Raw genomic sequence first — 45,488 nt, 5'->3', positions numbered from 1 at the left:
TCCGGTTCGACCGGGCCGCGCGGCAAGGAGATATATTGCCAGACCGGAGGGGCGCCGGGGGCGGGAATCACGCACTCCATATTTTGTTCACAAATGAATAGAACCCTCAGTTGCTTCACTGAGGCCGTATTCGAAGCAAGAGCTTCTGATATTGGCGATGACCAGCTGGTTTATAGGTGTTAAGGCATCGGTCATCTCTGTAGCGCCACTTTACTCCAAAAGCATCAGCTATTTGTTTCCCGTCGGTAAAAGGCAGGTTTTGTTCGCCAAGCGTTCTTATATATAGAGAAGTTCGGGTTCGAACCCGTGGCTCGGCAACAAAAAGCGACCAACCGGAGTAAATCGCTTTCTGTTCTATGGTGGGCCGTCAGGGGTTCAGCCTGCTCCGCAGGCGGCCGCTGCGGCGCTTTCGCGCCTTGCGCGCTGCGCTGGCAAACGCTCACGCGTTTACTCAGCTCCGCGCCCCGACGGGTTCGAACCCGTGTACCTGCAACAAAAAAGCGGCCGGCATCCGCCAGTCGCTTTTCTTTTCTATGGTGGGCCGTCAGGGGTTCGAACCCTGGACCTTGGGATTAAAAGTCCCCTGCTCTGCCAGCTGAGCTAACGGCCCGCGGGTGGCATTGTACCACGGTCTGGGTCTATTCCCAACTCCATTGGCCGTTCTGGAAAATCACAACTTCACGTCCATCAGGCGTAATGCCCGTAATATCGATGTCGTCCGTGCCGATCATAAAGTCGACATGCGTGCTCGAGACGTTAACGCCATGCTCCAGGAGCTCCTCCTTGGACATGTCATACCCGCCCTCGATGCACTCGGGGAAGCCGACACCCAGCGCAAGGTGGCAGCTGGCGTTCTCGTCATAGAGCGTATCGTAGAACAGAACGCCACTTTCGCGGATCGGCGTGTTCTTGGAAATGAGCGCGACCTCTCCCAGATGAGCAGCGCCCTCATCGGTATCGATGATGCTCGCAAGCGTCGCCTTGCCCACGCGGGCGTCGTAGTCCACCACACGGCCGCCCTCGAACTTAATCCAAAAATCGTCGACCTTGTTACCGTGGTGGATGAGCGGCATGGCCGAATACACGATACCGTCGGCACGCATGCGATCGGGCGAAGTGAAGACCTCCTCGGTGGGAATGTTGGGGAAGAAGGGATGTCCATCGGGCGTCTTGCCCTTGCCGCCGGCCCACTCGTGACCTTTCGTCATGCCAATCGTCAGATCGGTTCCGTTCGAAGCGGTGTAGTGCAGGCAATCAAATTGATTATCGTTTAGGAAACGCAGGTTCTTTTCGAATGCGGCGTCATGGAGTTCCCAGTCGCTCTCCGGGTCCTGGCCATCGGCGCGAGCGGTGTGCAGAATCGCATTCCACAGCTTATAGATTGCAACCTCATCGGCGTCTCCCGGGAACACCTCGTGCGCCCAAGCCACGACCGGAGCGCCGGCGATGCACCACGGATTGATGTTGTAATCCAGCCCACGGCGGAAAACTTTGCACTGCGTATTCCTCGCCTTGGATGCCGCGGCCGGCTTGGCTGGATCGATGCCCTTGAGGGCTGCGGGATCCGCACCCTCGATAAAGATAAAGCAGGCACCGTCCTGGGCCAGGGAATCCAGCTGCAGGCGCTTCCACTCGGGCGTCTGCTCAAAATAGCTTTTATCGACATGCTCGTACGTGAGCCTCGTCACGGCATCATCGGCCCAAATGACCGTCACGTGGCCGGCGCCGGCAGCATAGGCCTCCGCGACCACCACGCGCGCAAACGGCGCGCACTCGACCGGAGACTGAACGACGACTTCCTGGCCGGGCTTGACGTTTACGCCCTTGCAGACAACCAGGCGAGCGTAGTTTTTAATCTTGGGCTCCAGGGCCTTCATGCCCTCCAGAGCCTCTTCAACCGTCAGGGCAGCTCGAATCATGTGCCACTCCATCTATCTATAGAACAGTAAAAAAGGCGCGCCGCAAAAACGACGCGCCTTATATCTTAGCGATAAGTATGAATGCAAACGCTATTTCTTCTTGGAGTCCTTTTTGTCCTCCTCGGCAGCCGCGCGCTCGATAAGGGCGTTGAGCTTGTTCTCGGACATGCCCTCGGCCTGCGTGCGGTACATGTTGCGCAGGGGACGAATACGAACGAAGTCGTAGATAAAATCACCCAGAATGATGACATAGGACAAAATGATGCCGACCATCTGGACGGGACTGGACACCGTGCCGCCGGGAGCGAAGTAGAGCGAAGCCCCAATTGCCACGACGAGTACCATGCCGATGGCGAGCACGGCCCACCAGATACGACGGCGCTTGGTGTAGTCCTCGTCCTGCTTGAGAAGAATATTCGACACCGTGTAGATACGATCCTCGCGAGCACGCTGTTTGGCCTTGCGGGCGCGCTTCTCCTCCTTGGAAAGGCCTTCCAGGTTTTCACCCTTCTCGAGCTCTTTGCGGCGAGCTTTAGACGAAGCCGGCACGACGCGAACGGAGCTCGCTGCCTGGCGGGCGGGTTTAGCAGATGCGGCGGACTTGCGCGCAACCCCGGTAACCTCGTGGGATTGCGTGCGCTTGTTCGTGGCGCTACGGGTACTCACTTATGCGTTCTCCTTCATGCTTGTGAACTGGGAGCCCGTGATGATCTGGAAGGCCTCGCGATAGCGCTCGGACGTGCCATCGATGACCTCGGCGGGCAGGTGTGGGGTCTCCCCCGTCATATCCCAGTTGGCTTTGAGCCAATTGCGGACGAATTGCTTGTCGTAGCTAGGCTGGATCTTGCCCTCCTCGTAGCTGGCGGCAGGCCAGAAACGGCTGGAGTCGGGCGTGAGGCACTCATCGATCAGCGTGACCTTGCCATCGATGACACCAAACTCGAACTTGGTGTCGGCAATGATGATGCCTCGAGTCGCGGCATACTCGGCAGCGGCCTTGTAAATCTTGAGGGACAGGTCGCGAATCTGCGCGGCGATGTCCTCACCCACGATCTCGCAGCAACGCTCGAACGAAATGTTCTCGTCGTGGTCGCCGATCTCGGCCTTCGTGGACGGCGTGAACAGCGGCTCGGGAAGCTTGGAAGCCTCGGTCAGGCCCTCAGGCAGCTGGATGCCGCAGACGGTGCCGTTCTCGTCGTAGGTCTTCTTGCCCGAACCGGTCAGATAGCCGCGGACGATGCACTCGATAGGAATCGTCTGGGCCTTCTTAACCAGCATGGCACGGCCAGCGAGGTAGTCACGATACTCAGCAAACTCCTCGGGGAAATCCGCCGGGTCGATGGAGACGAGATGGTTGGGGACGATATCGGCAAACTTGTCGAACCAGAACGCCGAGATGCGATTGAGCACCTCTCCCTTAAACGGAATCTCGTCGGGAAGAATGAAGTCGAACGCAGAAATGCGGTCGGTGGCGACCATCAGCAGGTTTTCACCGGCATCGTAGATATCACGAACCTTGCCACGGGAATCCGGACGACGCTCCATCGTTGTCACGTGAGTCACTCCTTACCTAAATACGACAGAAATGCGGGTTCTTTCCCACACGTTTTCGCAAACTCGGAGCGGCAGGGACGCGGCTCCTCCTTCACCGAATAGCGAAAAGCTAGTGCTCCATTGTAGTAGATGCCGCGTCCGCCGTGTGCTCGCGGGGCAGATGAATTGTAAAAGTCGTACCCTTTCCAAGCTCCGACTCCACGGATATGTAGCCATGGTGACGCTCGACGATCTGCTTGGTCACGGCGAGGCCAACGCCCAGGCCGCCAGCTTCGCGGGCGCGGCTGGCATCAGCGCGCCAAAAACGGCCGAAGATGCGCGACAGATCGTCCTTGGCAATGCCGATACCGGTATCCGAAACGGCAATACTGACATGCTTGCGGTCACTGAGCACCGACACCACGACCCAACCGCCCTCGGGGGTGTAGCGCATGGCGTTGCTCATGAGGTTGATGACGCATTGCGTGATCATATCGGGGTCGGCCTCGACGACATCATCGTGACCTTGGGTCTCGTCTGCAAAGCGCAAGCGCAGATCGCGGTCGACAAACAGGCGCTCCTGAGCGTTGACGATGGAGCGCACGAAGGGGACCATGTCCACCTGCTCAAGGTTGAGCGGCGCCGTGCTGTTTTCCATGCGCGACAGGTCGAGCATCTGCTGCACCAGACGGGCAAGTCGACGCGTCTCGGAAGCAACGGTTTCCAAATGCTCATCATCGGTGGGATACACGCCGTCCTGCATGGCCTCGACCGTTGCAAGCATGGCCATAAGCGGTGTGCGAAGCTCGTGCGCGACATCCGAGGTCAGGCGCTTTTCGTGCTTCATATCCTTCTCGAGCGAGGTGGCCATCTCGTCAAAGGTCTCACCCAGCTGATCGATTTCGTCATCGCCGCGCAAGCCCGTGCGAGCGGATAGATCGCCATCGCGAATTTGCTTGGCCGTGCTGGTAATACGATGAATCGGCTTGGTGAGCATGCGCGACATGAGCGATCCGATAACGACCGAGATGCAGACTGCCACAACCGCGGCAAGGGCCATGGCGTTAAAGGTCTTCTCTCTAAACGCAGAATCTGCCTTGGTGAGCAGGGCGTCGGAGCCGATGGCCCATAGCTTTACCTGTCCGACATGCTCGCCGGAAGACGTTATGATTTCGACGTTGGCAACACTATCGGAGTCGGTGGGCGCCGACGAAACCGGGCTATGCGAGGCCTTTTTACCGCTCGAGCTGCTCGACGCCGATTCACTCTCGCGCACATCGGCGGTCGCACTTGCCGAAGGCCATGAGTCGTCATAAACGATCACGCCCTTTTTGTTGACGACCTGCATGCCCAGATCGTCGGACACCAAACTCGATGTCGCGACCGTGCGCAGCTCGCCCGCCGTCCAATTGCCGTTTTCCTCGTACGAGGTCGCAAGCTTTTCGGCGGCAGAATTGGCGATCTCAACGATATTGGAACGCGTGTAATCCGAAAAGACGGTGCCCCATACAACGGAGACAACGCCCACCAGCACCAATACCGTCATGAGCGACGTCAGGGCAAAAGCCAGGGCCATACGCGAGGGATAGCTCATCGTTGGCCGTGAATCGGAACGAGGCGTGTTCCAACTTGCTTTGGAACCCGCCTCGTTCTCCTGCTTGTGCTTTTGTCCGATTTCAAAGCGCGCAGGTGTCATATGTGATTTCCCTATTTCTCGTCCGCCTTATCGGTCTTGGCCGGGGCCTCGAAGCGATAGCCAACACCGTGGACGGTGTAGAGCCACTTAGGCTTCTTGGGGTCGTCGCCCAGCTTGGCGCGAAGGTTCTTCACGTGGCTGTCGATGGTGCGCTCATAGCCCTCAAAGTCGTAGCCGAGAACCTTCTCAACCAGCTCCATACGGTTGTAGACACGACCGGGATGACGAGCAAGCGTGGTGAGCAGCTTAAACTCGGAAGCGGTCAGGTCCACTTCCTTGTTCTCGACCAAAATCTTGTGGCCCGAGATATCGATGACCAGATCGCCGAAGTCGAGTACCTCGACGGCGGGCTCGTCGGCCTGATGGGCACGGCGGAACAGAGCGCGAACGCGCGCAACAAGCTCGCGCGGCGAGAACGGCTTGATCAGATAGTCGTCGGCTCCGAGCTCGAGGCCGATAATACGGTCCTCGATCTCGCCCTTGGCGGTAAGCATGATAATAGGCACATCCGAGGTGTCGCGAATGGTGCGGCAAACGCGCTCGCCGGGAATCTTAGGGAGCATGAGGTCGAGCACGACCAGGTCGAACTGATGCTTCTCGAACTCCTCGATAGCAGACTGGCCGTCGCCCACGCCCACAACCCAATAGCCCTCGCGCTCGAGATAGGCAGCGACAGCGTCACGGATTGCCTTCTCATCCTCGACCAGCAGAATCTTTTTTGCATCTGAAGCCATAACACGGCCCCCCTGTCTCAATTAGCTAAGAACAAGCCCATTTTAACGCACCTATGCCCACCGAGCACCGCTGCAGTGCGGCGGCTCGGCGGGCGGTACTCACAATTACAACGCGTTTATTCCCCCGTTGGCGCCTTTTTAACCCCTCGGTACTAAAGAGAGAATAGGCGGGCAGTGACCGTCTCGGGGATTCCCTGGCTGTTGCGTACCGTGGCATAGGTCAAAAACGTATTCGATTTACCCGCCGTAGCTGGATAATCGCCATATTCAAGGGCGCGGTCGGGCGACAGCAGCGAGCCATAGGTTTTGGCGGAGGTATCGATCAGAAAATGCGATGCCTGAACCTTAACCAGATATTTGTTCTTCCTGCCGGCAGCACATGCAAGCGGCTCACGCGACAGGAATAGGAAGGTCCCGTTCTCGTTGCCAATATAGGTGCCCATGTTTCCAAGACTTCCCACGCCGTTATAGGTCGCCTCGATGGAGAACACAAATGTGTCACCCATATATACGGCCTCAAAGGGAGACACCGAGGAGGGAAGGACCAGCTGAGCCCTTTTGGTATTGTTGCCGTCCGTCAGGTCAATCGCCGTCATGCCGTAGTAGACACCCTCGTCATTGCGCACGCGCGGGGATATGGTCAAGATACCGTCACTCACGCGCGGGGCAGATGCAAAGCGACCCGTTGACTTCCAAATGGTCTCGACCTTTGCCTCATCGAGCGAACGGCGGTAGCAATACGAATCGCTACTCGTCTTATTTCCGCCCGTTGAGGGCATCTTGTACCAAATGACAGACGATTCGAACGCCGTAAACATCGGCGGATCGTAGTCCTTGCCGCCTCGGTCGAGCTCAACCACATCGCCGACAAGCGACGCGCCTGCCATACTTTGCGCATAGAGCTTCCATGACGAGTTCGCAAAGTTCATCTCGACCCAAGCAAACGCGCCATCGCCGGCGCGGACATCGTAAAACGAATACCCCGTACCTTCGACGGGATCCTCGATAAGCGTCGTGAGCGAGCCATCGCCCAGGTTGAGCACACCAAGCGTATTGGCATGCAGGGCAGAAGCAGGCGCCATCATCGCGGCAGCGTAGTCACCATCGCAGTAGTACAGTAGCGTGCCCAAGGGCAATGTCCATGAAGCCGTGGGCTCAAGATCGATATCGACGGCCTCATACTCATCCGTAATCGAGATAATCTTTGAGTCGTCTTTGATAACCTGTGGCTCGCCGGCAGCGTCGTCGCTGGTACCCGTTTTCTTTGAGCATCCGGCAAGCACCGTGGCAGCGCCCGCGGCAGCCCCTCCGAGCACAAAGCCGCGGCGCGATATTCCGTTCTTGATCTGGTCGGCGATACTCATTAGGCGATCTCGGCGCGAGCGGCCTCGATAGCGCGCGTGAGCTGATCGGCGCAAGAAGTCTTCTTCATACCGCAGGTATTACCAGCGAGAACCTCGATGACGCGATCGGCAGGAGCGCCCTCGACCAGCTTGGAGATAGCCTTGAGATTGCCGTTGCAGCCACCGGTAAACTCGACGCCTACCACCTTGTTGCCGTCATCGGACAGGTCAAGGTGAATATTGCGAGCGCATACGCCCTGAGGCTTGTAATCAAACGAAATCATGCGATCCCCTCTCAGAATGTTATTCGAGACGACTATTATCCCCGTCTTTCCCTAAATGCAACGAGGCGCTTTGCCGGCAACACACATTACCAGCAAAGCGCCCTAAAAAGCTAACGTTATGCCCGAACCTACTCGAAGCTCAGCTGCTCCAGGCGATTGAAGACCGTGTCGATACGGGTAAGGAAGTCCCACGGATCAAAGATCTCGTCGAGCTTCTCCTGGCTGACGGTGCAGCGCGGGTCGGCCTCGAGACGCTCCTTAAAGGTGGGACCGGAGACGCAATCCTGCACCTCGTGCCAGGTAGCCATGGCGTTTTCCTGCACGATGGCATAGGCATCCTCGCGGGTGATGCCCGTATCGACGAGGGCCAGCAGGACCTTGGAGGAGAAGATGAGGCCGCGAGTCTTGTTGAGGTTGGCCATCATGCGAGCCGGATACAGCTGCAGGCCGTCGATAACGCGGATAAGACACTGGAACATGTGGTCGAGTGCGATAAAGCTATCGGCCTGGGCGACGCGCTCGGCAGAGGAGTGCGAAATGTCGCGCTCATGCCACAGGGCGACATTGTCGAAGGCAACCTGGGCATTGGACTTCACGACGCGCGACAGGCCACAGACCTTCTCCATGGTGATGGGGTTGCGCTTGTGCGGCATGGCGGAGCTGCCCTTTTGGCCCTTGCGGAAAGGCTCCTCGGCCTCGAGCGTATCGGTCTTCTGCAGGTTGCGGACCTCGGTAGCAATGCGCTCGCAGGTGGCCGCTGTAGTGGCAAGGACGCCGGCAAGGTAGGCATGATGGTCGCGGCTGATGACCTGCGTGGACAGCGGATCGTGGACCAGGCCCAGGTGCTCGCAGACATATTCCTCGACAAACGGCTCGATGGAGCTGTAGGTGCCGACGGCACCGGAGATGGCGCCAAAGGCAACGTTCTTGCGAGCGTCCTCAAGACGATCCAGATCGCGCTTGAGCTCCCAGGCCCAAGAGCCAAACTTCATACCGAAGGTCATCGGCTCGGCATGGATGCCATGGGTGCGACCGGCACAGAGCGTGTTGCGCTCCTCGAAGGCGCGGCGCTTGCAAATCTCGCCGAGTTTTTTGACGTCCTCGATAATCAGGTCACAGGCCTGGGTGAGCTGGTAGCACAGAGCCGTATCGCCCAGGTCGGAGCTGGTCATGCCATAGTGAACCCAGCGGCTGGGCTTGGGGTCGCCCTCGGGGACATCGGCGTCGATGTACTCCTTCATGTTGGTCAGGAAAGCAATAACGTCGTGGCGCGTGACTTCCTCGATCTCGTCGACCTTTGCCTTCTCAAAGTTGGCGTGGTCGCGGATCCACTGGGCTTCGTCTTTAGAAATGCCGATCTTGCCGAGCTCCGCCTGGGCCTCACAGGCCAGGACCTCAATCTCCTGCCAAATGGCGTACTTATTCTCGAGGGAGAAGATGTGTCCCATCTCCGGGCGGGTATAGCGATCGATCATAGCGGCTCCTTTTTGGTTATTGGCACGTTGGTCGTAACCCAACCATTGTACCGTGCGCAGGTGCAAGTATGGACAGTAGGCATGAACCTAACATTTTGGAATTGGAGCGGGCAACGGGACGTCCGCGCGCCCGCGTCGCGGACGCGAACCGGCTGTGGGCGATCTCCTCGGATTCACGGAGACGATGGGGAGGCTTTGTTGAATTGGCCGTCCCGAGGTCTCCCATGCTCGATGGAGCGGGCAACGGGACGTCCGCGTATTTGCTTCGCAAATCCGCACCGGCTGCGGTCGGCATGCTCCGGTCCACGGAACCGCTGAAGGAGACCCGGTCGAGCCGTGTGTCCCAGCGTCTCCCTTTGCTGGGGGAGCGGGCAACGGGACGTCCGCGTATTTGCTTCGCAAATCCGCACCGGCTTCAGGCGCCTGCCGGCGCCTTCGCCTGCTCGCTACAAACGCTTCGCGTTTGCTTTACGCTCGCACCCTGTCGGGTTCGAGTCCCGGCACTTTATTGAAAAAAGCACGGCACCGTGATGGTGCCGTGCTTGTGCTCTTAACTGGAGCGGGCAACGGGACTCGAACCCGCGAGTGTCAGCTTGGGAAGCTGATGCCTTACCACTTGGCGATGCCCGCTTGTGTGTTGGCTAGTATAACGCGGTTGTCTTGTTCGATACAAGGGTGGCGATGCTTGTTTTAGCTGTGGAGATTCGTTTGAAAATCGCATCAATTGTGGAGACGAGGACCTTTGACCTCCTGTTCTCCTTATCTTCTACCTGCGCTTTTGTCTGATTGTTGTATTTGAGCTCAATTTGTCAGGAATTGGGCAAGCTTTTGGTCAGGCTCCGGTACTTACCCGCATGAACCTCGGCTGTAGCCTCATCCTACGCGCCGCAGCCTCCCCGTGCGGCGCACGAGGGATAAGGAGCAGCCATGTCCAACGCACCCACGCACTCTGTCCACAGCGCAATCGCAACAGGTCCGCTGCTCCTGCTCCTCTTCCTGCTTTTCGGCTGCCTGGCACCGGGAGCCGCATTTGCCGTCGATGGCTACGATCAGCTCGGCTTCCGCACCATTAGCGACGATTGTGGACCCTTCTTCATCGGCAAATATGAAGCTCAGGACGCCTCGATTGCCTACTGCATGAACCAGGAACGCCCCGGGCCCACCAAGCCGGGCGGCCCATGGCTCAACTTTGATCAAGGCTGGGTGTGGCTCGACGACGAGTTCGCGGCAATCGTTTGTCACGGATATCCTACCGCCACGTCGTTTGGCGGTTATCATCTTTCACCAGATCGCGCCCGCGCCGCCACCCAGCTTGCCGTATGGATGCTCAACGGCACTACCCATGTCGACGGCACCTACTCCTACACGACCGCTCAGGGCAAAACCAAGAGTGGGCACTTTACCGCCGACAATGAAGTCGTGGCGGCTGCGCGGTGGCTCCACGACAACGCAAAATCAGGAAGCATCAAAGCCGCTCCACACCGCGCGCGGCGCTATTTAGGAACCGTATCGGGCGGCAGCAAACGTCAAGACATGCTCTATGTACTGCCGGCGGTCTCTGTTTCCTTCCAAAAGCAGTCTGCGAACACCGTTATTACCAGCGGAAACAATACCTATCAGTTTGACGGGGCAACATTCGATGTTTTTGAGAGCGCCAGCGACGCACGTGTCGGCACCATCCAGATGGACGGCAACGGTCGAGCGCAGGCAGCACTTCTGCCCAATACGGCATACTACCTAGTTGAAACGAAGGCGCCGGCCGGCTATGTCCCCCGTCGTGATCGCATCGCCTTTACCACGGGGAATGACGGTGGACAGGTCACCATTGATGAACAGCCCGGCACCATCAACCTGTGTATCGTAAAACTCGATGCCGCGACGAATGCCGGCCCCCAGGTGGGATCTTCACTCGCAGGAGCAGAGTTCACGTGTGTGTCGCAATCAACCCCCGGATGGGCGCAAATCCTCACGACCGACGAAAGCGGTCGAGCCACCCTCACCGATGTCCCCCTAGGAACCTTTACCATCTATGAATCAAAAGCCCCCGAGGGCTACCTGCCATCCAATGACAGCTGGACCTATACCGTTGGAGCCGACCAGCTCGGCGATTCAGGCGTGGTCGAGATCGAATCTCGCGTTTCCGATATCCCCATTGCGTTTGACCTTGAGATTTCCAAATTCAAGGACTACGGCAATAGCGATCAATCCGGCCTGGAGCAGCCGGCAGGAGGTGTTGTCTTTGAGGTTGTCAGCAACAGCTCTCAGCAGGTTGTTGGCACGCTGACCACAAACATCTATGGCTTTGCCTCCACCAAAGATCAGTCAGAAGCATGGTTTGGCGCAGGCAAGCGACCCGCCGGTGTCCACGGAGCCATCCCATACGACCGCGCCGGCTACACCGTTCGCGAGGTTCCGGAAACCGTCCCCGAGGGTTTTAAACGTGCAGGGGAATGGACCGTCGAGGCCAATCAGATTTCCGACGACGCCGAGCTTCAATATATCGTGGACAACCACGCTCTGTCGACGCATCTCCAAATTGTAAAACGCGATGCCCAAACAGGCGCTTCTGTTCCACTAGCCGGATTCACCTTCCAACTACTAGACAGCAATCACGAACCTGTCTCACAAACTTGCTGGTATCCAGCACATAACGTAATGGACACCTTTACGACTGACGCGACCGGGACCATCACACTGCCCGAATCGCTCGTGCCGGGCACCTATTATGTACGCGAAACCTCGGCCAAAGAGCCCTATCTCGTCGGCAAAGAGATCGAGGTAAGCATACCCGCCGACATGAACCTAACGCCCGTTGCAATCGTCTCGTATTATGACCACGCCGCGACCGGAAACATCAGGATCGTTAAAACCGATGCCGTAGACGGCAGCAGCCTCGCGGGCGCCATCTTTGAGATCCGCGCCTCGGGTGATATCGTGCGCCCCGACGGTAGCATTGCCGCGCTCGACGGTGAGACTGTCGCTACTGTCATGACGGATGAAGCTGGAGAAGCACGCGCGGACGACCTCCCGCTGGGATCTGGTACCGCGCGCTACGAGGTTGTCGAGACTCAAGCGCCGGCAGGCTTCTTACTCGATCGGACATCCCATATTGTCGACCTTACTTATGCCGACCAGAAAACACCCGTTGTGGAGGCACGGCTTAACGTATCCAACGATTACACCAAGGTTGATATCTCCAAGGTCGATGCAAGTGGTGAGCAGGAAGTGGAAGGTGCACAGCTCACCTTATATGGTCCCGATAAAACCGAAATAGACTCCTGGACCTCATCCGACAAGCCGCACCGCGTCGAACATCTTGCACCCGGCACCTACTCGTTGCGCGAAATGATGTCTCCGCGGACCTATGACCTTGCCGAGGAGATAACGTTTGAAATAAAGGATACGGGAGAAGTCCAATCCGTCGCGATGAAGGATGCGCCCATCGAGATCAAAGGACAGGTCGACAAGCGTCAGGAGATTGTCCAACCTATCGGGAAGGGTCTGCTGGCCAACGGCGATGGTAAAAATCGCGCCGCAACGCAAACCAATACGGACGGACTTTTCTCCTATACCATCGACGCTCGAAACGATTCAGCTACCTGGGTTGATGAATTAACGATTACCGATGATCTTGAGTGTGCCGAGGACGATACGGCGAGATTCGTCTCAATCGAAACTCCCGTCGCCATCGGCGACCTCAACGGTCTGTGCAACGTGTGGTATCGCACGACGCCGTTGGACTCGACAGACGTCGATGAGACGGCAAACGCGACACTTGACGATGGGCACGAAAATCCTTGGCTTAAGTCCGACGAGGTAAAGGAGAGCCTTGGTGAGGACTGCCGCCTCGTCGATTACGACGGCTGGCACCTCTGGAAGGCGGATGTCTCGACCACAGAATCCACCACACTCGAGGCGAAAGAACTCGACCTTGCATCCAATACCATCGTAACGGGCATTCGCATTGAATACGGTGCGGTAGCCGCCGACTTTACGACTCGAAGCGATACAGATTCCTGGACCCATGATGATCTCAAAGATGAGCACGACGACCTTGACGATGCCAAAGTAATCCTTGGCACAGACGCTCGGAGCGCAGTCGTGCACATGCAGGCAACGTCGGCTTATACGCCCCAAACCGCACTCACCAACAGCGCGCGCGTCGATCTTTGCCGCAACGGCGGCGGCGATAAACTTGAGTCACATGACGAGGACCGCGTCATTCAACGCTGTACCCTACCGCAGGACCTACCGGCAACAGGATCAGTTCCCATCGCCGCTTGCATCACTGCGCTCCTGACCTCGGGTGCCGCAGCCATATGGTTCGCTCGCCTTAGGTCGATCCCAAAGAAGCGCTAGCGCGATAAAAAAGCGGGCGCGCCAGTCCCCCGGCTCGCCCGCTTTCAATCATTTAAATCGCCGTATCTACCCTGCAGACGAAGATCCACCATCAACGATTGCCTGCTCGGACTCAGGAATCCCATCGGCACCCGTGCTCTGTTCTTGCTCCACCTCTTCGCTGATTGCGGAGGCGGGGGTCGAGCCCTTCGCACCCACGATGTAGGCAGCCCCAAATCCTAACGCAATGGCGATCAAGGTCAAAATCACGTAGACAGGCCAATGGCGCTTAATATACGAAAACACGTTGACTCCTTAGAGCTCCGTCTACGAACGGCGGATAACCTCGGTCACGACCTCGGATACCGTGGCAATGTTCGTCGGGTTGACATTGTGGGGCAGGTCGTCCTCGGTACGAGCGCAAGCCAGGCGCGTGCCGTCCACGCCGGCGATGGTGAGGGCTCGGCGGCTCGCCTCGAGCGCGGCGTAGGCATCGGTCTTGGCATAGGGCATCTCGAGCGCGCCACAATCGACATGGAACGACTTGCACACCTTGCTGACCAGGTTCATGATGCGGCGATCGCCCTTGAGCAGCTGCTGTTCGCCCTCAATCGTCACCACCGAAAGCCTACCGGCGCCGACGGATTCAAGATTGATGAAGAATACACCGCGGAGCTTATCGCGATGCGAAGCCAAGAAGGCCTTCATACCGGCGCCATCACAATCCGAGGCGCCCGTTGCCACAAACCAGATATCGTGACCGAGCAGCTCATCATCGCCCATAGAGGCGACAGCCGAGAGCATATCTTCAGAAGAAGCGCCGTCGGAAGACGTAGCGCCGCCCTTCCAGCCATCGTTATCGTCCTCGAAATTATCCCACGAACCGATGCCGCGACCGGACTTCTTGGCATCGTAATCGTCTTCGACGCCCAGCCAATCACTCATGCTGTCCTGTTCGTTTTTCTTTTTACGACCGAACAGGCCGCCCAGGCCGCGCTTGCGAGACTTGGGTGCCGCCGGGGCGGGAGCCGAAATGGTCTCGATCGGCTGAGCGCCCGACGCAACGGGCATAGGAGGCGCAACGGGTGCCGATGTGGGTTCGGGACCCTGAGCGGTAGCAAAGGGGTCGTTGGCCTGTGCGGAGGGGTCGGGAAGGTCGAACAGCGACGTGCGAGACGCAACGTTTGCCTGCTTCATCGACGGCAGCGACGGATCGGGGACCGAAGCCAACGGAGACGAGGAAGGTGCAGGCGACGGAGCCGACGCCGGATCAGGAACATTCATCTGCGGACGCGGCGATGCCTGGGAGGAAATCTGGGCCATAAGGGAATCGACCGTTTCGTCCTGGGTGGGAGCAACATCGGCAACCGTGGCACCGGAACCACTCGGGGTCGGCATGGTGAAAATCTGCGTGGAGTAAGGCCTCGACTCATCTATCTCGGGAGCCTCGGAAACCGCAGGCACTTCTTCCTGCTCGACCTCGGTCGAATCATCTTGCTCGGCTGTCGCGTATTGCTCTTCGTCAGAGTTGGCCTCGACGGGCTCGTCCTCGGCGGCATCTTGGATTTCGGCAGCATCAATAGGCTCGTCATCGTCTGCCGCATCGCCCTGCTCATCGGAAACAGGAAGGGGCTCGGCAATCGCGGTGCCTTGCTTTTCAAACGTTATCGTGGAATCGAACTGCGCGGCATCAAACGACATGGTGCTATCGACGTGCTGTTGAGCCTCGAAAGACGTTGTCGCCTCAACAATATCCGCGGACGTCGGCTGCTGGGACTCAAAGGACGTTGTAGCTTCGGCGGCATCGACGGGCACGGACTGCATAGCCTCGTTCTGCTCGAACTCTTGCGCCGCGAGCTCACGTGCCGCCTCGGCTGCCTGCTGCTGAGCGATAGCCTCCTGCTCGGCAGCCTCGCGTGCGGCAGCGCGCTTCTCCTCGAAATCGTCGACAAATTTCTTGCCCTTTGCAAGCGCACTCTTAAAGAAGTTGGAAGCGCTGGCGCCAATCGAAGAGAACGCGGATGCGATATCGGCATGGGGCGTTGCCGCGGGAATCTCGGCTGAGAAATCAGTATCGCTCTCGTAAGACACGAGCCTCGGCTGTTCAACGTAATCGTCGTCAGACTCGTCCGCAACGTCTTGCGCCGGCGCGGCGGGAGCCAAAACGTCCAGTCCTGCAGCGGGATCGATCGCGGACACTGCCTCGGGCTCGGCAACGGCAGCGGCAACCGCGGCAGACTCATCATCCACGGTGGCAACGGGCGCAGGCGCAGTCACGACGGGGACAGGCTCGGACTCAAACGTCGGCTCCTCGCCCTCCTCGTAATCGAGCGTGCAGGACTCGGGAAGCATTCCGAGAGCACGGATGGCATCCGAACCAAAACGGATGTTGCCGGCGGCATTGCGATAGAGCTTGGGCTCGGGGTCGGGCGCGACAGGCTCCTCCGCCGGCTCGACAGCGGGAACCTCGTCATTGAACTCTTCGGCCTGGACAGCCTGATTCTGATCCTCGGGCACAATGGCGCCAATCAGCGTCTCGTCGGCAGACGCACCCTCAAAGCCCTCGATCTGCTCGTCGAAAGCCTCACCCTGTTCGGGCTCGGCCTGAGCGTCGGGAGCAATCGGCTGACCGAACTCGTCCTCGGCGTAGGTGGGCTCTTCATACTCGATGGTGTTGCCGTAGTCGTTTTGCTGCTGGGCCGCGGCATACTCCGCCGCTGCGCGCGCCATTTCCTCGGCACGACGCTTTTGCTCCCCAAAATAGGTATCGAACGGAGCATCGTCGGGAAACTCGTTTTCGCCCTGGAAGGGAGCAACGTTGTCCATAACGCCGAGCATAGCGGCGACAGAAGACTTGTTGCACACCGCGCCGGACGTATAGGGAAGAATGTGGCGGTTAGAGATGATGTTTGCCGCGTTGGCAAGTGCAACGAGGGAAGCGAGGATCGCGACAATCCACAGCAGAACCTTGAGCGCGCCGGGGAGCGGCAGGATACGCAGGATGGCAACGGCAGCGGGGGCAACCGTGGCAACGGGCAACAACTTGGCGATGAGCGCACGATACGAAGCATAAGGCTCGCGGGCAAGCAGCTCAGCGCGGGGAGAGTCGTAGTGTGCGACAACGACCACCGGGCGGTTGCGCGGAGACGCAAGCGGGCCCGAGGCCTTGTGGTAGGCGATGACATTTTGGCTCACGCCCGTCTTGCCCAGGCGCGAAACCACGGGGTGGCCCGTGCGCTCGAGCACGTAGAGCACGGCACCGACAATGGCCAGCAAGGTGCCGACCAAGCCGATACCGCCGCCGATGCCCATCAGCAGGGCGCCGGCAAACGCAAGAATACCGGTAACGGCAAATGCCAACCTACTGGGCGCCGGGGCATTGAACTCCTGAACCTCGGGATCAAAGCCGTGGTTGCGGAAGATCTGAGCGATATCCTCGGCAGCCAAGCGCTCTTCTTCACTGCATGCCGGCGTAATGCCGGTGTTCTGCAGCAGGTGGTTAATATAGTTCTGGGTGTTCGCCATGTGCGCTCCACATCCATAATCCGACAAATAGGCCCAATGCATGCACATTAGAACCGTATATAGTCGAAAGTATACCCCGAGCGAGCGCAAACGACCGAATTCGGGCCATCTTAACGCCCCGAGCGGACAAGGATATAGCCTAATCTCCATATCGGACTAAAATCATGGCAGCAAACCACCTTCTCATGCGAGGACTCTATGACGGCAAGCGACACGACCGCGACAATTAAAAAGGGGAATTCGGAGCCCAGTTTCGATAAAACGGCTCAGCGCATCCTCAATCTTTTCTTTGTGCTCAACAGCTCCCCCGAACCGCTGACGACCGAGCAGATCGTCTTGGATTCTGACCTGGGATATGGCTCGGGCAACATCGACTCGGATAAGCGCAAGTTTCGGCGCGATCGTGACAAACTGCTCGAGCGTGGCATCTTAATCAAGGAGGTTCGCCCCGCCGGTGCGCAGGAGACCGAGGAAAGCTCGTGGACAATCGACCGCGAGCACACGTTTGCCGCAGGTGGCCTCATCACCGCAGGCGACGCCGACATCCTACTCAACGCCATCGACCAGACGCTAGCGGCCGGCTCTTCCACCTTTGCCGCGCCGCTTGCCGATATTCGCTCCAAAATTGCCTACCTCACCGGTGGGACGGCGGTGGACGAAGCACCGATCCGCCGCTCTCCCGCCGTCGATGCGGTATGGAGTGCCTTTGCCGAGCGTTGCGCGCTGCGCTTTTTGTACCAAAACGGACGCGGCGAGCAACGCGAGCGGACCGTTTGCGTCTACGGCATGTTCGAGCGCGAGGGCGTGGCGTACTTCTGCGGCCTCGACAATGTCACCGACGACATCAGGACATTCCGCTGCGACCGTATCGTTCGCGCTTGGCGTCCTTCGAAGGCCTACGCCATCCCTGCGGACTTCAACCTCAACGATTACTTATTCTTTGAGTTCGATTTTGCCGACCGACCGCCCGTTGCAGCTACGTTCTCGTTCGCCCCTCAGACGCAGATCGATATGATCAACGGTCTCACGCGCGGGCGCGGCGAGCTCGCACACACCGATTTGGGATGGACCTGGACCGTTGACGTGCGCGACCTTGAAGCCGCCGCTTCATTTTGCATGGCCCACGCCATGGACGGCATGAGGCCCGTGGCCCCCAAATCGCTCAAACAGGCGTGGAACCACCTCATTGAAAGGACGGTGCACGAGCATGCCCGTGCGTAAACTCACCAGCGAGCAGAGGCTCTCGCGCGCCATCGACATCATGGAGGCCCTCTACGCCGCCGGCGAGAACGGCATGACTCGAACCGAGATTTGCAGTCGCTTTAACATCACGGGGGTGTCGCTCGACGAGATTCTCGAGATCGTCTCGACACTCGCTGATCGAGAATCGGGTGCGCGCATCATCTGCGAATGCCACGGCGAGCGTGTGGTCCTCACCGGTGACGCCGGGCGTGTGTTACCGCTGCGCCTGAGTGCCGCCGAGGGCGCTGTGCTCAACCATGAACTTGAATCGTTGGGGATCGAGCCGCAGACGGCGGCTCGGATTCGATCTGCTCTTCTACCCGAAGAGCTCGGCTATAACCAGCGCGTCTTTGACACCGTCAACCGCGGGTCGCACTGGCAGCAGCTGAGCTGCGCCATTCAGGACGGCGTTCGCTGTCGTATCTCGTATCGCTCGATGGACGATGCACGGCCACGCGAGCGTCTGGTCGACCCCTTGCGCATTACGGCAAACGGCGACCAAACATACCTGATTGCCTGGGACATCGCGGTCGATGAGCAGCGCACCTATCGCATGGATAAAATCGAGGGACTCGCCCTGACGGAAGACTCCGTCGTGCCTCACGCACCGGACGTTGCATCCCTCCACGATTCCCTTGCCCGGACGCAGCGTAGCGCAAAGCTCTTGATGCCATTCGATATGGCGGAGCATCTGGACTGGGCCGGCGTCACCCTCATCGAGCGCGGCGGGGCAGACACGGCAACGCTAACCGTGCATTATGGCTCCGAGCGTTGGCTACTGAGCCAGGTAATCGCAGCGGGCGGGGCCATCCGCATCTTGGATGACCCCGCCCTGTCAGAGCGTCTGTGCGATATGGCAAAATCCCTCGTCTGTCCGCTTTAGCGGCGCCGTTCGTGGCGTGCGCGCCACAGCTGTAGATAGTGCCCGATTTGTGCCGATTCGATGCGCTGATAGGAACTCGTGGGCAGCGACGTTAAGAATTTCTTGCCGTAGCCCTTCGTCACCAGGCGCGGGTCGGCCAAGATGAGTACGCCGCAATCGGTCGATGAGCGGATAAGGCGACCGGCTGCCTGCTTGACTTCAAGCACCGCCTCGGGCAGCGAATAGCGCGCCCAAGCGCGATCTTCGCGCAGATTGCGCTCGCATGAGAGCGGGTCTGTGGGGCTCGAGAACGGCAGCTTGGGAATGATGACGCAGCGCAGCGTCTCGCCGCTGGCGTCAAACCCTTCCCAAAAGGCCTTAAGCGCAAAGAGTGACGAGGTCGGTTCGTTGATAAAGCGATCGCGCAGACGGCGAGGAGATGAGTTGCGCTGCTGGCAGTTGAGTTCCAGACCCGCACGGGCCATCTTGGGCTCAACGCGGGCGTATAGGTCTTCCATGTCGCGCCGATTGGTGAACAGCGTGAGCACCGAGCCGCCCATGGCAAGATGCGCGTCGACCAGCACACGCTCGAGCGCCGTAAGATAGCTCTCACGATCGCGCGGATCGGGGATATCGCCCGCAACGACTACAGCCATGTTCGAATCGAAGTCGTAGCTCGAGTCCAAGTGCAGCGATGAGGATATCGAGGCACTGATGCGATCGAGGCCGACGGCGTGGTTAAAGTGCTCAAAGCTCTTGGAAACCGTCATGGTCGCCGATGCAAAGATAGCCGTGTGGACCTCGGGCAGCCACTCGGTTGCCAAGGCCTCGCCAATATCGATACGCTCCGCGGTCATCGACTCGCCGCCGGCACGCAGCCTGCAATTGACTTGCAACGAATACACGTAGTGCTCATCGGTACCGTCAATGATGAGCTTGAGGTTCTCGGCCAGCTCGTGCAGGCGGCGCGAGATTTCACCCAGGTCGACAACAACCTCGGGCTTGTCGGCGGCGACGGCTTGTACCAGCGCGTCGACGCTCTTGTCAGCTTGTTCCAATGCGTCGATGGCAGTGTAGGCCGACTGCAAGAAATCATGCCAGTCGTCAGATTCGCGCAGCTCGGGGCCAATCCATAGATTGGCATTGTCATAACCCCCACGGGCACGGCGGCCGAGCTCGCGAACGCCATCAAACACGTCGGCGATCGCCATGCTCGCACGCGAAACCGTCGAGGTCGCTTTGGCAGTAAGGCCCAGATAGAGCGTAGAGCCCTCGGAGGTTGCCAAATCACGGGAAACCTGGCTTAGCGCGCCGGTGCTCGAGCCGCCCAGGCGCTCAAACAGAACGCGTGATTCATCCGCCGACACCACGCGCGCCCACTGACGGCGAGCCTCGCGCTCGATGGAATGGGCCTCGTCGATTACCCAATGACGAATCGGAGGCAAAATCCTGCCTTCGGCCGCGACATTGCGGAACAGCAGGGAATGGTTGGTGACCACCACATCGGCATGCGCCGCACGACGGCGAGCGCCGTGGACCAAACATTTATCAGGGAAAAACGGGCAGAGGCGACGAACACACTCGCGCGAAGCCGTCGTAAAGTCGGGGCGGTTGACGCTGCGCCACCGAATGCCGAGCGAGTCGAGGTCGCCATCGGCTGATTGGCAGACGTACGCCATGATGACCGCGACTGCCGTAAGCGTATCGGCAGGATCACGCTTAGTCGTAATTTCGACTTGGCCGCGGCTCATGCGCTCAAGCTTGCGCAAGCATGGATAGTGGTCATAGCCCTTGAGGGCGCAAAACGATAGGCCTCCGTCCAGCTGCTCGGCAAGTTTGGGCAGCTCATGATACATGAGCTGGTCGGCGAGATTATTCGATTTAGTCGCGATACCAACCGTGATGTTGTTGCGGCGTGCTGCCTCGGCAAAAGGCACCAGATAGGCCATCGATTTGCCGACGCCTGTGCCCGCCTCAATTACACGATGAGTGCCCGTGGCCAGCGCATCGCGGACCTCGAGCGCCATCGCGATCTGCTCATCACGCGGCTCGTAGGTGGGATACATGCGATTGACTAGGCCACCCGGCGCATAGTCTGCCTCAATCTCCTCACGACTCGGCATCTTGAGGACCGGCAGTTCGTCGGCGTCCACCCGATCGTCGGCGCGGTCGGCCTTGAGAACGTCAGCACGAGCGGCGCTGAGAGAGAAGATAGAGCCAGGGTTCTGCCCCGCCAAGAATGAGAAGATAGGACGATAGGACCAAGGCACACCCGGGTGCATGTCGGCTAGGCGCGCCATGAGGCCCTGGGGCAAGTCGGTGAGCGCCACGAGCAACACGCGCCATACGCCACACAGGGCGTCGACGTCGGCATTGGCACGGTGTGATACCGAGTCACAGCCAAACAGATCGGCCATAAAAGACAGCTTGTGCGAGGCCAGGCGCGGTAGCGCGATGCGCGACAGCGCCAGCGAATCGATCCAAATATCGCTGACGTTGACGCCGCCTTTGACCGACTCGATAAACGAGCGGTCGAACGTGGCGTTATGTGCGATCACCGGGCAACCACCGACAAAATCGGCGAGAGCGGCGACGGCCTCAACGGCCGACGGGGCATCTGCCACATCGGCATTTGTAATGCTAGTGAGCTCGGTAATCTCGGTGGGAATCAGCTGCTTGGGATGCACGAAGGTATCGAAGCGGTCGATGATCTCGCGGCCCGAAAGACGGGCCGCGGAAATCTCAATTAACTCGTTGTCCTGTACCGAAAGACCCGTGGTCTCGGTATCGAGGACGATAACGTCCTCTTCGATGAGGCCAAACGATTGTGTCTTTGCGCGTTCTGCAAGCGTGGCATAGGAGTCGATGACAAACTGTGGCGTTCCAGGAGATACAGCGTCCTCGATTAGCATGCAACGCCCGCTCGACGAAGACCCATACGGATTAGGCTGTCGCACACCTGCGGGAACGTCATGTCGTCGGTATGGCGAATCTCGTCAGGATACAGTGACGTATCGGTCATGCCGGGGATGGTGTTGGTCTCGAGAATGACGGGGCCGTCCTCGCTCACGATAAAATCGCTGCGCGAGATGCCCAAGCAACCGAGTGCCCTATGGGCCGCACAGGCAAGTTCCTGGGCACGCGCATAGTTTTCGGGCGAGATCTGCGCCGGAATACGATGGATGTCAGTGGGATCGACGTACTTTACGTCCAAGTCGTAGAACTCGCAGTCCTCGGGCTTACGAATCTCGACGATCGGCAGGGCGCGCACGTCGTCCTCACCGTATACGCCGACGGTGATCTCGGTACCCTCGATGCACTTCTCGATCAGCACTTTGTCGCCGTACTCAAACGCCTTGGCGATTGCCGCGGGCAGCTCGGAGGACTCATGGACCAGGGAAATGCCATAGCTGGAACCGTTGACGGCCGGCTTCACAAAGCAGCGCTCGCCACAAACCTCGACGATATGATCGGTATCGACTTCATCGCCCACCTCGAGCGCGAGGCCGGGGGCAATGGGAATGCCCGCCTTGGCGTACAGGAGCTTAGAGACCTCCTTGTCGGCACCGCAGGCGCTGGCAAGCACGCCCGAGGCCGTGTAGGGGATACCCAGGGTCTCCATGGCACCCTGTATGGCGCCATCCTCACCGCCGGCGCCGTGCATGGCGATAAATGCCACATCGAAACCGCCGGTCGCCATGGTTACCATAAAGTCATCGGCGGCGGTGTCGAGCAGCTCCACCGAGGTGTAGCCGGCTTCCTTCAGTGCCGCCACGACGTTCTTTCCCGAGTTGAGCGAGATCTCGCGCTCGGCGGAATGACCGCCCGCCAAGACCGCTACGTGCATGTTCTCTAGGCTTTTACCCGGCATGGGCAGACTCCTCCTCTATAATTTCTGCAGCTGATACCATATTGTAGCGATACACTCTACGTTTCCCCAAAATCGAAAGGCTTCCATGAATCCCAGGACTAAATCTCAGGACATTCGCGACTTGAGCCAAAACGATATTCGCGAGCTCGTGGCCGAACTTGGCCAGCCCGCCTTCCGCGCAAAGCAGCTCATCGAATGGGTCTTTGAGAAGAACGTTTGTTCGTTTGACGATATGACCAACCTTCCTAAGGCTTTCCGCGAGCAGCTTAAAGGCGCTTTCGCCTTTGACACGCCGACTGAACTCACCAAGCAGGTTTCCAAAGATGGCTCTCGCAAGTATCTGCTCGAGTATCACGACGGCATTTCCGTCGAGACCGTCGGCATGCCCCGTCGTAATAAGCTTTCCGTCTGCGTTTCCACCCAGGCAGGCTGTGGCATGGGCTGCGCCTTTTGCGCTACTGGCCTCAACGGCCTCAAGCGCTCTCTGACCGCTCAAGAGATCGTCGACCAGGTACTTCATGTATCCAACGACTTTGGCGAGCGTGCCACGAGCGTTGTCTTCATGGGCCAGGGCGAGCCGTTTGCCAACTACGATGAGGTTCTCAAGGCACTGCGTATCCTCAACGACCCCGATGGCATCGGTATCGGCGCCCGTCACCTCACCGTCTCTACCAGCGGCGTTATTCCTGGTATTCGCAAATTTGCCGATATCCCCGAGCAGTTCACGCTTGCCGTTTCCCTGCACTCCGCCATCCAGTCGACGCGCAATAAACTCATGCCCGGTGTTAAGAAGTACACGCTGCTTCGCCTTCACGAGGCGCTTCAGCTCTACACCGAGAAGACTGGCCGCCGCCCGACCTATGAGTATGCCATGATTGAAGGCGTCAACGATACGAATCCCGAGATGCAGGCGCTCTGCGACTTCTGCGAGGGAACGCTGTGCCACGTTAACCTGATTCAGCTTAACGACATCGAGGGCAGCCCGCTCAAGCCGTCGCCGATTCATAAGGTTGAGGATCTTCAGCGCCGCCTTGAGTCTCGTGGCATCGAGACCACAATCCGTAATTCTCGCGGCAATGATATTGATGCCGCCTGCGGACAGCTGAAGCAGCGCTTCAAAGTTCAAAAGAACGCATAGGGGAGTCACACCCCAAAACGTTTCATGTGAAACATCGAGCAGCCCCGGTTGCAGGATATGCAACCGGGGCTGTTTCATTTATTGACCTCGATTATGAATCAGCTGCTACTGATCCCATTAAGAACAGCCAAAATATGGGGTCCTTGTCGTGTGAATCAGACAATTACCCATCAAAAAATGCTGGGTAATTGTTAGGTACCTAATAGCCTACATTTTCCCATTGGTTGCTAACCCAACCTTGATTAATCTTGGGATTCTTCGTTACCTGAGCAGTACGCATGGCAACATCTTCAGTCATAACATCCATTTTCTTCTTGGACGTATCAACAATATCTTGCGCACCACGAAGCAAACGACCTCGGAGCTCATCGTCTGTTGCAATCTTATAGCCAGCAAAGGCACCAGCCGCGACAGTCGTCGCCAATGCAATCGCAGTTAAAATCTTATTCCTCATCTCGGTCTCCTTGATCAAACTGAATCATTTCACCAAGAATACGAGAGAGGTCTTCCTCGTCTTTAAACTCAATCTCAATCTTATTCTTTCCACGTGAGCTCTTCACACGTACATTGGTATTAAATACCTGACGAAGTACGCGGGCAGCCTTTTTAAAAGACTGAGGCGTTGCAGGCCGTGGCGTCTTAGGTGTCTCTCCGGCAGAAAACAACGGAGCAAGATTTTCTGTCGCTCTAACGGAAAGGCCCTCTGCAACAACCTTCTCAGCAAGTCGAATTCGAGCATCCTCATAGGGTACTGCAAGAATAGCACGTGCATGACCAGCTGTAAGTTTGCCCTCAAAAATCATCTGCTGAACAACTTCGGGGAGATCGAGAAGACGCAGTGAGTTTGTAATTGCGGAGCGTGACTTGCTTACCGCCTTTGACAATGCCTCCTGGGTCATACCGCTGGCATCAATGAGCTGGCGATACCCCTTAGCCTCTTCGACGGGATTCAGATCAGAACGCTGAAGGTTTTCGATAAGTGCAAGAGCCAGCATCTCTTCATCATTAACTTCTTTAATGATGACAGGCAGCTCCTCAAGACCAGCAAGCTTTGACGCCTGGTAACGCCGCTCACCAGCGATGATCTCATAGCCGTTTCCATGCTTGCGAACCAAAAGCGGCTGCAAAACACCATGTTCTTGGATTGACTCGCTCAACTCGCGAAGTTCAGTTTCGTTAAAGTGAATTCGTGGCTGATTTGGGTTGGGAACGATATCCTCAATAGGTAGTTTTGTTTCAGATGCAGCATTTGAAGCAGATGCAGCCGAACCACCGGTCTCATATTCGGCCTCTGAGACCAAAGCATTGAGTCCACGTCCCAATCCGCCACGTTTCTTTGCACTAGGCACGCTTGATCACCTCTTTTGCAAGGTTCATATATGCTTTTGCACCCTTATTTTGTGGCGCATAGGTAATTACCGGCTCTCCAAAAGACGGAGCTTCGGAGATTTTAACCGTACGGGGAATCAGTGTCTTAAACGCCTTATCACCAAAGTACGATTGAACTTCCTCAACAACCTGATTCGACAGAGAAGTACGCGAGTCATACATAGTCATAAGCACGCCATAGGTGTCTAAGCCCTTGTTCAGACGTGATTTAACCATCTTCATTGACTCAAGCAGCTTCGTAACACCCTCGAGTGCGTAATACTCGCACTGGATCGGAATCAATACGCTATCTGCTGCAGTCAAGGCGTTAATAGTAAGCAGGCCGAGCGATGGAGGACAATCAATAAAAATGAAATCGAACTCATCCTGAATCGGCTCAAGCAAATCTTTGAGGCGGGTTTCACGAGCAATTGCGCTTACGAGCTCAATTTCGGCGCCTGCAAGCTGAATTGTAGCAGGAATTACGAATACCTTTTTGCAATTTGTATCAAGAACAAGCGATTCTGCCGGCACATCATTCAACAATGCATCGTAGATGCAGTGATCTAGGTCTTCTTTTTCAATTCCAAATCCACTGGTGCTATTTCCCTGCGGATCAAAATCAACAATCAGTGTCTTACGACCCTGCTCACCCAATGCTGCCGCAAGGTTTACAGCCGTCGTCGACTTACCAACGCCGCCTTTTTGATTGATGATTGCAATGATACGCGTGTCTTTTGCGCTCTTAGAGCGCTTAACGTCGCGAAATCCCACGGTCCCTCCTGGTGTGTATTAAAGCTGTCAAACGGAGGATGTTTCACGTGAAACATTCCGAATCGATATCAACTGCCATGTTTCACGTGAAACACTGCAAGTTGTTAATATCCATTATGTTTCACGTGAAACATCTAGGCAAGCGGATTCTTCTTTGCCATGCCATTTGCACGGGGCAATGAAACGGATGCCGGATGACTCTTTTTAAGAACAATAAACTCCCTGTGGCCCAAGCCATCAGGCAAATCGATTGCGTCATTCAGAAGCAAAGTGAAACCGCAGATCTTAGCTGCTGACATGCCGGAAGCAAGCTCCTCATCCGAAGGATTGCCCTTGGTGATAACAAATAACCCTCTATCCTTGAGATACGGAGCCGCATACTCAACAAGAATCGGTAGAGGGGCCAGTGCGCGTGCGGTTACGACAGAGAACTGCTTCTTATGGCTTCGAGCATATTCTTCAAGACGATAATGAACCGCATGAGCATGTTTCAATCCAAGAGCATGAACAAAAGAATTAACGGCATCAACCTTCTTGCCAACAGAGTCAATATATGTAGCTTTACGATGCGTGGTTATGGTTAAAGGAATACCAGGGAAGCCAGCACCTGTTCCCATATCGAGCAAAACCCCCTCAGGAGCCTTATTGATATAGGGGAGCAAAACTAGTGAGTCGAGGATATGAAGTATCGCAGCATCTTCTACGTTAAGGATGCGGGTAAGATTCGTTGTCTTATTTGTTTCCAGAACTAAATCCAAATGCTGAATACATTTCCTCAGCTCAACATCAGTTACGCTCAAGGAATACTCATTGCAATAGGAAGTTAGACGACTCAACATCTCGTCAGCTTGCTGATCAGTAAGTACTAACAACGAAAGCTCCTTTCTGACAAAAATCAGTGTATCGAGAACTTTTGACAAAAAAAGGGGACGTGGAAACCACGTCCCCTAAGCATAAGCTCGAGTAGATTATCGAGCAACAATCACAACATGGCGATCGGGATCAGAGCCCTCGGAATGAGTGTCAACGGCATCGTTGCCGCGAAGGGCAATGTGAACCAGTCGACGCTCATAGGCATTCATGGGCGGCAAGGAAACACTCTTATGAGTGCGAATGGCGCGCTCGGCAGCGGACTGCGCCATGGAAGCAACCTTGTCCTGTCGGCGGCTCTTATAACCCTCGACGTCCACGACGACCGGATACCTAAAGCCAAGCTTGCGGCTCACCAGCAGCGAGAACATAACCTGAAGGGCATCGAGGGTACGTCCGTGACGCCCAATGAGAACAGCAAGATCCGGAGCCGTTACATCCAAAATCAGCTCACCCTCGTCGCCCTCATACTCATCGATAGGAGAGTTGGCGGCATCGAAGTGCGAAAGGATGGAACGCAGGATGGAAATCGCGACATCGGCAATGGTGTCGAGCTCCTCGTCTGTCAGCTCTTCACCAGCCTTGTAGCGCTGTGCAATCTCGGGATAATCGCCCGCGACCTGCGGGGCAACCTCCTCAAGCATATCCTCGATGATCTCTTCAGACATAACGTACTCCAAAAGTTAGGTACCTAAATAAGATTACTGTCCCACTACTTCTTCTTGTGCGGGCGCGGCTTCTTCTCGCGACGAGTGACCTCGACCTGCAGCGGAGCGTTCTTAAGACGCTCCTCCTCATCGGCCTTAGCCTTGTCAATAACCTTCTGCGTCACGAAGATCTGCTGGATAACCTGCCAGGCAGAAGACACATCGTAGTACAGCAGAACGCCGACGGGCAGGCTCCAGCCCATCCAAAGCATCATGACCGTCATGACAACGGCCATCATACGCATGCTCTGCGCCTGCTGGCCGGTCTGATTGCGCGACATATAGAGCTGCGGAATCAAGGTCAGGACGGCAAAGAGGATCAGGCAGATCAACGCAGGCAGTGCGACCATAAAACCATCGGCAAAAGAGGCGCTCGGCGTGGTGGTCAAGTCGGGCAGAATATTAAAGAACGAGAACGTGCCGTCGTTAAAGTAGTCCGGCAGGTTACGCAGCAGCGTAAATAGGGCGAACAGGACAGGCATCTGGATCAACAGCGGCAGACAACCAGCCATGGGGTTGAACTTGTTCTCGCTGTAGAACTTCTGCATCTCCTCGGCCTGACGCTGGGGATCGTCGGCATAGCGCTCCTGTATCTCGAGCATCTTGGGCTGAAGCACTTGCATGCGAGCCGTCGACTTGGTCGACTTGAGCATAAGCGGCGTCAGCAGCAGACGGATGATGACCACCAGGATGATGATGGACAGGCCCCAGTCGACCGCAAAGGTCTGGATGAGCTTGAGCAGCTCGAAAAGGATGTTAACGATCCAATCCCACATGTAAGTTTTCCTCCGATAGCGAGTGCCCGCTAAGGCACAGGGTCATAACCGCCGACGTGCAGGGGATTGCAGCGAGCGATGCGCCTCACGGCAAGCCAGCAGCCTCTCAAAACACCGTACTTCTCAATCGCCTGGATGGCGTATTGCGAGCACGTTGGGTAATAAATGCAGGCGTCAGGCAATAAGGGCGAAATAACCTGTTGATATATGCGAATAGGAGCGATGGCAACACGTCGCAAAACGTGATTGCTCATCGCTCCTCCCCGGCAACGCCGGCGCGTTTCATAAGCGAACGCAATGCCTTGTCCATCTCCTGCGGCGAGGAATCCCCCGTCTTGGGAGTTGCGAACAAGATGATGTCATAACCCGCAACGGGAAATCCGCAGCTGTGGGCGGCCTCGCGCATCACACGCTTAGAACGGTTGCGCACGACTGCGCAACCGAGCCGTTTAGCACCAACGAAGGCGACCCTTCCGGAGTCGCCTTCGCCAACCGATTCACATATGGTCATTCGAATCAGAGGGTGATTGAAACGACGCCCCTGACTGAACACATGCTCGAAATCTTGCCGAGACTTAATAGTCTTCATGCGAGATGTGTGTATCGCTGCTAGACAGTGAGACGCTTGCGGCCCTTGGCGCGGCGACGGGCGAGCACGGCACGACCGCCCTTGGTGGCCATACGGGCACGGAAGCCATGGGTCTTGGCACGCTTACGCTTATTAGGCTGATACGTACGCTTCATCTTAAGTTCCTCCTGCTGCATTTCGAGTGTCCGCGGGGGCGCGGACGCAGATATAGACACGTGAGCTTGAAGATTGTAGGGAAATCAATGTTCAAATGTCAAGAAATCAAAGGTAAAAGGTTGCGCAGTTCACACGGTTCCCCCATAAGCCGAGCTCGATTTAGCGGTGCGTGGCAACTTTTCACGATATTTCATCGAGTTTTCAACAGGTCATGTTGGCAATGTTGAGAACTTTTCGTCCGTTTTCCAAAGTTTTCAACAGGTTTTGAAAAGTTGTCGAAAGATGAGAAACATTGCACGGTGAGCTACTATTTGTTCGAAACCTATTGAAAGATTGCGAGCGGCATGTCTGACGACTTTTACACCATGGTCGATTCCGGAGACCCGGCACCCGACAACGAGCACATCACCGGCGTGCGCGAAGAGCGCGACGAAGGCGAGCAGACGACCACGCAGGCGCCAAAAGCCATGTACGCCGCACGCATAGCGGTCTATGACGACATGCTGTCGACGCCGCGCGTCATCGTCATAGATCCGCAAGATGTCCGCACGTACTTGGAAGAGACAACCAACACCGTCTACCAGTGCATGAAAGAACAAGGTGGCCATATCTCGCTCATGGTCATCCGCGAGATTGTCGAAAACTTTATCCACGCGCACTTTGCCGAGCCCATCATCTCGATTCTGGACGGCGGAGACACCATCCGCTTTGCTGATCAAGGACCCGGTATCGACGACAAGGAACGCGCTTTCGACTTTGGCGTGACCAGCGCAAACAGCAACATGAAGCGATACATTCGCGGGACTGGGGCTGGGTTTCCCATGGTGCAGGAATACCTGGAAAATGCCGGCGGCGCCGTGTCCATCGAGGACAACATGGGCAGCGGCACCGTGGTTACGGTAAGTCTGGACCCCAAGCGCGTGCAGGAAATCGAGCGTGCCGGCGGACGCGGTGCTGCCGTGCGGCCCGAGACGGAGCAGCCCACATATCCCCTGCCGGGAGCTTTTGCGCAGCAGCCCATGGCAACGCAGCAGATGCCGCCACTGGGGTATAGCCAGCAGTTCCCGCAGCAGTACCAGCAGGGATATCAGCAGCCGTACCAGCAGATGCCGCAGCAGCAGTACAACCCCTGGGCCCAGCAGATGCCTCCGCAGCCTTACCAACAGTGGCCCCAAAGTTTTCAACAGCAAATGCCGACGGTGCAGAGTTCTCAACAACCAGCAGCTCAAATGATGTATCCTAATGCAGCAAATCAGTATGCGCAGCCACAACCGGACGTGTTCGTAAGCGATCGCGGCAACGCCGCGCTGGGCTATCTGGCGCAAAATCAAGCGTGCGGTGCAACCGATCTGGCGAGGGCGTTTGGAAACTCGGCCCCCACTTGGTCACGCACGCTCAATGACTTGGCGCAGGCCGGCTTGGTCATCAAGCATGGCCAGAAATACCATCTGACCGAACTCGGCGCCGCCCGCGTGCGAGCTCAGGGCTAAAGAACGGGAGAGACAGTGGACGAGGAAGCAAGCATCATCCTGGGGGATGCCATCGCCTTTTGCCAGCGCGACGGCCAAGATGCACGCCTCATCAACATGCTGGGGCAATCGCGCGCCATAAGCCTGACCGAAGATACGCTCACGATCGAGGCGCCCTCGCGCTTTGCCATCGCGCAGCTCAAAAAACATCAGTCGACTATTGAGGCCTATCTGGAAGAAATCGCCTTTGCACCGATTGCACTCGACATCGTGGCACCGCAAGGCGCCGCGACAGAATCCGCTGCCGCGACGGCGCCCGCCACGGCTCCCGCTACTTCCCCGGCGGCGCCGGCCTCCGCAGGCGACGCGCCGACAATCGAGCACCAGCACGGCGATGTTTCCCGTGAAACCATGGCACCGTTGCCGGCCGCGGCGGCGACGTCAACGAACGCACCCGTCACGCACATGCCCATCGCCCACGACGCAGCGGCGGGCGCGGATTCGGGCATTGCAATCAAGAACACGCTCTCGGCCGATGATTTTCGTCGCATGATGAACCAGATGAAGGGCGGAGCGCCGACTAAATCCACGCAAGCTGCGACCCCCGCTTCACCCATGCCAGCACCGACCGTGCCGGCCGAGCAGAATACGGATGGAGCCCCACTCGCCGCGAACTCAAAATTTACCTTTGAGAACTTTGTCTACGGCCCCGAGAACAGCCACGCCTATCGCTCGGCACTCAAGTTTGCCGCCCTCGCGGACGAGCGCGGCACGTGCACATCGCTGTTCATCTACGGCAAATCGGGCCTGGGCAAGACGCACCTGCTGCTTGCCATCAAAAACGAGCTCGCCGAGAAGTCGCCCGAGATCAAGGTCAAGTATGCCAACTCCCAGGCATATCTGGACGACCTGATGACCGAGTTCGACCGCCAAAAGAAGAGCAACGCCCCCATCATGCAGGCGTACCACGGCGTGGACGTGCTCATCATCGATGACATCCAAAACATCATCGGCAAGCGCGCGAGCGTGGACTACTTTTTCCAGCTCATGGACGAGTTCATCCGCAACAACAAGAAGGTCGTCATCGCGGCAGACCGCGCCCCCAAGGACCTGAGCATGGACGAGCGTCTGACCAGCCGCTTCAACGCCGGCATGCTCTGCCTGGTCGCAGAGCCCAGCTACGAGATGAAATACAAGATCTTGCAGCGCTATTACGAGAACACCATCGTCGCCGCTCCCGAGGCAGGCGACGACTCGCTGCTGGCGGCCTATGGGGGCGACGGCGGACACCTGACCGATGAGCACTTTAAACACATGGCCGAGGTCTCGGGCACCAACATCCGCGAACTCGAGAGCTTCTGCGAGCGCTGCGCCGGCGAGGCGGGCGACCGCGAGCGCGAGGGCGGGGAGCTCACCTTTGATGATATCGACGCCATCGCCAGCCAGTACTTCGACACATCGGCCAAAAAGATCAACGTGCAAACGGTTCAGTCCGTCATCGAAGAGCAGTACGGCGTGACGCACGAGGAACTCATCGGCCCGCGGCGCAACGCCAACATCGCCAAAGCACGCCACATTGCCATCTATCTGGCAATCGAGATGTGCGAGATGACAACCACGGCAGTGGGCGCCGAATTTGGCAACCGCAACCACTCGACCGTCAGCACAAGCTACAAAAAGGTCCAGAAGATGATCCAGGAAGACCGCACCGTCACCGAAGACCTCAAGTCGCTGCGCGATAAAATTACACTGCGCTCGTAGGGAAATAGAGACACCTGTTGAAAACTTGTCGAAACCACGGGCATAAGGTGTCTAAAACCCAACCCGCGGTGATGAAAAGTTTTGCGCAGGTTTTGAACGTGGAAAACCACCCCCGTTGCACACAGGTTGCTGTCGATTCTCTTTTTGGGTCTGACCTGCGTCTTTGGGAGTAATCAACAGTTTCGTCAGTGCTATTACTATTATTAAGATATTTATATCTATAGAAAGGTATTAAAAGATGAAGTTCACCGTCAGTCAGAGCTCGCTTACACAAGCCATCGGCGTCGTTATGAAGGGTGTCGCTTCGGCATCCACCCTTCCCATCCTGTCGGGCGTGCTCGTTAAGGCGCAAGACGGCATCTTGGAATTCCAGACCTCTAACTACACCATCTCGATCCGTCATCGCATCGCGGCGCATGTCGAAGAAGAGGGCGAGATGGTTATCCCCTGTAAGATGCTCTCCAATATCACCAAGACTCTCCCCGATGCCCCGGTCACCTTTGAGCTGTCCGAGCGCCAGGTGCTGATTGGTTGCGAGAAGAGCTCTTTCCGCCTGAACACGCTCGATGCCAATGACTTCCCCGAGTTTCCGGCCTATGCCATCGAGAGTGCCGTGGAGCTGCCGACCGATATCTTGTCCGAGATGGTCGGCCGCGTGTGGCGCGTCACCTCGACCGACAAAGCCCGCCCCATCCTGGGCGGCGTGCACATGAAGGTCGAGAACAACACCGTGCGCCTGGTGGCGACCGATTCCTTCCGCTTGGCCGTGTGCGATACGCAGGTCGAGACCTCGACCCTCGAGGGCTCCTTTGAGCTCAACGTTCCGGCGGACGCCTTTAACGACGCACTGAACATCATGGCCAGCCAGGCGACCATCATGATCGGGGCTACCGACACCCAGGTCGTCTTCGAGGCCGGCAACACCACCTACGTGTCGCGCCGCATCGAGGGCGTGTACCCCAACTACAAGCAGCTCATCCCCGATTCGTGCGTGACGAGCGTCAAGATCGACGTCGCCGCCTTTAACGCCGCCCTCAAGCGCGTGGCCGTTATCGCGAGCGCCAACCCCGCCGTCAAGTTCGAGATCGATGTCGAGAACGGGCAGATGGGCTTGTCCTCCATTTCCAATGACCAGGACCTTGCGCAGGAGACGATCGATGTCGAGGCCGAGGGCGAGTCGGGTACTATCGCCTTCAACTACCACTACATCTTCGGCTGCCTCAATGCCCTGTCCAAGGAGAAGGAGATCACACTGGAGCTCAAGAGCTACTCGCAGGCGGGCATCTTCAAGTCCTACGACAAGATCAACTACCTGTACCTAGTCATGCCGGTCCGCATCTAGCGCTGCGCCATGACCATATTCGCCCGCGATCTTTCCGTCGCGCACTACCGCAGTTTCGATAGCTATCGCCTTGCCCTGGACGAAGGCGTGACGATACTTGCGGGACCCAACGCGGCGGGAAAGACCAATCTCATAGAGGCACTGCAGCTGCTGACGAGCGGCGCCTCGTTTAGGCATCCGACCGCAGCCGAGCTCGTCCATGACGGCGTGGGCTCGTGCAAGGTCGAGCTGAGACTCGAGGGCGACGGCCGCGTGCTTGATATGGGATTGAGCGCGGAGGACGGTAAGCGCTCGTTTAGCCGAAACGGCAAGAGATGCTCTGCCGCCGATGTGCGCGGGGTTCTGCCGAGCGTGCTGTTTTGCCCCGACCATCTGGACATGGTTAAGCGGGGCGCCAGTGTGCGCCGCGCCGCCCTCGATGACTTTGGCATGCAGCTGAGCGCACGCTATGCCGATCTTGCGAGCACCTATGGGCGCTGCGTGACCCAACGTAACGCCTTGCTCAAGGAAACCTGGTGCTGCCGCGAGATGCTCGGCGCGTGGAACGATTCGATTGCCCGCGCGGGCTCGGCTCTGCTCGTGCACCGGTTGGCCCTGCTCGACCGGCTGGCGGGCCATGTGCACACTGCCTACGGGCAAGTGGCGTCCGGCGAGGCCGCCAACGTGACCTATGCGTCCACGCTGGGGGATTTGCCCCAGGTCGAGGATCGCGAAGAGCTGAAGGGCTGGGCGTACGAGCGCATGCTGGCTGCCCTTGATGAGCACGCCGACGAGGAAATTCGCCGCGGCGTGACGCTGGTGGGACCGCATCGCGACGAGATCGAGTTTACCGTGGCGGGTCGCTCCGCCCGTTCATTTGCCAGCCAAGGACAGCAGCGAACGCTGGTGCTGTCCTGGAAGGTGGCCGAGGTGGCCGTGGCTCGCGATGTCCTGGGCACCGCCCCACTGCTGCTTTTGGACGACGTGATGAGCGAGCTCGACGGCGAGCGCCGCGGTGCTTTCCTGCGTCTGATCGGCGATGATATCCAGACGGTTATAACCACGACCAACCTGGGGTACTTTACCGATGACCTGCTTGATCGAGCCAAGGTGGTGAGCATGGGTGAGACGTGCTAATTACGAGCGCGAGAGCGAGACGGTCGCCTTCAGTGGCTTTTTGAACGCAGAGCGCCAGCGCATCCTGGCGTCGGCGACGCCTAAGCGCCGTGCGCAGATGGAGGCTGCCGAGGAGTCGCGCGCGGTCTATCGCGCGTGGAACGCGGTGTGCTCGGGCACGCGCGAGGGGCGGCATGTGACGGGGCTGCGCTACCTGCCCGAGTCCAATGAGCTGCTGGTGTATCTCGACTCGCCCTCGTGGACGCAGGAAATGACGCTGTTGCGCGAGATCATCCGCGCGCGCATGGAACGCGCCGGTGCGCATGTGGACGGCCTGGTGTTCAAAACCACCGCACCCGGTCACACGCCGCCCGCCGCCAAGGAGCGCCTGCGCCCGGCGACGACCGAGCGCCCGCCGGCCCCGCACGCCGACCTAAGTGAGGGCGAGCGCACCGAGATCAAGCGCCAAGTGGCGCCCATCGAAGACCAAAAACTGCGCGAGGCCCTCGAGAACGCCATGAGAGCCAGTGCCGAGTGGGCCAAGGGCGTGCAAAGCAAAAAAGAGCCTTAAATCGCATCTGGTGGCCTTGTAGAGCCAAATACCCTCGTTCCCGAGGGTATTTTTTTACGATAAACTAGTAAGGCTGTACACATTTTCTTGACTGAAGGAGGACGTGTGGCAAACGAAAACGATTACGATGGCGGCGAGATTAAGATTCTCGAAGGTCTCGAGGCCGTTCGTAAGCGCCCGGGCATGTATATCGGTTCGACGAGTGCCAGCGGTCTGCATCACCTGGTGTGGGAGATCGTTGACAACTCCGTCGACGAGGCCATGGCCGGTTTCTGCACCGAGATCCAGGTGACGGTCCACGCCGACAACTCCATCACGGTCGTCGACAACGGGCGCGGCATCCCCGTCGACGAGCACCCTGTTAAAAAGATTCCGACGCTCGAGGTCGTCATGACGATCCTGCACGCCGGCGGTAAGTTCGATAACTCGGCCTATAAGGTCTCGGGCGGCCTGCACGGCGTGGGCATCTCCGTCGTCAACGCACTGTCCAAGCGCGTGGTCGTTCAGGTTCGCCGCGATGGCAACACCTACGAGATGGAGTTCTCGCGCGGCAAGACTGTCAAGAAGATGGAGGTCGTGGGCACCTCGGATTCGACGGGCACCACCGTCACCTTCTGGCCCGACGACGAGATCTTCGAGACCTGCATCTACGATTTCGATACGCTGCACAACCGTCTGCAGGAGACGGCGTTCCTCAATAAGAACCTCAAGATCGTGCTGACCGACGAGCGCGAGGCGACTCCCCACGTGGAGGAGTTTTGCTACGAGGGCGGCATCATCGACTTCGTCGAGTTCCTCAACGAGGGCAAGGACGTCCCCGAGGCCTTTAAGGAGCCCATCTACATCGAGGGCAAATCGGACCCGGACGCGCCTGTGGCCAAGATGGGCGAGGTCGAGGTTTCCCTGCAGTGGAATAGCGGCTACGGCGAGAACGTCATGTCGTTTGCCAACGATATCTACACCCCCGAGGGCGGCATGCACCTTGAGGGCTTCCGCACCGCGCTTACCCGCGTAATCAACGATTACGCGCGCAAGCAGAATCTGCTCAAGGAAAAGGACGCCAACCTGACCGGCGACGATGTGCGCGAGGGCCTTTCGGCCGTTATCTCGGTCAAGCTGCCCGACCCGCAGTTTGAGGGCCAGACCAAGGCCAAGCTCGGCAGCTCCTATATGCGCGCGCTGACGCTCAAGATCGTGACCGACGGCCTCGCCGATTACCTCGAGGAGCACCCTAAGCCTGCCCGCGAGATCGTCAAGAAGGCCCAGCAGGCCTGCAAGGCCCGCAATGCCGCCCGCAAGGCGCGCGAGGCGACGCGTCGCAAGAGCCTACTCGAGACGGCGTCCCTGCCCGGTAAGCTCGCTGACTGCTCGGTGCGCGATGCCGAGCTGACCGAGCTCTTTATCGTAGAGGGCGACTCGGCAGGCGGCTCGGCCAAGGACGGCCGTCGCCGAGACATCCAGGCGATTCTGCCCCTGCGCGGCAAGATTTTGAACGTCGAACGCGTTGGCGACCACCGCGCGTTCTCGAGTGACACCATCCAGTCGCTGATTACCGCGATCGGCTGCGGCGTTACGACGAGTGCCGGCGACGGCGGCGACTTCGATATTGCTAAGGCGCGTTACCACAAGATCATCATCATGACCGATGCAGACGTCGACGGTGCGCATATCCGCATCCTGCTGCTGACATTCTTCTACAAGTACATGCGTCCGCTGATCGATGCCGGCTACGTCTATGTTGCCTGCCCGCCCATCTTTGGCATTAAGGTGCGCAACAAGATCCACTACGTGTATCCCAACGGCCGCCAGCCCGAAGACGAGATCCTACGCGACACCATCCAGAGTCTGGGCCTGAACCCCGACGACAACGACGAGGACGGCAAGGCCAAGGATGGCAAGATCACCAAGAAACGCAAAGGCTATACCGTCCAGCGCTACAAGGGCCTGGGCGAGATGGACCCCAAGCAGCTTGCCTCGACGACGATGGACCCCAAGACCCGTATTCTGCAGCGCGTGTCGATCGAGGACGCCGTGGTGGCAGACCGCGCCGTGCGCGAGCTGATGGGTTCCGAGGTCGGCTATCGCCGCGAGTACATTGAAAAACATGCACATGATGCACGATTCCTTGACGCTTAAGAGGAGGTAACGTGGCAGACGATATCAACAATAACGAGGGTATGGGCGAGGCCGGCGATGCCGGTATGCCCGACGATCTGAAGCGCCTGCTTGCCCGTGCTGAGCAGGGCGAGGACGGCGATCCGGACGCCTATAACCCCGATGCCGATGATGAGGAGGAAGAGGACGACGACGCCGAGCTCGAGGAGAGCTTTGGCGAAGTCGACCGTGGCGCCTCGGCCGGCGAGGATATCAACGGCGGCCAGCTCCAGATTTCGGAGTTCGGTCGCGAGATGAAGCAGTCGTTTATCGAGTATTCGATGTCGGTCATCACGGCGCGCGCCCTGCCGGACGTGCGCGACGGCTTAAAGCCGGTGCACCGCCGCATCCTGTACGCGATGAACGAGAGCGGCATCTACCCCAACCGCCCGCACAAGAAGTCGGCGTGGACGGTCGGCGAAGTTATCGGTAAGTACCACCCGCACGGCGATTCCGCGGTCTACGAGGCCATGGTTCGCCTGGCGCAGTGGTTCTCCATGCGCACGCCGCTCATCGACGGCCACGGCAACTTCGGCAACATCGATGGCGACGGCGCGGCGGCCATGCGTTACACCGAGAGCCGCCTGGCAAAGCCCGCCATGGAGCTTCTGCGCGACCTGCAGAAGGATACCGTCGACTGGCAGCCCAACTACGACGAATCGCTCGCCGAGCCCCAGGCGCTGCCTGCGCGCTTCCCCAACCTGCTGGTCAACGGCAGCCAGGGCATCGCCGTCGGCATGGCCACCAACATCGCCCCGCATAACCTCACCGAGGCGATCGAGGCCACCTGCTACCTGATCGACAACCCCGACGCCACCGTCGACGAACTCATGCAGATCATGCCCGGTCCGGACTTCCCCACCGGCGCCATCATCATGGGCAGCGCTGGCATTAAGCAGAGCTACGAGACCGGCCGCGGCTCCATTACCGTGCGTGCCAAGGCACATGTGGAGTCCACCAAGACCGGCCGCAGCCGCCTGGTCTTTACCGAGATTCCCTACATGGTCAACAAGGGCACCCTGCAGGAGAAGATCGCCCAGCTCGTTAACGACAAGCGCATCGAGGGCATCTCAGACATGCGCGATGAGTCCAACCAGAAGGGCATCCGTCTGGTCATCGAGCTCAAGAAGGGCGTCATTCCGCAGGTCGTGCTCAACAACCTGTATAAGTACACCTCGCTGCAGACGACCTTCGGCGCCAACAACCTGGCGCTTGTCAACGGCGTGCCCAAATGCCTGAGCCTGCGCGAGATGCTGCAGCACTACATCGACCACCAGGTCGACGTCGTCACCCGCCGCACCCGCTTCGACCTTAAGAAGGCCCAGGCCCGCGCGCATATCCTCGAGGGCTACCTGATGGCCCTTGACCATATCGACGAGGTCATTAGCATCATCCGCTCCTCGCAGACCGACTCCGAGGCCAGCAGCCGCCTGATCGAGCGCTTTGGGTTTACGCCCGAGCAGACCACGGCCATCCTTGAGATGAAGCTCCGCCGCCTCACCGGCCTGGAGCGCGACAAGATCGAGGAAGAACTCGAAGGCCTGCGCCGCGCCATCGCCTACTACGAGGATCTGCTTGCGCACGAGGAGAAGATCCTCGGCGTGATCAAGGAGGAGATGCGCGAGATCGCCCGCAAGTTTGGCGACAAGCGCCGCACCGAGATCACCCACGCCGAGAAGGACCTCGACGTCGAGGACCTCATCGCCGACGAGGACATGGTCGTGACCATCACCCACACCGGCTACGTGAAGCGCATCCCGGTGGCCGCCTACCGCGCCCAGAAGCGCGGCGGCAAGGGCGTCTCCGGCGTGAGCCTCAAGGAAGACGACGTCATCGACGAGATGTTCATCGCCAGCACCCATGAATACGTGCTGTTCTTCTCGACGCGCGGCAAGGTGTACCGCCTCAAGGTGCATGAGCTGCCCGTGGGCACCCGCCAGGCCCGCGGCACCGCGATCGTCAACCTGCTGCCCTTCGAGGAGGGCGAGAAGATCGCGAGCGTCATCAGCTGCCGCGAGTTCCCGGCCGACGAGTACCTGATGTTTGCCACCAAGAGCGGCATGGTCAAGAAGACCGTGATGAGCGCATATGACCGCAGCCGCCGCGACGGCCTGATCGCTATCAACCTGCGTGACGACGACGCGCTGCTGAACGTGCGCCGCGTGCGCGAGGGTGACAAGATCATCCTGGCCACCACTGCGGGCAAGGCGATTATGTTCTCCGAGGAGCAGGTGCGCGCCACCGGCCGCGACACCAGCGGCGTTCGCGGTATCGGTATGAAGGACGGCGTGAGCGTTCTGGGCATGGAAGTCACTAACGGCAACGGCGATCTGTTCGTCATTACCGAGCGCGGCTACGGCAAACGCACGCCGGTTGCGGACTACCCGGAGCAGAATCGCGGCGGCCAGGGCGTCTACACCATCCAAATGACCGAGCGTAAGGGTAACCTCGCGGCCATGAAGGCGGTGGGCCCGCAGCACGAGCTGTTCATCGTGACGGAAGGCGCGACGGTCATTCGAGTCAAGACCGACGAGATCAGCCAGACCGGTCGCGCGACCCAGGGTGTGAAGATGATGAGCGTGGGAGATGGCGACCGCGTCACCGCTGTGGCTCGTATGACGAGTGCCAAGAAGAAGGCCAAGGTTCCGGCCGTTGCCGAGGGCCAGGAGTCGCTCGACCCGCTGGCCGCCGGCGCGATGGAAGCCCCGGCCGATGACGACCATGTTGACATCGGCTCTGGTGACGAGGCGCTGGAGGACCTGCTCGAGGAGTAAGTGAAGGCCTTCGGCCGCCCCGAGGACGACTTCGACTGGGTGCGCGACCGCCCCGGCCACGACCGCCGCTACGCCATCGACGCGGCCAAGCTCCGCCGCGAGCTCGGCTGGGAGCCGAGGAACACCGACTTCGCCGCGGGCCTCGCGGGGACGATCCGCTGGTACCGCGCCAACGAGGCCCGGCGGCGCTCCGCCAAGGAGGCCACCGAGGCCAGGTACAAATCTCAGGGGCAGTAGGACCGCCCGCGTCAATACGGCGGGCCTCTCTGGCGTCTTCCGAAAGGGCCTGTCTCGCCTGAGGCTTCCATTGGTTTGACGATGCCCCCGTGGACCCAAATGATGGCGGGTCCATGGGGGCGTCTCATTTCGTGGGTTGGTTAGGCATGGAGCGGCCTCTTCATCCGTGTCGATTTGCGATGCCATTCGTCCTAATCCTCAGCGGCACTTCAAGATTGTCAATTATCCAGCCCCCTGGAGAGCCAATGCCTATAACATTCACACCCATCTCCGACCGTGTATCAGGGTGTCGGATATATCGAGATCGCATGTCGCCCATGGTATCGGAAGGCTTATCCCATAGAAATTAATCGGAGAGGTGTCTATTGTTTCGAGGTGGCCGTTCGCCCTACGGATCCACGATGTGCCACGGGCGTCGGTAAAAGCAATCTCTGAGCCAAGAACAATTCCCATTCCGCGCCCGTGAGTTGGCAAAAGAGTGGACCAGGAACCCGGAGGAAGAACGGATATGTAAGAACGACATTCATAGTCAGGGCCGGCGAGTTCACCGTTAGGTTTAGGGCCGCTTCCCTGGATTCCAACACAAGTTATGACGACGTTGTAAACCGGAGATTCACTTTTGTTTGACAAGACAGTCCGCATGTATAGGAAAGCGCTGTCGTATGGGTGGTCGTCGGGCCCGAGATCCTCAAGCCAGCACGAGACGCCTTCCACCTGAGCGCCGCCGCATATCTTCATCGTGTACATTTCTTGCGCGATGAGAGTCTCGGAGTGCGACTATGACCGCTGTGGCAGTTGCTATCGCGCTTATGATTTGAACTGCTAACTCTATGAGTCGATCACAAGTCATGCCGTCTCCATTCATATTGCGTGCATGTTAGGTCCTTGAAAGGGCATTCTAGTCTCACGATATCGAAAAAAAGCCGTTCCCGAGGAATTTGGAATTAATTGCTGGAATATGCCCCGTCGTGAGGCGATATATCAAACTATATCTATACTATCGATATATATATCTGATTACAGATATAATCTGATACAGATTCAGATATAAGGAGTTGGATATGAGTGTCCCGCAGCGCGAATCTTTAATCGTAGAATTTAAGAGCGATCGTAAGACCATCTCCGAAAATGTCATCGTAGATGAGGTGGTTGCCCTCTCCAACACCGATGGAGGGGAGCTGTACATTGGTGTCGAGGACGACGGAACGCTCACCGGTGCTCAGCCTCAACATCGAGACCCGTTGCAGATGAGCGCCATGATTGCGAACAAGACAGTGCCTTCTGTCTCCGTGCGAACGGTCGTCCTTGTGGAAGACGAAAAGTACATTACTCGAATAGAGGTTCCGCGTTCCACGAGCGTCATCGCTTCCGCCCAGGGGCGTATCCTGCGCCGGCGTCTCAAGGCCAACGGCGAACCTGAGAGCATACCAATGTATCCGTACGAGATATCGACCCGCCTCTCCGACCTTGGTCGCTTGGATTACTCCGCCCAGCCCGTCCCGGATACTACGCGTGAAGATTTTGATCCGTTGGCGATGGAAAATCTTCGTAATGTTGTGCGGAAATACAATAACAGCGATAAATCGCTTCTAGAGCTCGACGATGAGGATCTTGAGAGGGCGTTGGGGTTTGTCGCAACCGTTGGAGACCAAACAATTCCAACTTTGACGGGACTGTTGATGATCGGCCGCGAAGATGTTCTTGCCAAGGCCGTCCCCACTTCCGAGGCGACCCTTCAGGTGCTGGAGGGCACGAATGTGAGGGTAAACCTTACCTATAAAGGCCCCCTGCTCCGCACTATCGAGCAGGTCTCCGAGGCGATCATACCGTGGAATCCCGTCACCGAAGTATCTTTGGGGTTGTTCAGCGATCCGATTGAAACGTTTAACGGCCGCGCAATTCGCGAGGCGCTTGTAAACGCATTCGGGCACAGGGATTACTCGATGTTGGGTAGGGTCCGCGTTCTGATTGACGACACGGGTTTAACCATTTCGAATCCGGGCGGTTTTATCGAAGGCATATCGATCGATAACCTTCTCACTGCCGATCCCCATGGAAGAAATCCGAGTCTCATGGACGCCCTTAAGCGCATCGGCCTCGCAGAGCGAACCGGGCGAGGGATCGACCGAATCTATGAAGGCTCCCTGCTTTCGGGCAGGCCTCTCCCGGATTATTCCGAATCCGGTTCGACGGGCGTCAGCCTGTTTATTGCGCGCAGCAAGCCGGACCAGGAATTCATCAAGCTCATTGCGGAAGAGTCGGAGAAGAGATCTGCGCCGCTTCCCCTGCAGACCCTGCTTGTCCTCGATGCGCTCAAGCGCCTGCGTCGAGCTACGATTGAGGTGCTGACAGAGCATGTTGACGTTCGAAAGGCTCAACTCATCCAGACGGTAGAGCTGCTGGTCGAGTCTGGTCTGGTTGAGGCAGTTGGCTCGGCGGCGCATAGGGAATACCGTATGAGCTCAAAAGTATATAAGCGCACGGGAAGAGTTAAGGAGTATGTACGTCAGGCGGACATCGATTCGATCCGCTATCCAGAACTCATTTTAAGACTGGCGCGGGAACAGGGGCGTGTGACCAAGCAGGATGTGGCGGAGCTCCTTCACGTTAATCCCGATGTTGCTTACTATGAAATTCGGAAGTTGATCAAGGCTGGAGAGCTTAAGTCGGCAAAACGCGGTCCGGACGCCCATTACGTCCTGAGCTCCCAGTAGTGGGGCTCAATATCTATATCGAACTATATCTGGAACTCTGACATCTATATCGATACCACAGAGATAGTCCGATATAGATGGGGTGATGTTAGATATCGTCTCAAAAGGCTCATAGCTGACGGTGTAGTCACTGTTGATGTTCACTAAGATGTGGTCCGAATGACCACCGCTTCCTGAGTGCCGTGGTCATTGAGAATTGAGCAGAGCATGCCCCGGAAGGGTAACTGCATCGACGACGGCGCCATGGAGCAGGTCTTCGGCCACATGAAGGACAAGTTCTTCCGGAGGGATGTGGCCCGACTTCGAGTTCTTCAAAGCGGACCTCGACGCAATTATCTTTCTATTCCTGCAAGATGTAATAGCTTGAGCGTAATCAGCGCGAGGTTGTATGAAATCCAGTGAATGTCCAGCTTCATGCCTTTGAATAGGGAGCTGCCTTCCGCACCGCCGTATTCTGGATACCGAAAGTATTCAATGTGTCCCTCCTCAACGCACTTTTGGTATAACGTGCAGAAATCGACAATCCAATCGCAATACGCCGGTAGCGGGCTATATGCGTTATTGACCTTCTCGGCAAGAACACCGAGGTTGTGGGTTCTAATGAAGGAGTTGGTTTTGGCGAGCAGGAGATACTCCTATTTCAAGTGTGCTCGGGGTTTGATTTTGCGCCCGTCGTACGCTTTGTTTTGGCGCTTGAACCGAATGGTCGTTGGGGCGTATGGACTCGCGGTGCGGTGTGAATCCGATTTGCCAGGTGAAGGGGTGAATCATGTCTAGCTCCGTTTTCATGCTCCGCCGCATCGTCGTCACCGGCGGCTGCGGCTTCATCGGCTCCAACTTCGTCCACCACGTGGTGCGCGAGCACCCCGGCGTGCACTACCACCACGTCTCCACCGACGAGGTCTACGGCGACCTGGAGCTCGACGACCCAGCCCGCTTCACCGAGGAGACCCCGTACCGCCCGAGCTCGCCCTACAGCTCCACCAAGGCGGCCTCGGACATGCTCGTGCGCGCCTGGGCCCGCACCTTCGGACTTGCGGCCACCATCTCCAACTGCTCCAACAACTACGGCCCCTACCAGCACGTGGAGAAGTTCATCCCCAGGCAGGTCACGAACCTCATCGACGGCGTGCGCCCCAAGCTCTACGGCGACGGCCGCAACGTCCGCGACTGGATCCACACCGAGGACCACAGCTCCGCCCCGACCTCGGCTGGGAGCCGAGGAACACCGACTTCCAGCCGAACGCCGGCACGGGGACGAGGGGGTTGCGCCGGAGGAACCCCACGGCGTTCTCGACGGAGCCCTTCTCGTTTCCCGAATAGGGGTTGCAGTACCGGCTCTCGAAGCGGTAGTGGGCCCTGAACTGCGAGAACAGCCTCGATTCCGTGACCTCCCCGCGCACCATCCTGCCCGCCTCGGTGGCGTTGTCGAGCACCATCGCCGCCGGGGCGCGGCCCCAGCGGCGGAAGATCTCGAGCAGCCCGGCGCACAGGCACTCCGACCTCTGCGACATGAGGGCGACGCACTGCCGGTCGTTCGAGTGCGGAAGCGTCGCGACCAGCAGCTTGAGGTCGAGGGTCCTCCCGCCGACCGCGGCGCGGAAGTTCCCGAAATCGACCTGGCAGGTGCCGGGCGCCCACTCGAGCTCGAGGTACCCCTCTCCGCCCGCCGCCGCCCGGGCAAGCCTGAACTCGCGGACGAACCTCTGCACGGTGGAGTACGAGCCGCCGTAGCCGCGCTCGGCGACGAGCCTGTCGTAGATCCGCCTGGCGGTGTGGCGCTGCTTCCTCGGGGCCCCGAGGTCGGCCTCGAGAACGCCCGCGACCCATTCCTCGTTGCCCTCGAGCGCGGGCCTGCCCCTCCTCTGGGGCATCGGCGCGGCGGGCGACATGTCCTCCATGTCGGCGTACTTCGCCACGGTGTTCCGGCTCACGTGGAGCATTCGGGCGATCTCGGACCTCGAGCGCCCGGCGGCATCCATCGACCGTATGTCATTCACTGTGTCCAGGGGCACGGTCATCTCCTCCATCCTTCCCGGGCGGGCTCGCCAAAGTAACCGCCCGGGGAAACCATACGGCGAGGGCCGCGCCCCCGGTCCCCGGGGCGCGGCCCTCTTGCTTCAAGACTTTAGTCTGCTGGCCGCGCAGCGGCCAGCTTTAAACCACCCGCT

At 58.2% G+C, this 45,488-nt stretch carries 34 protein-coding genes, 2 tRNA genes and 2 pseudogenes; 14 read left to right on the top strand and 24 right to left on the bottom strand.

Translation table 11 applies throughout. The features are described 5' to 3' along the window. Positions 1–534: 534 nt before the first annotated feature. The 10 genes from DW029_RS08645 to DW029_RS08600 form a co-directional block, all read right to left on the bottom strand. Positions 535–610 (bottom strand) — tRNA-Lys (locus DW029_RS08645). Between the two features lie 28 nt (positions 611–638). Continuing rightward, a complete protein-coding gene (locus DW029_RS08640; RefSeq protein ID WP_117734834.1) occupies positions 639–1,919 on the bottom strand; it encodes an aminopeptidase in 1,281 nt (426 codons plus the stop codon). A gap of 90 nt (positions 1,920–2,009) precedes the next feature. Further along, on the bottom strand, positions 2,010–2,585 hold the full coding sequence (locus tag DW029_RS08635) for a hypothetical protein (protein WP_118345796.1): 576 nt from the start codon (positions 2,583–2,585) through the stop codon (positions 2,010–2,012). Then, on the bottom strand, positions 2,586–3,464 hold the full coding sequence (locus DW029_RS08630; protein WP_117743382.1) for a phosphoribosylaminoimidazolesuccinocarboxamide synthase: 879 nt from the start codon (positions 3,462–3,464) through the stop codon (positions 2,586–2,588). A gap of 118 nt (positions 3,465–3,582) precedes the next feature. Next, positions 3,583–5,148 (bottom strand): cell wall metabolism sensor histidine kinase WalK, encoded by a 1,566-nt coding sequence (locus tag DW029_RS08625; RefSeq protein WP_117734831.1) that lies wholly within the window; start codon positions 5,146–5,148, stop codon positions 3,583–3,585. Positions 5,149–5,159: 11 nt separating this feature from the next. After that, positions 5,160–5,882 (bottom strand): response regulator transcription factor, encoded by a 723-nt coding sequence (locus tag DW029_RS08620; protein WP_117734830.1) that lies wholly within the window; start codon positions 5,880–5,882, stop codon positions 5,160–5,162. Positions 5,883–6,034: 152 nt separating this feature from the next. Next, positions 6,035–7,246 (bottom strand): twin-arginine translocation signal domain-containing protein, encoded by a 1,212-nt coding sequence (locus DW029_RS08615; RefSeq protein ID WP_118345795.1) that lies wholly within the window; start codon positions 7,244–7,246, stop codon positions 6,035–6,037. Next, positions 7,246–7,509, bottom strand: coding sequence for a TIGR03905 family TSCPD domain-containing protein (locus tag DW029_RS08610; RefSeq protein WP_117629999.1), 264 nt, complete (start codon positions 7,507–7,509; stop codon positions 7,246–7,248). Before DW029_RS08610 ends, DW029_RS08615 begins: the two co-directional genes overlap by 1 nt. A 128-nt stretch (positions 7,510–7,637) precedes the next feature. Then, positions 7,638–8,984, bottom strand: coding sequence for an adenylosuccinate lyase (gene purB / locus DW029_RS08605; protein ID WP_118345794.1), 1,347 nt, complete (start codon positions 8,982–8,984; stop codon positions 7,638–7,640). A gap of 555 nt (positions 8,985–9,539) precedes the next feature. Next, positions 9,540–9,614, bottom strand: a tRNA-Gly gene (locus DW029_RS08600). A gap of 297 nt (positions 9,615–9,911) precedes the next feature. Between DW029_RS08600 and DW029_RS08595 the strand changes: the two genes are divergently transcribed. After that, a complete protein-coding gene (locus DW029_RS08595) occupies positions 9,912–13,343 on the top strand; it encodes a SpaA isopeptide-forming pilin-related protein (protein WP_118345793.1) in 3,432 nt (1,143 codons plus the stop codon). Between the two features lie 66 nt (positions 13,344–13,409). Here DW029_RS08595 and DW029_RS08590 read toward each other — a convergent pair whose 3' ends face one another. Beyond that, the gene (locus tag DW029_RS08590) at positions 13,410–13,628 is read right to left on the bottom strand and encodes a hypothetical protein (RefSeq protein ID WP_117743380.1); all 219 of its coding nucleotides are present in this window, start codon (positions 13,626–13,628) and stop codon (positions 13,410–13,412) included. Between the two features lie 21 nt (positions 13,629–13,649). Then, entirely contained in the window at positions 13,650–16,847 is a 3,198-nt protein-coding gene (locus DW029_RS08585) for a hypothetical protein (RefSeq protein WP_117763247.1), read from the bottom strand. A gap of 198 nt (positions 16,848–17,045) precedes the next feature. Here DW029_RS08585 and DW029_RS08580 point away from each other — a divergent pair, with 198 nt between their 5' ends. Together DW029_RS08580 and DW029_RS08575 are read left to right on the top strand one after the other, a co-directional pair. After that, positions 17,046–18,068 carry a YafY family protein gene (locus tag DW029_RS08580; protein WP_117763248.1) on the top strand — a complete coding sequence of 341 codons (1,023 nt, stop codon included), beginning with the start codon at positions 17,046–17,048 and terminating at the stop codon, positions 18,066–18,068. Further along, on the top strand, positions 18,055–18,972 hold the full coding sequence (locus tag DW029_RS08575) for a YafY family protein (RefSeq protein WP_117763249.1): 918 nt from the start codon (positions 18,055–18,057) through the stop codon (positions 18,970–18,972). The genes DW029_RS08580 and DW029_RS08575 overlap by 14 nt, the downstream gene beginning before the upstream one ends. Here the strand turns inward: DW029_RS08575 and DW029_RS08570 are convergent. Both DW029_RS08570 and DW029_RS08565 read right to left on the bottom strand, forming a co-directional pair. Next, positions 18,969–21,863, bottom strand: coding sequence for a helicase C-terminal domain-containing protein (locus DW029_RS08570; RefSeq protein ID WP_118345792.1), 2,895 nt, complete (start codon positions 21,861–21,863; stop codon positions 18,969–18,971). The two genes, DW029_RS08575 and DW029_RS08570, sit on opposite strands and share 4 nt — an antisense overlap. Then, positions 21,857–22,822: a D-alanine--D-alanine ligase gene (locus DW029_RS08565; protein WP_118345791.1), complete on the bottom strand. Its 966-nt coding sequence runs from the start codon at positions 22,820–22,822 to the stop codon at positions 21,857–21,859. The genes DW029_RS08570 and DW029_RS08565 overlap by 7 nt, the downstream gene beginning before the upstream one ends. Positions 22,823–22,907: 85 nt before the next feature. Between DW029_RS08565 and rlmN the strand changes: the two genes are divergently transcribed. Continuing rightward, positions 22,908–23,960: a 23S rRNA (adenine(2503)-C(2))-methyltransferase RlmN gene (rlmN, locus tag DW029_RS08560; RefSeq protein ID WP_117734822.1), complete on the top strand. Its 1,053-nt coding sequence runs from the start codon at positions 22,908–22,910 to the stop codon at positions 23,958–23,960. 199 nt (positions 23,961–24,159) lie between these two features. Here the strand turns inward: rlmN and DW029_RS08555 are convergent, their stop codons facing one another. From DW029_RS08555 to rpmH, 9 genes are all read right to left on the bottom strand, one after another. Beyond that, positions 24,160–24,414 carry a hypothetical protein gene (locus tag DW029_RS08555; protein WP_022093798.1) on the bottom strand — a complete coding sequence of 85 codons (255 nt, stop codon included), beginning with the start codon at positions 24,412–24,414 and terminating at the stop codon, positions 24,160–24,162. Continuing rightward, the gene (locus DW029_RS08550; protein WP_199582623.1) at positions 24,404–25,309 is read right to left on the bottom strand and encodes a ParB/RepB/Spo0J family partition protein; all 906 of its coding nucleotides are present in this window, start codon (positions 25,307–25,309) and stop codon (positions 24,404–24,406) included. The genes DW029_RS08555 and DW029_RS08550 overlap by 11 nt, the downstream gene beginning before the upstream one ends. After that, positions 25,302–26,102, bottom strand: a complete 801-nt coding sequence (locus DW029_RS08545; RefSeq protein ID WP_022093800.1) for a ParA family protein — start codon at positions 26,100–26,102, stop codon at positions 25,302–25,304. The genes DW029_RS08550 and DW029_RS08545 overlap by 8 nt, the downstream gene beginning before the upstream one ends. A 134-nt stretch (positions 26,103–26,236) precedes the next feature. After that, positions 26,237–26,974, bottom strand: coding sequence for a 16S rRNA (guanine(527)-N(7))-methyltransferase RsmG (rsmG, locus tag DW029_RS08540; RefSeq protein ID WP_233543844.1), 738 nt, complete (start codon positions 26,972–26,974; stop codon positions 26,237–26,239). A gap of 96 nt (positions 26,975–27,070) precedes the next feature. Further along, a complete protein-coding gene (locus DW029_RS08535; protein WP_022093802.1) occupies positions 27,071–27,640 on the bottom strand; it encodes a R3H domain-containing nucleic acid-binding protein in 570 nt (189 codons plus the stop codon). Positions 27,641–27,684: 44 nt separating this feature from the next. After that, complete coding sequence (locus DW029_RS08530; protein ID WP_117734818.1) at positions 27,685–28,455, bottom strand: YidC/Oxa1 family membrane protein insertase; 771 nt, start codon at positions 28,453–28,455, stop codon at positions 27,685–27,687. Positions 28,456–28,484: 29 nt separating this feature from the next. Then, positions 28,485–28,709 (bottom strand): membrane protein insertion efficiency factor YidD, encoded by a 225-nt coding sequence (gene yidD / locus DW029_RS08525; protein WP_117584026.1) that lies wholly within the window; start codon positions 28,707–28,709, stop codon positions 28,485–28,487. Then, positions 28,706–29,044, bottom strand: a complete 339-nt coding sequence (gene rnpA / locus DW029_RS08520; RefSeq protein WP_118345789.1) for a ribonuclease P protein component — start codon at positions 29,042–29,044, stop codon at positions 28,706–28,708. Before rnpA ends, yidD begins: the two co-directional genes overlap by 4 nt. Before the next feature lie 20 nt (positions 29,045–29,064). Next, positions 29,065–29,199: a 50S ribosomal protein L34 gene (rpmH, locus tag DW029_RS08515; protein ID WP_019127408.1), complete on the bottom strand. Its 135-nt coding sequence runs from the start codon at positions 29,197–29,199 to the stop codon at positions 29,065–29,067. Between the two features lie 345 nt (positions 29,200–29,544). Here rpmH and DW029_RS08510 point away from each other — a divergent pair, with 345 nt between their 5' ends. The 10 genes and pseudogenes from DW029_RS08510 to DW029_RS08460 form a co-directional block, all read left to right on the top strand. Next, positions 29,545–30,690: an ATP-binding protein gene (locus tag DW029_RS08510; RefSeq protein WP_117743370.1), complete on the top strand. Its 1,146-nt coding sequence runs from the start codon at positions 29,545–29,547 to the stop codon at positions 30,688–30,690. Positions 30,691–30,705: 15 nt separating this feature from the next. Then, on the top strand, positions 30,706–32,430 hold the full coding sequence (locus DW029_RS08505) for a DnaA ATPase domain-containing protein (RefSeq protein WP_117734814.1): 1,725 nt from the start codon (positions 30,706–30,708) through the stop codon (positions 32,428–32,430). Between the two features lie 238 nt (positions 32,431–32,668). Continuing rightward, a complete protein-coding gene (gene dnaN / locus DW029_RS08500; protein ID WP_022094338.1) occupies positions 32,669–33,772 on the top strand; it encodes a DNA polymerase III subunit beta in 1,104 nt (367 codons plus the stop codon). 9 nt (positions 33,773–33,781) lie between these two features. Next, positions 33,782–34,888 (top strand): DNA replication/repair protein RecF, encoded by a 1,107-nt coding sequence (locus tag DW029_RS08495; protein ID WP_118345788.1) that lies wholly within the window; start codon positions 33,782–33,784, stop codon positions 34,886–34,888. Continuing rightward, positions 34,875–35,438, top strand: a complete 564-nt coding sequence (locus DW029_RS08490) for a DciA family protein (RefSeq protein ID WP_118098355.1) — start codon at positions 34,875–34,877, stop codon at positions 35,436–35,438. Before DW029_RS08495 ends, DW029_RS08490 begins: the two co-directional genes overlap by 14 nt. Positions 35,439–35,543: 105 nt before the next feature. Further along, positions 35,544–37,574 carry a DNA topoisomerase (ATP-hydrolyzing) subunit B gene (gyrB, locus tag DW029_RS08485; protein ID WP_117734810.1) on the top strand — a complete coding sequence of 677 codons (2,031 nt, stop codon included), beginning with the start codon at positions 35,544–35,546 and terminating at the stop codon, positions 37,572–37,574. A gap of 41 nt (positions 37,575–37,615) precedes the next feature. Then, positions 37,616–40,366 carry a DNA gyrase subunit A gene (gyrA, locus tag DW029_RS08480; RefSeq protein ID WP_199406615.1) on the top strand — a complete coding sequence of 917 codons (2,751 nt, stop codon included), beginning with the start codon at positions 37,616–37,618 and terminating at the stop codon, positions 40,364–40,366. A gap of 12 nt (positions 40,367–40,378) precedes the next feature. Next, positions 40,379–40,603, top strand: a pseudogene (locus tag DW029_RS08475) (dTDP-glucose 4,6-dehydratase); the annotation flags it as partial. Positions 40,604–41,664: 1,061 nt separating this feature from the next. Then, the gene (locus DW029_RS08470) at positions 41,665–43,317 is read left to right on the top strand and encodes an RNA-binding domain-containing protein (protein ID WP_117734808.1); all 1,653 of its coding nucleotides are present in this window, start codon (positions 41,665–41,667) and stop codon (positions 43,315–43,317) included. 769 nt (positions 43,318–44,086) lie between these two features. Next, a pseudogene (locus DW029_RS08460) lies at positions 44,087–44,542 on the top strand (GDP-mannose 4,6-dehydratase); the annotation flags it as partial. Here the strand turns inward: DW029_RS08460 and istA are convergent. After that, positions 44,436–45,260 carry an IS21 family transposase gene (gene istA / locus DW029_RS11885; RefSeq protein WP_370220269.1) on the bottom strand — a complete coding sequence of 275 codons (825 nt, stop codon included), beginning with the start codon at positions 45,258–45,260 and terminating at the stop codon, positions 44,436–44,438. The pseudogene DW029_RS08460 and the gene istA overlap by 107 nt on opposite strands. Between the last annotated feature and the right edge of the window lie 228 nt (positions 45,261–45,488).

Origin of the sequence: Collinsella sp. AF38-3AC, assembly GCF_003474365.1 — a bacterium.
GTDB lineage: Bacteria > Actinomycetota > Coriobacteriia > Coriobacteriales > Coriobacteriaceae > Collinsella.
The sequence above is the reverse complement of the archived record's forward strand: the minus strand, read 5'-3'. Positions and strand labels throughout refer to the sequence as shown.

Excerpts from the sequence above, each read along its gene's own strand:
- DW029_RS08625 (WP_117734831.1), bottom strand. The coding sequence starts at position 5,148 with ATGACACCTGCGCGCTTTGAAATCGGACAAAAGCACAAGCAGGAGAAC.
- rlmN (WP_117734822.1), top strand. The coding sequence starts at position 22,908 with ATGAATCCCAGGACTAAATCTCAGGACATTCGCGACTTGAGCCAAAAC.
- purB (WP_118345794.1), bottom strand. The coding sequence starts at position 8,984 with ATGATCGATCGCTATACCCGCCCGGAGATGGGACACATCTTCTCCCTC.
- DW029_RS08510 (WP_117743370.1), top strand. The coding sequence starts at position 29,545 with ATGTCTGACGACTTTTACACCATGGTCGATTCCGGAGACCCGGCACCC.
- DW029_RS08615 (WP_118345795.1), bottom strand. The coding sequence starts at position 7,246 with ATGAGTATCGCCGACCAGATCAAGAACGGAATATCGCGCCGCGGCTTT.
- DW029_RS08580 (WP_117763248.1), top strand. The coding sequence starts at position 17,046 with ATGACGGCAAGCGACACGACCGCGACAATTAAAAAGGGGAATTCGGAG.
- rnpA (WP_118345789.1), bottom strand. The coding sequence starts at position 29,044 with ATGAAGACTATTAAGTCTCGGCAAGATTTCGAGCATGTGTTCAGTCAG.
- DW029_RS08640 (WP_117734834.1), bottom strand. The coding sequence starts at position 1,919 with ATGATTCGAGCTGCCCTGACGGTTGAAGAGGCTCTGGAGGGCATGAAG.
- DW029_RS08630 (WP_117743382.1), bottom strand. The coding sequence starts at position 3,464 with ATGGAGCGTCGTCCGGATTCCCGTGGCAAGGTTCGTGATATCTACGAT.
- DW029_RS08610 (WP_117629999.1), bottom strand. The coding sequence starts at position 7,509 with ATGATTTCGTTTGATTACAAGCCTCAGGGCGTATGCGCTCGCAATATT.
- gyrA (WP_199406615.1), top strand. The coding sequence starts at position 37,616 with ATGGGCGAGGCCGGCGATGCCGGTATGCCCGACGATCTGAAGCGCCTG.
- DW029_RS08470 (WP_117734808.1), top strand. The coding sequence starts at position 41,665 with ATGAGTGTCCCGCAGCGCGAATCTTTAATCGTAGAATTTAAGAGCGAT.
- yidD (WP_117584026.1), bottom strand. The coding sequence starts at position 28,709 with ATGAGCAATCACGTTTTGCGACGTGTTGCCATCGCTCCTATTCGCATA.
- DW029_RS08595 (WP_118345793.1), top strand. The coding sequence starts at position 9,912 with ATGTCCAACGCACCCACGCACTCTGTCCACAGCGCAATCGCAACAGGT.
- DW029_RS08535 (WP_022093802.1), bottom strand. The coding sequence starts at position 27,640 with ATGTCTGAAGAGATCATCGAGGATATGCTTGAGGAGGTTGCCCCGCAG.
- DW029_RS08620 (WP_117734830.1), bottom strand. The coding sequence starts at position 5,882 with ATGGCTTCAGATGCAAAAAAGATTCTGCTGGTCGAGGATGAGAAGGCA.
- DW029_RS08570 (WP_118345792.1), bottom strand. The coding sequence starts at position 21,863 with ATGCTAATCGAGGACGCTGTATCTCCTGGAACGCCACAGTTTGTCATC.
- dnaN (WP_022094338.1), top strand. The coding sequence starts at position 32,669 with ATGAAGTTCACCGTCAGTCAGAGCTCGCTTACACAAGCCATCGGCGTC.
- DW029_RS08565 (WP_118345791.1), bottom strand. The coding sequence starts at position 22,822 with ATGCCGGGTAAAAGCCTAGAGAACATGCACGTAGCGGTCTTGGCGGGC.
- DW029_RS08575 (WP_117763249.1), top strand. The coding sequence starts at position 18,055 with ATGCCCGTGCGTAAACTCACCAGCGAGCAGAGGCTCTCGCGCGCCATC.
- DW029_RS08585 (WP_117763247.1), bottom strand. The coding sequence starts at position 16,847 with ATGGCGAACACCCAGAACTATATTAACCACCTGCTGCAGAACACCGGC.
- rpmH (WP_019127408.1), bottom strand. The coding sequence starts at position 29,199 with ATGAAGCGTACGTATCAGCCTAATAAGCGTAAGCGTGCCAAGACCCAT.
- DW029_RS08530 (WP_117734818.1), bottom strand. The coding sequence starts at position 28,455 with ATGTGGGATTGGATCGTTAACATCCTTTTCGAGCTGCTCAAGCTCATC.
- DW029_RS08555 (WP_022093798.1), bottom strand. The coding sequence starts at position 24,414 with ATGAGGAATAAGATTTTAACTGCGATTGCATTGGCGACGACTGTCGCG.
- DW029_RS08495 (WP_118345788.1), top strand. The coding sequence starts at position 33,782 with ATGACCATATTCGCCCGCGATCTTTCCGTCGCGCACTACCGCAGTTTC.
- istA (WP_370220269.1), bottom strand. The coding sequence starts at position 45,260 with ATGCTCCACGTGAGCCGGAACACCGTGGCGAAGTACGCCGACATGGAG.